The following is a 56,313-nucleotide window of genomic DNA, read 5'->3' as shown; positions in this document are numbered from 1 at the left end:
TCCGGCACGCTGTCGGGTGGCGAAAGCCAGCGCATCAGGTTGGCCAGCCAGATCGGATCGGGCTTGCAAGGGGTGCTTTATGTGCTGGATGAACCCAGCATCGGCTTGCACCAGCGCGATAATGACAGGCTGCTGACCACGCTGAAAAACCTGCGCGATCAGGGTAATACGGTGATCGTTGTCGAACATGATGAAGAAGCGATCCGCGAGGCGGATTATGTGTTTGATATCGGCCCCGGTGCAGGCGTGCATGGCGGGCAGGTTGTGGCCAAGGGCACGCCCGCGCAGATCATGGCTGATCCGGCATCGATCACCGGTCAGTATCTGACGGGCGCGCGTAAAATCGCAATCCCTGCCAAACGCCGCAAGGGCAAGGGCAAAAAGCTGACGGTGGTCAAGGCGACGGGGAACAATCTGCAAAACGTCACGGTCGATTTTCCGCTGGGGCAGTTTGTTTGTGTGACCGGTGTGTCGGGCGGGGGGAAATCCACGCTGACCATTGAAACGCTGTTCAAAAACGCCTCGATGAAACTGAACGGGGCGCGGCAGACGCCAGCGCCGTGCGAAACAATCAAAGGGTTCGAATACCTTGATAAGGTGATCGACATTGACCAGCGGCCCATCGGGCGCACCCCGCGGTCGAACCCCGCGACCTATACTGGTGCCTTCACCCCGATCCGCGACTGGTTCGCCGGGATGCCAGAGGCCAAGGCGCGCGGCTATAAACCGGGGCGGTTTTCATTCAACGTCAAGGGGGGGCGTTGCGAGGCGTGCCAGGGTGATGGCGTGATCAAGATCGAAATGCATTTCCTGCCTGACGTCTATGTGACCTGCGAAACCTGCAAGGGCGCACGCTATAACCGCGAAACGCTGGAGATCAAGTTCAAGGGCAAATCCATCGCGGATGTGCTCGATATGACTGTCGAAGATGCGCAAACGTTTTTTACCGCGGTGCCGTCAATCCGCACGAAGATGGATGCGCTGATGCGCGTCGGTCTGGGCTATATCAAAGTGGGCCAGCAGGCCACAACCCTGTCAGGCGGCGAGGCGCAGCGCGTCAAACTGTCCAAGGAACTGGCGCGGCAATCGACGGGGCGCACACTGTATATTCTGGATGAACCGACAACGGGGCTGCATTTCGAAGACGTGCGCAAACTGTTAGAGGTGCTGCATGAATTGGTCGAACAAGGTAATTCGGTGGTGGTAATCGAACACAACCTTGACGTGATAAAAACCGCTGATCATATCATTGATATCGGTCCCGAAGGCGGTGATGGAGGTGGCAAGGTCGTGGCGACCGGCACACCTGAAGAGGTTGCAGACGTCGTCGCAAGCCACACCGGGCGTTACCTGAAACCGATGCTGGATGCGGTGACAGTCGCAGCTGAGTAATCTTTAGCTGTTGGCCTGTGTGGCCACTGTGGGAGCCTCCGGCGGGAGTTTTTTTGCCAAGATGAAGATCGAAGCCTTTTCTCGGGGGCGGGGCCTGGTGTGGCCGCCCCTGATTTGTTGGCTTAGGGCCGGTGGCGTTTTTCGAACCTTGGCAGCATGGCTGAAAAATCACGCCCCTTGCCGTCTTCTGTTTCGACAAACTGCGCAAAAAGATCGCGCGCGGCTTGCCCCATGGGCGTGTCTGCATCGGCGGCTGCGGCAGCCATTTGCGCAAGGTTGAGGTCTTTGAGCATCAGTTCGGCGGCGAACCCCGGTTGATAGTTGTTGTCGGCGGGCGAAACCGGGCCGATGCCGGGGGCGGGGCAATAGGTGTTCATCGACCATGATGACCCTGACGATGTGCTGACCACATCGAACATTGCCTGCCGGTCCAGCCCCAGTTTGTCGGCCAGCACGAAGGCTTCGCAAGTGGCGATCATGGTGACGCCAAGGATCATGTTGTTGCAGATCTTGGCGGCTTGCCCGTTGCCCGCAGGGCCGCAGTGCACCGCTTTTTGCCCCATGATGTCAAACAGGGGTTTGACAGTTTGAAACGCGGCGTCAGACCCGCCTGCCATAAAGGTCAGCGTGCCGTTCGCCGCCCCGCCAATACCGCCTGAAACGGGGGCGTCAATGGCACCAAGTCCGTGTTCTTCCGCCAGTGCGGCAACCGCGCGTGCGCTGTCCACATCGACGGTGGAACAATCCAGATGCACTGCACGGGGTTTCATCGCCGGGTGGATTTCGCGGGCCACAGCGCGCAGGATGTCGCCGTTGGGCAGCATGGTGATGACGACATCGGCGTCTTTTGCTGCCTCTGCCGCGCTGGATGCCATGGTGATACCGTCTGGCCGTGCGACGGGATCAAATCCGATGACATCATGGTCCTTGGCCAGGTTGGCCGCCATGGGCGCGCCCATGTTCCCCAGACCGATAAAGCCTACTTTCATGTTCTTTCCTCCCATTGCAGCGCATCGTCGCCCAAGGGGGCGGTCATGCGCAAAATCTCGGTTTCCGGCACATCCTGCCATGTCTTGTGCTGCCAGTGCGGGCTGCGGTCGCGATCAATGATGGCCGCGCGGATTCCTTCGATGAAATCGCCCTGTTCTGCACTGCGGAAAGTATAGCGAAATTCATGATCCAGCGCCGTGCGGATGTGTGGGGCCGCGCGCACCGATTTGATGATCCTGCTTGCCACGGCCATGGCCAAGGGCGCGTTGCGGTCCATCAGTTTGCGCGCATGGGCCACGGCGGGGCCAGGGGTGTCGGGCATGGCGGCGTAGATATCGGCAAGGGTCGGGTGGCAGAACACCGCGTCAATCCCGGCCTGCCAGTCGTGCAATCGGCTGGCGGGGGCGGGGTGTGCTGTGGCTGTCACGGCGGACACATCGCCGGTTTGCGCCAGCGCTGATTTCAAAGCCCCCCAATCGCGTTCGGGGATGAAATGATCGGCAAAGCCGGCATGGATCGCGTCGCCTGCATCCATACGGTCACCTGTCAGCCCCAGAAATTCCCCGCAATATCCCGGCGCGCGCGCCAGCAACAGCGACCCGCCCACATCCGGCACCAGCCCGATTGTACATTCCGGCATGGCGATACGGCTGCTGTCACAGACAACGCGGTGCGCCGCATGGCAACCCACACCGACACCGCCGCCCATGGTAAAGCCCTGCAAAAAGCTGACGATCGGCTTGGGGTATTCCGCTAGTTTGGCGTTCAGCCGGTATTCATCACGCCAGAACCGCTGGCCATAGTCATAGTCCCCGCGTTTGGCTGTGGCATACATTTCTGCGATGTCACCACCCGAACAAAACGCGCGGTCGCCCGTGCCGTCGATCATGACAAGCGCCACATCATCGGTGCCGCGCCAATCATCAAGCGCCGCCTCGATCGCAAGGCACATGTCCCATGTCAGCGCATTCAGCGCCTTTGGACGGTTCAGCGTGATATGTCCGGCGTTGCCTGTCTTGCGGATAATGATATCGGTCATGGCCTTGGCTGCCTTGCGGTGGTGTTTATTTGATCAGGTGCCGTGCGGTGATCAGGCGCATGATTTCATTGGTGCCTTCCAGTATTTGATGCACCCGCAAATCGCGCAGGATTTTTTCGATTCCGTAATCCGCAAGATAGCCATAGCCGCCGTGCAATTGCAGGCATCCGTCGGCCACGCGGCTGCCGACCTCTGTCACCTGTTTTTTGGCCATCGCGCAGAATTTGCTGGCGTCGGATGCGCCGGTGTCCAGTTTCCATGCCGCCTGCCGCAGAAAGGTGCGCGCTGATTGCAGGTCGATTTCCATATCAGCCAGCCGGAATTGCAGCCCCTGAAACTGGTCGATGGATTTGCCGAATGCGTGACGTTCGCGCATATAGGCCAGCGTCTTGTCAAGGGCAGCTTGTGCCGCCCCCAGTGAACAGGCTGCGATGTTCAGTCGCCCGCCATCAAGCCCGGCCATCGCGTATTTGAAACCCTGGCCTTCTTCGCCCAGCAGGTTATCTGCCGCGGTTTCGCAAGCGTCCATCTGCACCTGCCGCGTGGGTTGCGACCGCCAGCCCATCTTGTCTTCTAGCCCGCCGAACGACAGGCCGGGCGCACCGTCCATCACCAAAAAGGCACTGATGCCCTTGGGGCCGTCATCACCGGTGCGGGCCATGACGATATAGGCGTCTGAATAGCCGCCCCCCGAAATAAAGGCCTTGGTTCCGGTCAGGCGATATCCGTCATTGCTGCGCAGTGCGCGCGTTTTCAGCGCGGCAGCGTCCGAGCCTGAGCCGGGTTCGGTCAGGCAATACGACAGGATCGTTTCCATCGTCAGGACCTTGGGCAAAACACGCGCGCGCAATGGTTCCGAACCATAGGTGTCGATCATCCGGGCGCACATGTTGTGGATCGACAAAAAGGCCGCCACCGACGCGCAGGATTGCGACAGCGCCTCGAACACCAATGTCGCATCCAGCCGGGTCAGACCTGCACCACCGTTTTCCTCGGATACATAAAGCCCGCCAAAGCCCAAGGCCGCCAGATCGCGCCACAGTTGTTTGGGGATCGTGCCTGCGGCTTCCCAGTCGCGGGCCTTTGGCGCGATGTGTTCCGCGCCAAAGGCTTGTGCCATGTCAAAGATGGCGGTTTGTTCTTCGGTCAGGGCAAAGTCCATGATGCCTCCCATCAGCATGAATTGAACGGTTGTTCATATTCTTGGGCGCTTTGCCCCAACTTGGCAAGCCTGCGTCGGGCTTATTCCATCAGCGGCATGGAAAAGGCGCTGCCGTCCTTGATCCCCGACGGCCAGCGTGACGTGATCGTTTTGGTCCGCGTGTAGAATTTGAACGCATCCGGCCCGTGCTGGTTCAGATCGCCGAACATGGATTTTTTCCAGCCGCCAAAGGTGTGATAGGCCAGCGGCACAGGGATCGGCACGTTTACTCCGACCATGCCAATGTTGATCCGGTTGGCAAAATCACGCGCCGCATCGCCGTCGCGGGTAAAGATCGCGGTGCCGTTGCCATATTCGTGGTCCATCGCCAACCCCAGCGCCTCTTCATAGGTTTGCGCGCGCACACACGACAAGACGGGGCCAAAGATTTCCTTTTTGTAGATATCCATGTCCTTTGTCACCCGGTCGAACAGATGTGGACCGACGAAATAGCCGTCTTCATAGCCTTGAAGGCTGAAATCGCGCCCATCGACGACCAGTTCGGCGCCTTGCGTGATCCCGCTTTCGATCAGGTTCAGGATGTTGGCCTTGGCGGCGGCTGTCACGACAGGGCCGTAATCCACATCGTTGCCTGCCGTATATGGCCCGACCTTCAGCTTTTCGATGCGCGGCACCAGTTTTGCGATCAGGCGGTCGGCGGTTTCATCGCCCACGGGCACCGCCACGGAAATCGCCATGCAGCGTTCGCCCGCAGCGCCATAGCCTGCGCCAATCAGCGCATCGGCAACCTGATCCATATCGGCATCGGGCATGATGATCATGTGGTTTTTCGCGCCACCAAAACACTGCACCCGCTTGCCGTTGGCGCAACCGCGCCCATAGATATATTCCGCAATCGGGGTCGAGCCGACAAACCCGATTGACTGGATCACGTCATGATCAAGGATCGCATCCACCGCTTCCTTGTCGCCGTTGACGACTTGCAGAATGCCTTTGGGCAGACCTGCTTCTTCCATCAGCTCGGCCAACATCAAGGGCACCGACGGGTCGCGTTCGGATGGTTTGAGGATAAAGGCGTTGCCGCAGGCAATGGCGGGGGCGAACATCCACATCGGGATCATGGCGGGGAAGTTGAACGGCGTGATGCCGGCGGTGACACCCAGCGCCTGTTTCATCGAATACATGTCGATGCCGGGGCCGGCGCTGTCGGTGTATTCACCTTTCAGCAGTTGCGGCGCGCCGATGCAGTATTCCACGACCTCCAACCCGCGAATCACGTCGCCTTTGGCGTCTGGCAGGGTTTTGCCATGTTCGCGACTCAGCGCCTCGGCCAGTTTGTCCATGTCGCGGTTCAACAGGCCGACAAAGGCCATCATGATGCGCGCGCGGCGTTGCGGGTTCACAGCGGCCCAAGCAGGCTGCGCCTTGGCGGCGATGTCCACGGCTTGCGCCAGTTCTTCGGCGTTGGCCAGCGGCACCCGCGCTTGCACTTCGCCGGTGGCGGGGTTCATGACGTCCGCGAAACGGCCTGACGTGCCTTTGACGTGGGCGCCGCCGATATAATGGGTCAGTTCTTTCATGGGATCCTCCTGTGTTCGCAAGGATTATAGTCTTGCGTTTTTAACTGTAAAAGAACCAATATCCCAAAACCGTTTTGCAAAAATGCAAGGATACGATGGAAAACTGGGATGACATGCGGGTGTTTCTGGCGGTGGCCCGCGCCGAAAGCCTGTCTGGCGCGGCCCCAGTGTTGCGGATGGATCCGGCCACGCTGGGCCGTCGGGTGGCCAGGCTGGAACGCAGCATGGGGGCGGCCTTATTCGTAAAATCCCCGCAGGGCTATGCCCTGACCGATCTGGGCGAACGGATGCGCGACCGCGCCGCCGAGGCCGAAGCGCAGCTGGCGCTGGCCTTTGACGAAGGACAGGGGGCATCGGCCGCGCTGACCGGGCAGATCAGAATCGGTGCGCCGGATGGGGCCGCAAATTTCGTGCTGCCGCAGGTCTGCGCGGCGATTCAGGCGGAAAACCCCGATTTGGAGGTCCAAATTCTGGCGCTGCCCCGCGTCGTCAACCTGTCGCGCCGCGAGGCGGATATGGCGATTGCCGTCAGCCCGCCGGCGGCAGGCCGCCTGACCGTGGAAAAGATCACCGATTATCACCTGCATCTGGCCACCCGGGCCGATGCCCCCCCGATGACAACGCGGGCCGGACTGCGCGGGCGGCGGATTGTTGGCTATATCCCCGATATGATTTTTGACAAGGAACTGGATTATCTGGGTGATCTGGGGCTGGATGGGGTGCAGATGGCATCAAATTCCGTCGCAGTGCAGTTGCAGATGCTGCGGCAGGCGGGCGTGGGTATCGTGCATGATTTCGCGTTGCCCTTCGCGCCCGAACTACGCCGCGTGCTGGTCGATACGGTATCGCTGACCCGGTCGTTTTATCTGGTGCGCCATACGTCAGACCGGCAATCGGACCGGCTGACGCGGTTTGCTGCGGCCTTGATCGCAGGGATGCAGGCAGAAGTGGCGCGGCTGGAACGCACGGCGTGCTTGACAGGCGGCCCTGCAATTTGACACGCTAAACCATCATACCAGCGACAGGGAGGCCGCCATGATCGTTTCACAAATCCTTAAATCCAAAGCCGATTATGGTATTGTGTCAGTCAAGCCGACGGATCATGTGCGCGCGGCTGTCACATTGCTATCAGAAAAACGGATCGGCACGGTCGTTGTGTCCCATGATGGCGTGTCGCTGGACGGGATCCTGTCTGAACGCGACATCGTGCGCGAATTGGGGCGGCGCGGCGCGCTTTGTCTGGATGAACCGGTCAGCGGCATGATGACAGCAAACCTGATCACTTGCACAGCGGGTGACACGGCAGACGACGTGCTGCAAAAGATGACCGATGGACGTTTTCGCCACCTGCCGGTCATGGATGATGGCAAGATGATTGGCCTAATTTCAATCGGTGATGTGGTCAAGGCGCGGCTGTCCCAATTGTCGATGGAAAAGGATGCGCTCGAAGGTATGATCATGGGGCATTAGCACCACTTGCATTCTGGCGTGTAATAATGTTGCTTGGCGGCAAATCAGCAGATGAGGTGCGCCATGCGCGTAGGATTATACCCCGGCACGTTTGACCCGGTGACGCATGGACATATCGACATCGTCCGCAGGGCCTGTTCGCTGGTTGATCGGCTGGTAATCGGCGTGGCGATCAACCGCGACAAGGGGCCTCTGTTTTCATTGGAAGAACGCGTTGCGATGGTGCAATCGGAATGCGTGCCGCTGGGGGCCGATCGGGGCTGCGAGGTGCTGGTGCATCCGTTTGAAAACCTGTTGATTGATTGCGCCCATGATGTGGGCGCAGGCGTGATCATCCGGGGGCTGCGGGCTGTTGCGGATTTTGAATATGAATTCCAGATGGTTGGCATGAACCGGTCGATGGATAATACCATTGAAACGGTCTTCCTGATGGCCGATGCCAAAAATCAGGCGATTGCCTCAAAGCTGGTCAAGGAAATCGCGCGTCTTGGGGGCGATGTGAGCAAATTTGTTCCCCCGGCCGTCAAACAGGCGTTGACGGGAAAGTTTGCCGCATAAAGCCTTGTCATAAAACAAGATATCGGCTGCAGATAAGGCGCGGCTGATGTGTTTCAGGGTGTATTTTTAGCCGTAAACAGCCTTGCCAGCGATCTTTGCCGCATCTTCGCGGAACAGGCCCAGATCAATGGCTGTGTCCAGTGGCATGGTCTGTATATCCCGCTTGAGCCGGATATAGGCTGCGCGCTTTTGCACGGCGTTTCGGACTGTGTTCAAGACGGTCATTTACGGGGTTCCTTTTGGTCATCGCGTTGTGTTGTCTTGCACCATATCTAGTGATGCTGCGGCGCAGCACAATCGCCTCAGCCGGGAAGGCGCCATGCAGGCGTTGCATGGCAAAATCCAGTGATCGCACAAAAAAACCGGCCCCGCGGGGCCGGTCAATGGCTGTCATATGACGGTGATCAGATCAGTTTACCCATCGCGACGGCGGTGTCGTTCATCCGGTTGGAAAAGCCCCATTCGTTGTCGTACCACGACAGGATCCGCACCATGGTGCCGTCCAGCACCTTGGTCTGGTCAAGGTGAAAGATCGACGAATGCGGGTCATGGTTGAAATCGGAACTGACCAGCGGCAGGTCAGTATAGCCTAAAATACCCTTGAGCGGCCCATCAGCTGCGGCAATGATGGCGGCGTTGATTTCGTCCACTGTGGTGGCGCGCGATGCCTCGAACGTCAGGTCGACCACGGACACATTCGGCGTTGGCACGCGGATCGCGACCCCGTCAAGCTTGCCGTTCAATTCGGGCAGCACCAGCCCCACGGCCTTGGCCGCCCCGGTGGATGTCGGGATCATCGACAGCGCAGCGGCGCGGGCGCGATACAGATCCTTGTGCATGGTGTCCAGCGTGGGCTGGTCGCCTGTGTAGCTGTGGATCGTGGTCATGAACCCTTTGGTGATCCCGATGGTATTGTTCAGCACCTTCACCACGGGCGACAGGCAGTTGGTGGTGCATGACGCATTCGACACGATAATATCGTCGCTAGTCAGCGCATCGTGGTTGACACCATAAACAATGGTCTTGTCCGCATCCTTGCCCGGTGCGGAAATCAGCACGCGGCTGGCACCATTGTCCAGATGGGCCTGACAGGCCTCTTTGCTGGTGAAAATGCCGGTGCATTCCATGACGACATCAACGTCAGACCAAGGCAGGTCGGCAGGGTTGCGGATGGCTGTCACCCGTATCGGGCCGCGACCCACGTCGATCCAGTCATCGCCGGTCGTCACTGTTGCGGGAAAACGGCCATGCACCGAATCAAACCGCAGCAGGTGCGCGTTGGTTTCGACCGGGCCAAGGTCGTTGATGGCCACAACTTCGATATCGGTGCGCCCGCTTTCGATGATTGCACGTAGTACGTTGCGGCCAATCCGGCCAAATCCGTTGATCGCTACTTTGACGGCCATGGTTCATCCTCCTGATGGATCAATGTTGGCGCTAACATTGCGATTTAACGCAAAAGGTCAACCAAAGATATTGTAACGGTGCTTATCGCCAGAAAGAGATGGCATCGATCAGCGTGATCAGACGCTGCATCACAAGGATAGGGAGCCCCCAAGCGAGGATGAAATAATCCAGTGCAAAAAGACCGATAATCACGGCTGCAAGGAAAAAGGCAATGGTGTTGGTCATGTCAGGCTCTATCAGGGGCAAAGGCACTTTGCGCCCTGAAAGCCTATGCCGCACCGCCTGAAAGGGCCAGATCATGTGTCTGCGCGTCAATGCCGGGCGTCATCTTTGGTGTGGCTGTTCAACCGGCACGAAAGCGGCCTTGCGGATCAATGCAACCGCCCCATTGTCGCGGCCACATCGGCCATCCGCGCGGAAAAGCCCCATTCGTTGTCATACCAGGCCAGCACGCGCACGGTGCGCCCCCCGACCACCTTGGTCTGGTCGGGGGCAAAGATGCAGCTTTGCGTGGTGTGGTTGAAATCTATGCTGACCTTGGCTTCTGCGTCATAGGCCATGACCATGCCCATATAGCCGCCTGCTGCCTCGGCGACGATGGCGTTTACATCGGCCACGGTCACGGATTTGCCCGCCTCGAATGTCAGATCAACCGCGCTGACGTTGGGGGTGGGCACGCGCATTGCGGTGCCGTCCAGCCGCCCCGCCAGTTCCGGCAGCACCGCGCCCAGGGCCTTGGCGGCACCTGTCGATGTGGGGATCATCGCCATGGCGGCAGCGCGCGCGCGATACAGGTCCTTGTGCCGCCGGTCCAGCGTGGGCTGGTCCCCGGTATAGCTGTGGATTGTCGTCATGATGCCGCGTTCGATCCCGATGGCATCGTTCAGCACCTTGGCCAGTGGTGCCAGACAGTTGGTGGTGCAAGACCCGTTCGACACCATCCGTTCGGTGTTCAGCAGATCGCGGTGGTTGACGCCGTAAACCACGGTGCGGTCCACGTTTTTTGCAGGTGCCGAAATCAGCACCTTTTTTGCGCCGCGTTCAAGGTGGATCGCCGATTTGGTGCCGTCGTTGAATTTGCCGGTGCATTCCAGCACGACATCGACACCGGACCAGTCCAGTTCGGTCGGATCATAGGTGGACATCACGTCAATCGGGCCGCGCCCAAGGTCCAGCGTGTTGCCGCTGACCTTGACCGGGTGGCCAAAGCGGCCATGCACGCTGTCGTATTTCAGCAGGTGCGCGTTGGTTTCAATCGGGCCGGTGGCGTTGATCCGCACAACCTGCACGTCATTGCGCGCGGCCTCGGTGATGTGGGCCAGCGTGCAGCGCCCGATGCGGCCAAAGCCATTGATCCCGATTGTGACTGTCATGTGGTGCCCTTTCGCTTTGCCTTTCCGTGCCGCTTTGGGGGCGACATGTCCAGTAAAAATATTATGTTTGTCAATATGTTAACGGTAACGGTGTGCATTTGCATACAGTTACCGCTAACGGTTTGCGCCAACAGTGGGGGCTTGCATGTCACGCGGTGTCAGATCAGCGTTGGCGACAGAATCAAGGAATTCAGAAATGAGCGGACTGCTGGCCCTGTTGGATGATGTCGCCGCGATTGCCAAAGTCGCCGCTGCATCGGTGGATGATGTGATCGGGCAGGCGACTAAGGCGGGGGCCAAAGCGGCCGGTGCTGTGGTGGATGATGCTGCTGTCACCCCAAAATACGTGCATGGTTTTTCAGCGGATCGGGAATTGCCCATCGTGGGGCGCATCGCGCTGGGGTCCATCCGCAACAAGCTGGTGATCTTGCTGCCGGTCGCGCTGTTGCTGGCGGCCTTCGCGCCATGGCTGATCCCGCTTTTGTTGATGCTGGGCGGGGGGTATTTGTGTTTTGAAGGCGCGGAAAAGGTGCTGCACGCGGTGCAGAAACATGACCCGCACCCCGATGCCACCGGCGACCTGACCCATCTGGAAGAGGAAAAAGTGCAAGGCGCGATCAAGACAGATTTCATCCTGTCTGCCGAAATCATGACCATTGCCCTGGCCGCCATTGAAACCCCGAATATCTGGAGCAAGGCCGCCGTGCTGGCGATCGTGGCGATTGCAATCACGGGGATGGTTTACGGTGCCGTTGCGCTGATCGTAAAGGCCGACGACATGGGGCTGGCGATGGTCACCCGCGGACGGCTGGGCGTAACCCGCAGCCTTGGCCGGGGGATCGTTGCGGGGATGCCGGGGTTCTTGCTGGTGCTGACATGGGTTGGCACGGCGGCGATGCTGTGGGTTGGCGGGTCGATCATCGTGCATGGGCTGGAGCAGATCGGCTATACCGCTTTGGGCCACCAGATCCATGATTGGGCCGTCGCGGTGGGGCATCTGGTGCCTGATGGGGCCACTGCTGCAACCGAATGGTTTGCAACGGCTGCGATGGATGGTGTGCTGGGGCTGATCCTTGGGTTTGCGCTGATCCCCCTGGCAAATGATGTCATTGGGCCACTGTGGCAGCGTATCACGGCCCTGTTGCAGACGTAAAAAAGGCAGCGCCGCAGCACCGCCTTTTGCGTAGGGTTGATGATGATCCGCCTTACTTGATCAGCGACTTCACCTTGGCCGCGACATCCTGTGCCGTGATCCCGAATTCCTGATACAGCCGGTCCGCGGGTGCCGACGCACCGAACCCGTGCATCCCGACGAAACCGGATTTTTCGCGCCGGCCACGTTCGCCGAACAACCAGCGGTCCCAACCAAACCGGATACCCGCCTCGACAGCGACGCGCACGGGGCCTGCGGGCAGAACGCGGCGACGGTAACCCTCGTCCTGTTCTTCGAACAGTTCCCAGCAAGGCATCGACACAACGCGCGTGCCGATCCCGCCCTCTTGCAGCAGATCGCGTGCCGCAAGGGCGATTTCAACCTCTGATCCTGTGGCCAGAATGATCGCTTGGCGCTTGCCATCGGCATCGGCCAGCACATAGGCGCCTTGGGCTGTCAGGTTCTTTGTGGTGTGGGTGGTGCGCACGGTGGGCAGATTCTGGCGCGACAGGGCCAGCACGCTGGGCGTGGTTTTGGACGTCAGGGCGCATTCCCAGGCTTCGGCGGTTTCGACCGTATCGGCGGGGCGGAACACGTGGGTGTTTGGCGTGGCCCGCAGCATGGCCAGATGTTCAACAGGCTGATGGGTTGGCCCGTCTTCGCCCAGTCCGATGCTGTCGTGGGTCATCACATAGGTGGTGGGAATGCCCATCAACGCCGATAGGCGCATCGCACCCCGCGCATAGTCGGTGAAACACATGAAGGTGCCGCCATAGGGCCGCGCGCCGCCATGCAGGGCCATGCCGTTCATCGCCGCTGCCATCCCGTGTTCGCGCACACCGTAATAGATGTAACGGCCCTTGCGGTTGTCGGGGTTGAACACGCCCAGATCTGCGGTCTTGGTGTTGTTCGATCCGGTCAGGTCAGCCGATCCACCGATGGTTTCGCCCATGATCGGGTTGATCACCTCTAGCGTCATTTCGGACGATCTGCGCGTCGCGACCTTTGGCGCGCCTTCGCTGATCTGCTTTTTCAGCGCACGGATCACAGCAGCCAGTTTCTTGGGGGCCTCACCGGCATAGGTGCGGTTGAATTCGGCCTGTTTGGCTGCTGACAGTTTGGCAAAGCGGTCTTCCCAACCCTGCCTTGCCGCTGCACCGCGTGCGCCGATCGCTTCCCATTGGGCCTTGACCGCAGGGTCCACCTCGAAGTCACCCAAGGGTGCGCCATAAGCCTGTTTTGCGGCTTGCAACTGGTCGGCGTCGGTCAGTGCGCCGTGGCCTTTGGATGTGTCCTGTGCGGCGTGTCCCAGCGCGATATGGGTCTTGCAGGCAATCATCGACGGGCGCGGGTCGGCCTTGGCGGCCGTGATCGCCGCGTCAATCGCCACCGGGTCATGCCCGTCGATGGATTGCACATGCCAGCCCGATGCGGCAAAACGCGCGGGCTGGTCGGTGATGTCGGCCAGATCGACGGTGCCGTCGATGGTGATGTTGTTGTTGTCAAACAGAACGATCAGGTGGCCCAGTTTCTGCATACCAGCAAGGCCGATCGCCTCTTGGCTGATGCCTTCCATCAGGCAGCCGTCACCGGCCATGACATAGGTGTGGTGGTCGATGATCTGCTTGCCCCATGTGGCGCGCTGGATTTCTTCGGCAATCGCGAAACCCACCGAATTGGCGATGCCCTGACCCAGAGGGCCGGTGGTGGTCTCGATCCCGCGGGCGTGGCCGTATTCGGGGTGGCCCGCCGTGCGCGCGCCCCATTGGCGGAAGTCCTTGATCTGGTCCAGCGTGATGTCTTCGTAGCCGGTCAGATACATCAGAGAATAAAGCAACATCGACCCATGGCCCGCTGACAGGATAAACCTGTCACGATCTGGCCATGCGGGGGCCTTTGGGTCAAATTTCAGATGCTTTTCAAACAGCACCGTGGCCACATCGGCCATGCCCATCGGCATGCCGGAATGGCCGGAGTTGGCGGCAGCAACCGCATCCAGCGTCAGGGTGCGGATGGCGGTGGCTTTTTGCCAGTGATCAGGGTGGGCGGTGCGCAGGGCTGCAATTTCCAAGGTCTATGATCCTATGTGCATGGGTGGCGTTTATCGTTGTCTGCGTCATATCAGGGTCACCCCCAAGATCAAGCGCGACGGCTAAACCTTTCAATTTGCAGTGCCACCGTCGTTTGCGGGTGCGTTTTTGATCGCTTACTGTAGCAAGATAGTGATGCGATTCGTTCAAGGGTCGGTGATTGTGGCCAACAGATTGGGATGCAATGAGGCTGGCGACAACAAAAGCAGCCTTTGCGCGGGTGCCAGCGGGCATCATGAAAGGGACAGGCGGATGAGTGATATCAGCGCGTTGGAAAGCCGGATCACAGCCGCGCTTGACCGCATACGACAGGGCATTGAGGCGCAGAAATCAACGTTGCCGGCGGATCATACCCTGTCATCGGCGCTTGAAAACGAACGTGCCGCCAATGCCGAACTGGTTGAACGTGTGCGTCAGCTGAAGGAACGGCAGGATACGCAGGTCGCTTCTCTTGTGGCGCGTGTAGAAAGCCAGCGCGTCCAGATGATACGGCTGGATGAAGAATTGCAGCGATTGCGCGCGTCAAATACCCAGATGCGCGAGATGAACAGCAGCCTGCGCGAGGCGCTGAGCAATGGCGTAGCGCCTGAACTTCTTGACAATGCGATGGCCGCGGAAGTGGAAGCGCTCGCCGCGCAGCGGGCGTCAGAGGCAGCCGAAGTGGATGCGATCTTGCGTCAACTCAAACCGTTAATCGAAGGTGATACCCATGCCGCAGGTTGAAATTTCCATCGGTGGCCGCCTGTTCGAGGTCGCCTGTCAGGACGGTGAAGAACATTTTCTGCATTCCGCTGCGGCCTTGCTCGACGGCGAGGCCGCGCATCTGGCTGAACAGATCGGGCGTTTGCCCGAAGCACGGATGCTGTTGATGGCCGGGCTGATGCTGGCGGATAAAACCGCAGGGCTTGAAGACCGGTTGCGCGAAGCAGACGCAGAGGTCATCAGGTTGCGCGCGCAAATCGAAGCATGGGAAACGCGCCCGGCCCCCACGCCCGAGCGGATCGAAGTGCCCGTTGTGCCAAGCTCTGTCACCTATACGCTGGCCGAAATCGCGGCCCGGGCGGAATCCCTGGCAGATGAGTTAGAGCAATAGGGCGGCCATGCCGTGACGGCATGATCAAACCCATGCGCATGCTGCCTGAAGGGTCCAAACAACCCTTTAGGCAGCATTGTCGATAAATCAGGCGTTCGCTTCGCGGATTTTTTCGGCGGCATCCTCGTCAAAATCGACGCCTTGCTGCGCGAAAAGTGTGTCTAATTCCCCCGAAAGTGTCATTTCGGTGATGATGTCGCAACCACCGACAAATTCGCCTTTGACGTAAAGCTGTGGAATTGTCGGCCAATCGGAAAAATTCTTGATCCCCTGGCGGATTTCGTCGTCGGCCAGCACGTTTACATCGGCAAATTCAACACCCATAAAGTTCAGCACACCCGCGACGCGGGATGAAAACCCGCATTGTGGCATGGATTTTGTGCCTTTCATGAAAAGCACAACATCGTTGCTGGTGATCGTTTCCTTGATTTTCGCTTCGGCTGTCATGACTTTGTTTCCTGTTCCTTGCTGTCTGCATCGGTGTCGTCGGTTTGTCCCGTGTCGGGCGTGTCCTCGGGGTTGAATTCTTCGGGGTCGAACCCGTCAGCATCATCTTCCAGGGTGCCCACATGGGTCGTGTTCGTCTCTGGATCGTATGTCAACCCGTAGGAAGACGCCCCTTCGCGCTTGTACCTGCGGTATTCATGCCAGATGGCATATATAAAGGTCAAAGCGAATGGTGCGATGATCAACAACACGATGAATCGCGTTTCCATAAGTCTAGTCAGGTGCTTTTGTTGTCAACGCCAGCGCGTGCAATTCCCCATTGCTGCCATCCATCTTGCCTTTCAGTGCGGCATAGACGGCGCGCTGCTGTTGCACACGGTTTTTGCCGCGAAAGCTTTCGTCGATGATTTCAGCGGCAAAATGGGTGCCGTCGTCGCCCTGCACATTGATTTTTGCGTTGGGGAAATTTTCGCGCAGCAAGGTTTCGATTTCATGGGCGGTGATGGGCATTGGCGTTCCTTATTCCCGTTTGTCCTTGAACTTAGGTCAGCCAACGCTGGCGGACAAGTGGGGCCTGCCGCCAGATTTGGCCGAGACCTGAAAAATCAGGCCACGGCGGCGGCAAAGGCGGAGCGATAGATCTGCGCCAATTCATCCAGCGGCGCATGGAAATGGCCAAAGCTGACGCTGCTGCCACCCACCTTGCCCACGGTCGTGACCGATACACCTGCCCGGTTTGCCGCGATCATCAGCGCCTCGGCCTGATCGAAATTGCAACCGATCAGATAGCGCGCCTGGTCTTCACCAAACAGGGTTGCGGTGTCTTCAGCGTCGATCGTGATGCCGACACCTGCGGTCTCGGCCATCTCGAATGCGGCCAGCGCAAGGCCACCATCGGAAAGATCGGTGCAGGCGGTGATCAGGCTGTGGTTTTCGCGGATGAAATCGCCATGGGCCTTTTCGGCGACCAGATCGACGGGGGGCGCATCGCCTTCGGTGCGGCCGAAAACCTCGGCCAGCAGGGCGGATTGGCCAAGGTGGCCCTGGGTTTCGCCCAGCAGCAACAAAACATGCCCGTCGCGCAATTGCCCGGCGATCATGTGATCGGGGTGGCGGATGATGCCGACCGCGCCAATGGTCGGCGTGGGCAGGATGCCGGTGCCGTCGGTTTCATTATAAAGCGACACGTTGCCCGATACGATCGGCATATCCAGCACGCGCACCGCTTCGCTGATGCCCTGAATGGCCCCTACGAATTGCCCCATGATTTCGGGCTTTTCGGGGTTGCCAAAATTCATGTTGTCGGTGGTGGCCAGGGGGGTGGCCCCCACGGCGGTCAGGTTGCGGTAAGCCTCGGCCACGGCCTGTTTGCCGCCCGCGACGGGGTTTGCCTTGACATAGCGGGGGGTCACATCGCTGGTGAAGGCCAGCGATTTGTCGGTGCCATGCACCCGCACAATGCCTGCACCAAGGCCAGGGCAGCGCACGGTGTCGCCCATAACCTGTTGGTCATATTGTTCGTAAACCCATTGCTTGCCCGCATAATTTGGGCTGCTGATCAGCGCGCGCAGCCCGTCGATGGGGTGCACGCCCGGCACATCACCCAGCGGTTCGGGGGCAGGGGTGGGCACCCAAGGGCGATCGTATTCGGGGGCGGAACCCGACAGGGTCGCCAGCGGCAGATCAGCCTTGATTTCATTGTGGTGCAGCACGATGAATCGGTCTTCGGCGATGGTTTCACCGACGATGGCAAAATCCAGATCCCATTTTTCGAACACGGCGCGGGCCGCGGCCTCTTTTTCCGGGCGCAGGACCATCAGCATGCGCTCCTGGCTTTCCGACAGCATCATTTCATAGGCGGTCATGTTGTCTTCGCGCTGGGGCACAGCGTTCAGGTTCAGCCGGACGCCCAAGCCCCCCTTGTCGCCCATTTCCACCGCCGAACAGGTCAGGCCAGCCGCGCCCATATCCTGAATCGAAATGACGGCGCCGGTGGCCATCAGTTCCAGCGTCGCCTCCATCAGGCGCTTTTCGGTAAAGGGGTCGCCCACCTGCACGGTGGGGCGCTTTTCCTCGATTGTGTCGTCAAATTCAGCCGATGCCATGGTGGCACCGCCGACACCGTCGCGGCCTGTCTTTGCGCCCAGATAAACAACCGGCATCCCCACGCCGGACGCAGCGGAATAGAAAATCTTGTCCGCGTCGGCCAGACCAGCGGCAAAGGCATTCACCAAGCAGTTGCCATTATAGGCCGGATCAAACCGCACCTCACCCCCCACCATCGGCACGCCAAAGCAGTTGCCGTAACCGCCCACACCTGCAACCACACCGTTTACCAGCTGGCGGGTTTTAGGGTGCGACGGTTCACCGAAAGACAGCGAATTCATCGCTGCGATAGGCCGTGCGCCCATGGTGAACACATCGCGCAGAATGCCCCCGACACCGGTAGCCGCCCCCTGATAGGGTTCGATATAGGACGGGTGGTTATGGCTTTCCATCTTGAACACCACGGCCTGCCCATCACCGATATCGACGACACCGGCATTTTCACCGGGGCCACAAATGACCTGCGGGCCTTCTGTGGGCAGGGTGCGCAGCCATTTCTTGGATGATTTATAGGAACAATGTTCGTTCCACATGGCTGAAAAGATACCCAACTCCGTGAACGTTGGTGCGCGTCCGATAATATCAAGGATGCGCTGGTATTCGTCAGGTTTCAGCCCGTGCGCGGCGATCAGTTCATCTGTCAGCTGTGGTTCGTTCATCGTGTCCCCCGGATCATGCCTCTTCATACAGAGCCACGTCTGGAGGTGAAAGTCGCAATTTATGACCCTTTGGGATGTTGCAGCGACCGATGCGCAAACGCGCCCATCATAATTGATCTGAGATTAGCGCAAAAAAAGCCGGGCACTAAGGCCCGGCGAAGTCCAACAGGGAGGTGAAGGTGACGTGCGTTATCGCGCCATCGCTTTCGAAACTGCAGGTAAGGCGTGTTTTTGTGCGTTTCAAGAACTATCATCCCACGAGCGGGCAAATCCGGTATGCACTTTTTGCATGGCTTCGCAGCAGTGCAAAATTGACCAGGATTCAGATGCGCGTTCAACTTTCGTTCATCCTGATTTTGATACTTGATTCAGAAGTTCGCCGCGGTTCGAAACCTGCGCGACCAGGCGATGTAATGTAGATAATGCAACGACCCGGATCAGGCATTCATGCTACATCGGGGCAACTGGATAAGGGGCGCTATGTCAGACACATTTTGGGCGCGCATCAATCAGGACAATGCGGGTAACAATGCGATCAATCTGGAAAAAGATATCGCACCGATTGAAATAACCTTTGTCGCAAAAGACCCTGACGGCGACACGTTTCTTGATCCCGTTCCGGGGCAAGACCCGAATACGCAGGTCAAGATTAACAATGTTTTGTATGATTTCGAATATATTGTTTACGGGATCATGCCGAATGACAGCAAGGTTCCGGTCGCGCTTCAAGGTGAACCGGTCGTCATCATCCAGGTGATCGACTACCCAATATCTGGCACGACTGAAAGGCTGATTTTTCTGCCTGAATCTGACGCAACGCAACAGGAAATGGCGGGGATTCAACAGGGTAACATTTCCCCCATACAGGATGGCACCCTTCCGAATGTGCCGGTTTGCTTTGTCTCTGGCACCATGATCGAAACGCCGTGTGGCCCCGTGATGGTAGACGATTTGCGACAGGGTGATCTGGTGATGACGGTTGATGACGGGCCGCAACCGCTGGTTTGGGTTACGTCATCCACGCACACATGGCCCGGCAGCGATGAAAAATTCAAACCTGTTCAGATCAAGGCAGGCGCGTTCGGCGACGGGTTGCCTGTGTGTGATCTGATGGTGTCACCTCAGCACCACTTTCTGATGCGCAGCCCGGATTGTCAGGCGTTGTTTGGCCAACCAGAGGTGATCGCCCCGGCAAAGGGTCTGACAGGTCTGACGGGTGTCCGGCATATGCAGGGCAAGAAGACGGTCACATATCATCACATGCTTTTGGCGCAGCATGCGCTGTTGTTGGCGGGCGGTGTGCAATCGGAAAGCTTTTATCCCGGTCTTACTGCGATTTCGATGCTGAATAATGCGCAGCGTGATGCGCTTTTTGCACTGTTTCCGGCGCTGCGTGAAAACCCCGAAACCGGATATGGCCAACCAGTGCGCCACAAGGTCACACGCCGTCAGGCTGAAAACATTGTCCGGTCCATGCAGCAGCGCGCGGTATCGGCAGAACGGGCCGCCTGATCAATCAGGCGGCAGTTGTGGCTTGTCTGGCAATGTTTCCCTGATCTTGCGACGGTGGGTAAAGATTTCCTCTTGCACGAAGTCGCGGAACGCGCCGATGCGTTTTGATTGCCGCAGTTCTTCGGGGTAGGCAAGGAAAACGGGGACTTCGCCCGATTCAAGGTCGGGCAACACGCGCACAAGATCGGGAAAATCCTCGGTCACGTAATCGGGCAGCACGCCGATGCCAAGATTGTTCAGCACCCCTTGCAAGACCCCAAAATAGTTGTTGACGGTAAACAGGCTGGGCACTTCATACGTCAGAAGATGGTGGACAAGCGTTGCACCAGCCGCCACTTGGGTCGAATTCAGGCTTTGGCACAACAGCCTGTGGTTGGTGATCTGCGAAATTTCGGTCATCAACCCGTTTTTATTGACATAGGTTTGCGAGGCGTAAAGCCGCATACGCACGGACATCAACCGCTTGCGGATCAGGTCGGCCTGTGAAGGTTCTTTCATCCTGATGGCAACGTCAGCTTCGCGCATGGGCAAGTCCAGCACGCGTTCTTCAAGCATCAGGTCGATTTTTAGATCGGGATATTTTTCATAAAGCTTCGACAGGCGCGGTGCGAGCCAGAGCGTGCCAAAGCCCGTGGTTGTGGTGACGCGCAGTTCGCCAAACACCTCTTCTTCGCTGTCCTTGATCCGCGCAGTGGCGGCCTCCAGCCGTTTGTTCATTGATTTGGTGGCATCGAACAAAAGTTCGCCCTGTTCGGTCAGAATCAGGCCGCGGGCGTGGCGGTGAAACAGGGTCGTGTTCAGCATTTCCTCTAACGCGCGAATCTGGCGGCTGACGGCTGATTGCGACAGATGCAGCGTGTCACCGGCGTGCGTCAGCGATCCCGCGTCGGCGACGGCGTGAAATATCCTTAGTTTGTCCCAGTCCATTTTACGCCGCTGCCATTGTTGTTACCGCTCACACCTAAACTTTATTACGCTATTGCAGCATTTGGTTGCAAACCTATTAAATAAATATTTTAGCTTTGTAGGTCAGTCTATTTGACCTATGCTCGTTTTAATATCTGACGCGCAGGGAGGTGCGAGATGGTTCATCAGGATGTTTCCCTTAATGACCGCTATGATCTGACAAAATCGCAGGTTCTGCTAAACGGCACGCAGGCGCTGGTGCGGCTGATGCTGATGCAGCGGGCGCGTGATGCGCGGGCAGGGTTGAACACCGCAGGGTATGTGACCGGCTATCGCGGGTCGCCCTTGGGTGCCGTTGATATGCAGATGGCGCGCGCCAAAAACGTGCTGGACCCCGCGCAGGTGACGTTTCAGGCCGGATTGAACGAGGATCTGGCCGCGACCGCCCTTTGGGGCAGCCAGCAGGCCGAACTGCGTGGCGAAGGCAAATATGACGGCGTTTTCGGCCTGTGGTATGGCAAAGGCCCCGGTGTGGACCGGTCAGGCGATGTGATGCGCCATGCCAATATGGCAGGCACTTCCCCCAACGGTGGCGTGATCATGGCCATGGGTGATGACCACACCGGCGAAAGCAGCACGACCTTGCACCAGTCTGATTGGGCGATGATCGACGCCTATATGCCCATTGTATCGCCTGCGGGGGTGCAGGAAATCCTTGATTACGGGTTGTATGCCTATGCGCTGTCGCGTTTCGCGGGCGTTTGGGTGGGCCTGAAAACCATGAAAGACACGATCGAGGTGACATCGGTCGTGGATGGCGACCCGCATCGTTTATCTTTCGTGACGCCCGATATCGACCTGCCCGAAGGCGGATTGAACATCCGCCTGATCGACACGCCGCAATTGCAAGAGGCGCGGATGATCGACCATAAACGCTTCGCCGCCGAGACGTTTGCCCGCGCCAACAAGATGGACCAGCGCAAATGGGGCAAGCCCGGCGCGCGCATCGGTTTTGTCGCGGCGGGCAAGAACTGGCTGGATCTGCAGCACGCGCTGTCGCTGTTGAACATCGACGCGGCAGAGGCAGAGCGTCTGGGCATCACCACCTACAAGGTGGGGCAGGTCTGGCCGCTTGATATGGTGTCATTTCACGACTGGGCCGAAGGGCTGGACCTGATCGTCGTGGTCGAGGAAAAGCGCAAGCTGATCGAGGTGCAGGTCAAAGAGGCGCTGTTCGATGATCGCCGCGGCCGTCGCGTGTATGGCTGGCACAAGGGCGAAGAACATTCCGCCGGTCGCCGGGAAGAGGTGTTTCCGACCAAAGCCGCCCTTGACCCGATCTGGATTGCGGAAAAAATCGGCGGTATATTGGTCGAGGAAGGTTGCGGCACGGATGGCGTGCAGGCCGGTCTGGCGGCATTGGCCGAGGCGCGCCGCGCCGACAACGCGCCGGAACTTGCCGCGCGGCTGCCCTATTTCTGTTCCGGTTGCCCGCACAACACATCCACCAAGGTGCCCGAAGGCGCGCGCGCCTATGCGGGCATCGGCTGTCACTACATGGTGCAATGGATGGACCGCGACACCGTGGGGTTCACCCAGATGGGTGGCGAAGGCGCAAACTGGGTGGGCGAGGCGCCGTTTTCCACCCGCGATCATGTGTTCCAGAACCTTGGCGACGGCACCTATAACCACTCGGGCGTGCAGGCGATCCGCTTTGCGTTGATGGCGGGGACGAACATCACCTACAAGATCCTCTACAACGATGCGGTCGCGATGACTGGCGGGCAGGGCAATGACGGCGGGCTTACGCCTGACCAGATCTGCCGCGAATTGCTGGCGATGGGGGTGCGCAATGTCGCGCTTGTCCATGATGAGAAGGAAGATCTGGATCTGTCGGTCTTTCCTGAAGGGCTGGATATCCATGAACGCGCCGACATGCCCGTTGTGCAAGATAAATTCAGTAAATACAATGGCGTGTCAGCCATTGTGTATGTTCAGACCTGTGCCGCCGAAAAGCGGAGGCGGCGCAAGCGCGGGCAATTCCCCGACCCGGACAAGCGCGTGTTCATCAACACCGACATCTGCGAAGGCTGCGGCGATTGCGGCGTGCAGTCGAACTGCGTGTCCATCGTGCCGGTGGAAACCGAACTGGGCCGCAAGCGGGCGATTGACCAATCATCCTGCAACAAGGATTTTTCCTGCGTCAACGGCTTCTGTCCGTCGTTCGTGACTATCGAGGGCGCGAAAATCCGCAAGGAAGCGACAGCGGATGTGGACCTGCCCGACATGCCTGACCCCGCATTGCCTGCGATCAACGGCACGCATAACGTCGTGATCACCGGCGTCGGGGGCACGGGTGTTGTCACCATCGGGGCGGTCATGGCGATGGCTGCGCATATTGATGGCAAGGGTGCGGGCATGATGGAAATGGCGGGCCTGGCGCAAAAGGGCGGCGCGGTGCACATCCATTGCCGGATTGCCGAAAAACCGTCTGACATCAACGCGATACGTGTCGCAACGGGCGAATGCCATGCGTTGATCGGGGGGGATCTGGTGGTGTCGGCGGGGTCCAAGACGCTGGGGCTGATGAAAACCGGCCAGACCAAGGGTGTGGTCAACAGCCACGAAATCATGACCGGCGATTTCACCCGTGACACCGCGTTCAAACTGCCGACCGAACAGTTGGAACTGGCGTTGCAGGCGCGGCTGGGCGACGGGCTGGCGATGTTCGATGCGTCGGACCTGGCGCGCGCGCTGATGGGCGACAGTATTTATTCCAACATGATGATCTTTGGCGCGGTCTGGCAGATGGGTGCGATTCCAATCAGTTACGAGGCGATCACCGCGGCGGTTGAACTGAACGGGGCGGCGGTGAACCGCAATATCCGCGCCTTTAATCTGGGCCGTTGGGCCCATCTGTATCCGCAGGATGCGGCAAAGCTGCTGACGCGGAACGTCGTGGCGCTGCCCAAAACGCTGGACGAAAAAATCAGCTATCGCGGCGATCATCTGGCCGCCTATCAGGGCAAGCGGCTTGCGAAACGCTATCGCCGGTTCGTGGACCAGTTTCAGGATGCCCCCCTGCGCGAGGCGGTGGCAAAAGGCTATCACAAGCTGTTGGCCTACAAGGATGAATACGAGGTCGCGCGCTTGCTGCGCGAAACCCGCGCCAAGGCAGCAGCGGAATTTGATGGTGATCTGAAATTGACCTTTCATCTGGCGCCGCCAGTCCTTTCGAAAACCGGGCCTGACGGGCGACCGGCCAAGCGCGCATTCGGGCCTTGGATGGCAAAGGCATTCCCGAAACTTGCGAAACTGAAATTCCTGCGCGGCACGCCGTTCGATCCTTTCGGGCGCAGCGCCGAACGCCGCATGGAACGCGCGCTGATCAAGCAATATGAAACCGACATGGCCGAGGTGCTGCAAATCCTGCGCCCCGATACCCGTGATGCGGCCATCGCCCTTGCGGCGCTGCCGCTGGACATTCGCGGCTTTGGCCCGGTCAAGGATGCCAATGCCCGCAAGGCCGCCAAACGCCGCGAGGAATTGCTGGCCATGCTGCGCGCGGGCCCGATGCAGCAGGCGGCGGAATAGGCGGGCAAGCGCCAGATTGTCATATGAATGTTGCGAGGCTGTGAAACAAATGCAAAAAGATGATCCAGCCCTGAGACAACGCCGATGAAAAACCGCGAAGTTGCGCGTGATATTTCCTATGCAAGCGCGGCCAAGGGCCGTGGCGGGCGCGCCATGATCCGGGTCATGGAAAACGCCACAGGCCGGCTGAAACTGATCCGAAGGGCGCGTGGCTATGACATGGAAGTCGCTGCTGGACAGGATTTTTGGGAAGTTATTTCAGCGCGTTACGGGATAAAGCTGGATATTGTCGCCGGATCGTTGGAAAATATTCCGCGCATCGGGCCTGTCATTGTAGTATCAAACCACCCTTACGGTATCCTGGACGGACTGATGATGGGGCGCATCCTGTCACAACGCCGCGCGGGCGATTTTCGGGTGCTTGCGCACCGCATCTTTCGCCGCTCGCCCGATCTGGAACGGGTGATCCTGCCGATTTCCTTTGACGAAACCAAGGAAGCCGCCAGGCTGAACCTTGAAACCCGGGCCGAGGCCGTGCGCTACCTGACTGCGGGCGGTGCGATCGGGATTTTCCCCGGCGGCACGGTCTCCACCGCCGCCACGCCGTTTTCGCAACCGATGGACCCTGGCTGGCGCACCTTTACGGCCAAGATGATCGCAAAATCCGATGCCGTTGTCGTGCCGGTGTTCTTTGACGGCTGCAACAGCCGCCTGTTCCAGATCGCGAGCCACCTGCACAGCACGCTGCGCACCGGCATGTTTATTCGCGAATTCAAGACCCGCATGAACAAACCCGTCCGCGTCGTCATCGGTGACCCGATTCCCCCCGCGGTTCTGTCGGCCTATAAAAAAGACCCCAAAGGATGCATGGATTTCCTGCGCAAAGCCACGTATGACCTAAGCCCAAGCCCGGTGGACGCAAACCACCTTGGCCACGAGTTTGAGGATAAATACAAGGTGCGCGATGGCCGTAGGGATATTCGATAGCGGATTGGGTGGGCTGACAGTGCTGGACGCGGTGGCAAAACGGCTGCCAAATGTCCCGCTGGTCTATCTTGGCGACAGCGCCCATGCGCCATACGGCGTGCGCACCCCCGATGATATTTACAACCTGACAACGGCTGCCACGCAGCGCCTGTTCGACGCGGGCTGTGATCTGGTGATCCTTGCCTGCAACACCGCCAGTGCCGCGGCCCTGCGCCGGATGCAGGAAGGCTGGGTGCCGCCGGGCAAACGTGTGCTGGGCGTGTTCGTCCCGCTGATCGAGGCGCTGACCGAACGGCAATGGGGCGACAATTCCCCCCCGCGCGAGGTTGCGGCGAAACATGTGGCGCTGTTTGCTACGCCTGCCACTGTGTCCAGCCGCGCGTTCCAGCGCGAACTGGCGTTCCGCGCGATTGGCGTGGATGTCGAGGCGCAGGCCTGTGGCGGGGTTGTGGATGCCATCGAAGACGGTGACATGATCCTGGCCGAGGCGCTGGTGCGGTCCCATGTCGATGCCCTGCAACGCAAGATGCCCACGCCTGACGCCGCCGTGCTGGGCTGCACCCATTACCCGCTGATGGCAGAGGTGTTTCAGGATGCGCTGGGGCCGCAGGTCAAGGTGTTTTCCCAAGCCAATCTGGTCGCGGAAAGCCTTGCCGATTATCTGGACCGGCATCCGCAGATGGTCGGCCCGGGGACAGAGCCTGCGTTTTTGACCACGGGCGATCCGAAACGGGTGTCATCGCGGGCCACGCAATTCCTGCGCCGACAGATCACCTTTACGTCTGCGTGATTGCGCTTTGCCGCTTGATTTTCTACATCTGATCCCAAGGGGGATTTCCAAATGACCCATAACGTCGCCATTCTGGGCGCCTCGGGCTATACCGGGGCAGAGCTTGTCCGCTTGATCGCCACCCACCCCAGCCTTCAAATCGTGGGCCTGTCTGGTAATGCCAAGGCGGGCATGACCATGGCTGAGGTGTTCCCGCATTTGCGCCATCTTGACCTGCCCACATTGACCAGAATTGACGAAATGTCATTCGACGGGGTTGATCTGGTGTTTTGCGCGCTGCCGCACGCCACATCGCAGGCGGTAATTGCCGGGCTGCCCACGCATCTGAAAATCGTCGATCTGTCGGCCGATTTCCGGCTACGTGATCCGGCGGACTATGAAAAATGGTATGGCAAACCCCATGCCGCGCCCGAATTGCAGAAACAGGCGGTTTACGGCCTGACCGAATTCTACCGCGACCAGATCAGGGGCGCGCGGCTTGTGGCGGGCACCGGATGCAATGCCGCGACAGGGCAATATGCGCTGCGCCCGCTGATCGCCGCAGGTGTGATCGATCTGGATCAGATCATTATTGATTTGCTTGCGGCAGTATCGGGGGCAGGGCGTAGCCTGAAGGAAAACCTGCTGCACGCAGAATTGTCCGAAGGCGCACAAGCCTATGCTGTGGGCGGCACCCACCGCCATCTGGGCGAGTTTGATCAGGAATTTTCAGCCATCGCGGGCCGTCCGGTGCAAATCCAGTTCACGCCGCATCTGATCCCTGCCAACCGCGGCATTTTGGCCACCACCTATGTGCAAGGCGACGCACAGGTCATATATGAAACATTGGTCGCGGCCTATGCGGCCGAACCATTTATCGAGGTGTTACCGATGGGACAGCATCCATCAATCAAACATATCCGGGGGTCGAATTTCTGCCATATCGGTGTGGCCGTTGACCGGGTGCCGGGGCGCGCGATTGTCATTGCCGCACTGGACAACCTGACCAAAGGATCATCGGGGCAGGCGTTGCAGAACGCCAACCTGATGCTGGGCCTGCCCGAAACAGAGGGCCTGATGCTGGCGCCGGTGTTCCCATGAGCGGATTGAAAAACCTCAAGAAACGCCGCCGCGTGCAGGTGATGTCGATTGCGGGGGTCTGTGTGGCGTTGGTGTTGGTGCTGCTGGCGCTTCTGCCCAAGGACAGTTTCCAGTTCTTCCGCTCACCGTCCGAGGTGGCAGAATCGCCCCCGCCCCCGGCAGAGCGGTTTCGCATTGGCGGGCTGGTGGCCGAAGGGTCGCTGGTGCGCGGGCAGGGGCAGGAAATCAGATTTGGCGTGACCGATGGCGGTGCGACGATTCCGGTGGTTTATTCAGGCATCCTGCCTGATCTGTTTTCCGAAAACGAAGGTGTCGTGGCGCAGGGGCATTACGTGAATGGCCGATTTGAAGCTGTTGAAATCCTTGCCAAACATGATGAAACCTACATGCCAAAAGAAGTGCTTGACGCGCTCAAGGCGCAGGGTGTTTATGTGGCACCGGACGCTGCCAGCATGACGAATTAACGATTTTCCCGCAGCCTGTGTGTCTGACAGACACGAGGGCTGCACATGCAAGGCATTACCGACATTGCGACCGCCATCGTCGCCCGCGAGGGTGGCTATGTGAATGACCCCGATGATCCCGGCGGGGCCACGAAATACGGGGTGACCATTCACACCATGCGCCGGCTTGGGCTTGATCTGACCGGGGACGGTCAGGTTGATGCGCAGGACGTGCAGGTGCTGACACGCGCGCGCGCCGTGTCGATTTTCATCGACTGTTACTACCGCCGTCCGGGGCTGGACCGTCTGCCCGCACCGTTACAGGCGTCGGTGTTTGATATGTATGTCAACGCAGGTGTCCATGCGGTGAAAATCTTGCAACGGCTGCTGGGGAATATGCGCATTCCCGTTACCGTGGACGGCATCATCGGGCCGCAGACCATTGCCGCAGCACAAAAGGCGATGCAGGCGGCCCCCGATCACCTGGTCGATGCCTACGGGATCGCGCGGCGTAACTATTACTATGATCTGGCCGACAGACGCCCGAACAGCCGCAAATACGCCCGCAAGCGCGACGGTGGCAAAGGCGGCTGGATCACAAGGGCTGAAGAATTCATCGCGCCGCGTTATCACCTGACACAGGCGCAACACCAGCAAAGGACAGCACAATGGGGTTGATCACGGGTCTGATGACGTTTCTGTTTGGCGATGGCCGTAATGTTGTGGCCGAAACCGCCGAAGTCTTTCGCGAGAATGCGGAAAAAGGGGCGGTGCGCGCCGCCGATGCCCGCAGCGATAGCCTGCAACAATTCGCCGCCGAATTCGTGCAGGCGCGGCAAGGCCTGTTTGACCGTCTTGTTGACGGGCTGAACCGCCTGCCGCGCCCGATGCTGGCGCTGGGGACGATCTGGCTGTTTGTCTTGGCGATGCAAAAACCCGATGAATTTGCACGCGGCATGGCAGGGCTTGCGCTGGTGCCGGAACCGCTGTGGTGGCTGATGGGGGCCATTGTCAGTTTCTATTTCGGCGCGCGGCATCAGGCCAAGGGGCAGGAATTTCAACGTGCGGTCGTGCAAAGCCTTGTGTTGGCGCAGCACTTGGCACCACCCCATGCCCCCTTGTCCGCGGTGGATACCAGCGCGACCCAGCCCAATGCGGCATTGGCAGAGTGGCAAAATGGACAATAACTGGCATGATGATATCGAACGGCGGTTGATTGCGCTTGAAACACGCAATGCCGTGGATGCGGTGCGTCGGGACAATGTGGCAAACCGCCTTGGCGCCATAGAGGATACGCTGAAATGGCTGGTGCGGTTGATTATTGGCGGTCTGTTGATGGCTGGTCTGACCTATCTGGTGCAGGGTGGTTTTGCGCGTTGAGTTGCCCTGAAAGGATATTAGCGTCAAAATGTAGCATCAATTTGATTGGCGGGCCATTTTATCGGCCCCCACGATCCCCTATAGTAATTCCATGTTGACAGAACTTGGACACTTCGCACTGATTCTGGCCCTTGGCGTTGCCATTGTGCAGATGATCGTGCCCATGATCGGGGCCCACAAAGGCAACGTGGCATGGATGGCCGTTGCAGAACCTGCCGCGATAACGCAATTTTTGCTGGTGGGATTTTCTTTTGCCACGCTGACGTGGGCCTTTATGACCTCGGATTTCTCGCTGCAATTGGTCTATGCCAATTCACACACTGACAAACCAATGATTTACAAGATCAGCGGTGTTTGGGGTAATCATGAAGGGTCCATGCTTTTGTGGATTCTAATTTTGACCCTGTTCGGGGCGGCGGCGGCGTTGTTCGGTGGGAATTTGCCCATGCGGTTGCGCGCGCGTGTTCTGGCTGTGCAGGCGTCGATCGGTGTGGCGTTTTTTGCGTTTATCCTGTTCACGTCAAACCCGTTTTTGCGGCTGGCAGTGCCGCCGTTGAACGGGCGCGATCTGAACCCGCTGTTGCAAGACCCCGGTTTGGCCTTTCATCCACCGTTTCTGTATCTGGGCTATGTTGGCCTGAGCATGGCATTTTCCTTTGCCGTTGCGGCCCTGATTGAAGGGCGCGTTGATGCGGCTTGGGGGCGTTGGGTGCGGCCATGGACCTTGGCGGCCTGGATGTTCCTGACGATCGGGATCGCGCTGGGGTCATGGTGGGCGTATTACGAATTGGGCTGGGGCGGGTTCTGGTTCTGGGATCCAGTGGAAAATGCTTCTTTTATGCCATGGCTGATCGCAACGGCGCTGCTGCATTCGGCTATTGTCGTTGAAAAACGTGAGGCGCTGAAAAGCTGGACGATCTTGCTGGCCATTCTGGCCTTCGGTTTTTCCCTGCTTGGCACATTTATCGTGCGTTCTGGCGTGCTCACCTCGGTGCATGCCTTTGCAAACGACCCCGAGCGTGGTGTGTTGATTTTGATGATTTTCGCGTTTTTCCTGGGTGGTTCGTTAATCCTTTATGCTGCGCGCGCGGGGGTGATGCAGGCGCAGGGCGTGTTTTCAACTGTCAGTCGTGAAAGCGGGTTGATCCTGAATAATATTTTGCTCGCGGTCAGCGCCTTTGTGGTCTTTATTGGCACGATTTGGCCACTGGTGGCGGAAATGCTGTTTGATCGCACCTTGTCGGTCGGGCCGCCGTTTTTTGATGCGGCATTCACGCCCTTTATGGTGGTGCTGGCGATTGTTTTGCCCCTGGGGTCAATGTTGGCGTGGAAACGGGGGTCGCTGTCGCGTGGTGCAAAGCCTTTGTTGCCGTGGTTGATACTGGCTGTTGCACTTGCCGCTTTGGCCTTTGCCATTCAGTCTGGCCGGTCGGCGCTCGGCCCGATTGGTGTGGCACTGGGTGCGTGGGTCGTGGGTGGCGCATTGGCTGATCTGTGGTTGCGCAGCGGTCGCGAAGGTTTTGCAACCCGCCTGCGCAGGATGGTCCGCCTGCCACGCGCCGATTGGGGCAAGGCAGTTGCCCACATCGGCATGGGCGTGACCATTTTTGGCGTCGCCGCGATGCTTGCCTGGCAAAAAGAGGATATTCGCATTGCCCAGATCGGCGATCGTTGGGCTGTTGGCCAGTTTGAATTTTCGCTTGATGACGTGCGGCAGTTTGATGGACCGAACTATATCACCACCATGGCTGACATTGGGATTTGGCAAGGTGACAAACGCCTGTCCACCTTGACCCCTGAAAAGCGGTTTTATCCCATTGCAAATATGCCCACGACAGAAGCCGCCATTCGTAACGGTTTTTTGCGTGATCTCTATGTCGTGATCGGTGATCCACAGGCGCAAGGCGGATATGCCGTGCGGGTCTATGTGAAGCCTTTTGCCAACTGGATATGGGGTGGTGCCATCCTGATGGCGCTTGGTGGTGTTTTCTCGTTGACTGACAGGCGTCTGCGGGTCGGGGCGGCATCTGCCAAAGTGACCGCAAAGGCGGTGCCGGCAGAATGAAACGTTTGCTTTTGCTGCTGGCGTTTTTGGCGGCCCCGCTTTGGGCTGTTGAACCCGGCGAAATGCTGGATGATCCCGTGTTGGAAAATCGTGCGCGCAGCTTGTCCAAAGGGTTGCGTTGCCCCGTCTGCCGGAACGAAAGCATCGACGAAAGCAATGCCACCCTGTCACAGGAGCTGCGGATCGTTCTGCGCGAACGGATCGTGGCGGGCGATACCGATGAGGAAGCGATCGACTTTATTGTCGCACGCTATGGCGAATACGTGTTGTTGCGGCCCGATGCGCGCGGCGCAAACCTTGTTCTTTGGCTTGCTGCGCCAACTTTGTTGCTGATTGCACTTGGCGTCGGTTGGGTCACAATCCGGCGACGCAACACAACAACAGTGGCCCTGAGTGATGCGGAAAAAGCGGAATTGGAAAAAATTCTGCGGTCGTGACGTTTCGTTCCCCTTTCCTGAACCGACCAGTTCATTAGGGTGACGGTATCGCAGAAATAAGGACGACGCGCATGGATTATCAGGCCATCACACTGGAAATACGCAATGCGGTGGCGGTTATTACGTTGAACCGCCCGGCCTTGATGAATGCGCTGAATGCGCAAATGCGCGCCGAGATCACCCATGCTGTCAAAGCCGCCGAAAAGGATGCGCGGGTTTTGATCATGACAGGGGCAGGTAAATCGTTTTGTTCAGGGCAAGATCTGGGCGATGCGGGGTCTGCTGCGGCATTGGATCTGGAACGGACGTTGCGCGACGAATATGTCCCGATGCTCAAGGCTATTTTTGATTGCCGGATCCCGACAGTCGCCGCCGTGAACGGCCCTGCGGCCGGGGCGGGGGCTAATCTAGCCCTGGCGTTTGACGTCGTGATCGCCAGCGAAAGCGCGTATTTCGTGCAGGCTTTTACCCGGATCGGGCTTATCCCGGATGCAGGCGGCACTTATTGGTTGCCGCGCCAGATGGGGGCCGCGCGGGCCATGGGGGCGGCGCTGTTTGCCGATAAGGTCACAGCGCGTCAGGCGGCAGATTGGGGCATGATCTATGAAACCGTGCCCGACGATGAATTTCGTGAACACGTCGAACAGCGGGCGGGACATCTGGCGCAGGGGCCAACGGTTGCGTATCGCCAATTGAAAAAAGCGATCAGGGCGTCCTTTGAAAACACGTTGGACGAACAACTGGCGTTAGAGGCGGAATTACAGGGGCGCTGTGGGCAGACGCGCGATTTTCAGGAAGGCGTTGTCGCTTTTATGCAAAAGAGACCTGCGCGTTATGAAGGCCGTTGAGCGATGCTGACGGCATGTTTTCGCGGGAATTAAAAAAAGGGCAGCCCACGGGCCGCCCTGTTTTTTCAGCGTTTTTCGATATCGACGTAATCACGCGCGGTCGCACCAAGATAAAGCTGTCTTGGCCGCCCGATTTTCAACTGAGGATCAGCAAGCTGTTCTTTCCATTGGGAAATCCAGCCAACCGTCCGGGCCAGAGCAAAAATGGGTGTGAACATGGACGTTGGGAAACCCATCGCCTCAAGGATGATGCCAGAGTAGAAATCGACGTTTGGAAATAGCTTTTTGTCTGCAAAATAAGGATCAGCAAGGGCTTGTTTCTCAAGTTCTTTGGCCACCTGAAGGACCGGGTTGTTTTCGACGCCTAGCAGATCCAGCACTTCGTCTGCTGATTCCTTCATTACCGTGGCACGCGGGTCAAAGTTTTTATAGACCCGGTGGCCAAAACCCATCAGGCGATAAGGGTCATTCTTGTCCTTGGCGCGGGCGATGAATTCGGGAATCCGGTCGGGCGTGCCAATTTCCTTGAGCATTTCAAGACAAGCCTGATTGGCCCCGCCATGTGCTGGCCCCCAAAGGCAGGCGATACCAGCGGCAATACAGGCAAATGGGTTGGCCCCCGATGACGACGCCAGACGCACGGTGGATGTCGATGCATTCTGTTCGTGGTCAGCATGCAGCGTGAAGATACGGTCCATCGCGCGGGCGAGAATCGGGTTGACGTGATATTCCTCTGCCGGGACGGAAAAGCACATGTGCAGGAAATTCGCGGCATAATCCAGATCGTTGCGTGGATACACGAAAGGCTGGCCGATGGAATATTTATAGGCCATCGCGGCGATCGTCGGCATCTTGGCGATCAGGCGGATGGATGCCACCTCGCGCTGGTGGGCGTCGTTGATATCGGTGCTGTCATGGTAAAATGCTGACATCGCACCGACCACGCCAACCATCGTGGCCATCGGGTGCGCATCGCGGCGGAAACCCCGAAAGAAATTATGCATCTGTTCGTGGATCATCGTGTGGTTGGTCACAAGTGATTCAAACCGTTCCTGTTCTTCCGCCGAAGGCAGTTCACCGTAAAGCAGCAGATAGCACACTTCGAGATAATGCGACTGACTGGCAAGTTGGTCGATCGGGTAACCACGGTGCAGCAATTCGCCCTTGGCCCCGTCGATAAAGGTGATTGTGCTGTCGCAAGCTGCGGTCGAGGTGAAACCGGGATCATAGGTAAAAACATCAGCCTGCGCATACAGATTGCGAATGTCGATCACCTCTGGTCCGGCGGTAGGCGTGTGAATGGGCAAGTCATAGCTTTTGCCGTGGATGGTGATCGTCGCGGTTCCAGTATTTTCTGCCATCTTCGTTCCCTTGTAGGCCATCCGCAATTGCTGCGCGGCGCGTCTTGTTCATCTGTAACCAACTATACGCAATTCGTAACGAACTGGTTTCAGTTGCTGGCGTCCTGCAGTCTGGCGACGGTTTCTTCCTTCCCCAAGACAAGCATCATATCAAACACACTTGGTGATACCGCACGTCCTGAAAGGGCCGCACGCAGCGGTCCAGCCAGTTTGCCCAACTTCGTGTCATGAGCTTCGGCAACAGACGCAACGACCCCTTCAAGAGTGTCACGATCCCAGCTAGCATTTTGCAACTGCGGCGTCAATTCGCGCAGTATACCACGGGATACATCCGTTAGCTGTGCGGCGGCTTTCTCGTCTGGTGAAACCGGGCGCGATGTCAGCACAAAATGTGCTTTTTCAATGAGTTCCGGGAATATTTTGGCGCGTTCTTTCAGGCAATACATGGCTTTCACCATCCCGTCAGACTGTGTGTCAGTCAGCGGTGCGGCCCCGGTTGCCGCAAGGAATGCCTGCAATTCGCGCAGCAGTGCAGCATCGTCGGCGGCGGCGATATGCTGGCCGCAGATATGTTCCAGTTTCTTGAAGTCGAACCGCGCGGGTGATTTGCCGATGCCGTCCAGATCAAACCACGCCTTGGCCTGTTCATCGGTAAAGAATTCGTCGTCGCCATGGCTCCACCCCAGACGGGCCAGATAGTTGCGCATTCCCGCCGCCGGATATCCCAGCGCCTGATATTCCGCAGCGCCTGTGGCCCCGTGCCGTTTCGACAGTTTCTTGCCATCGGGGCCATAGATCAGCGGGATATGGGCCAGCACAGGTTTTGGCCAGCCCATCGCCTCATAAATCAAATTCTGGCGAAACGCGTTGGCCAGATGGTCATCGCCCCGGATCACATGGGTCACGCCCATATCGTGATCATCCACCACAACAGCCAGCATATAGACCGGACTGCCGTCAGAGCGCAGCAGAATCATGTCGTCCAACTGGTCATTGGTCCATGTGACATCGCCCTGCACCGCATCATGCAGGGTTGTGTTGCCTGCGCGTGGGGCTTTCAGGCGCACAACAAAAGGCAAATCAGGATGTTCTGCGGCGGGCACATCGCGCCAGGGGGATTGAAACAGGGTTGATGTTTTTTCAGCGCGGGCCTGTTCACGGAACGCTTCGATTTCGTCCTGCGTGCTGAAACACTTATAGGCGTGGCCTGCCGCCAGCATCTGATGCGCGACTTCGGCGTGCCGGTCGGCGCGGGCGGCCTGGCTGGTGGGTTCGCCATCCCAGTCAAGGCCCAGCCACGTCAGCCCATCCAGAATGGCCTGCCTATTTTCATCCGTGGACCGGGCGCGGTCGGTATCTTCGATTCGCAGCAAAAATGTGCCGCTATGACCGCGCGCATAAAGCCAGTTGAACAGCGCGGTGCGCGCGCCGCCAATATGCAGGGCCCCGGTGGGCGAAGGTGCAAAACGTGTGACAACGGTCATGAAAAATTAACCTTTCGCTAACCAGTTTTCCCGATGATCGGGTCAGTGTCGGGGATACTAAGCCAAGGGGCGAAGAACAAGTGCGTGCCGTGATTGATGACGCGCTTCTGGCGCAACGTGGTGCGCTGATCGGCTGGGTGCCGGTATGTCTTGGGGGTGGTATTGGTTGGTATTTCGCCTTTGCAGACGAACCCGGCCCGCTGGTTTTCGCGGCTCTGGCGGTGGCTGCTGTGTTTGTCTGGGCGTTGTCGCGGTGGTCTCATGTTGCTTATCTGCCTATTTTGATGGGTGTGATTTTGGTCATGGCCGGGATCGGGCTTGCCAAATGGCGCACTGAAAACGTCGCGGGACCGATCCTCAGCTTTCGCTATTACGGTCCGATAGAAGGGCGTGTGGTCAACATTGATAGATCCGCAAGCGATGCGCCGCGTTTGACGCTTGATCGGGTTGTATTGGCGAATATGCCGCCCCAGAACACACCGGCGCGGGTGCGCGTGTCTGTTCATGGCGACCAGATCATGACCAGCTACCGCCCCGGCGAAACCTTGATCCTGACCGGGCATCTGTCGCCGCCTGCTGGCCCTGCCGAACCAGGTGGCTTTGATTTTCAACGTCATGCATGGTTTTTGCAGGTAGGAGCCGTGGGCTATACGCGCACACCTGTTTTGCGTCTGACTGAACCGTCGCAGGCTGGCTGGGCAATGCGCATATTCGCCTTGCGGATTGCCATTTCAACAGCGGTGCAGCGTGCATTGCCGGGGGAAAGTGGGGCCTTTGCTGCGGCCATCATGACCGGAGACCGTTCAGCCATGGCGCAGGGCACTTTGGCAGACTTGCGGGCGGCCAACCTCGCGCATCTTTTGGCGATCTCGGGGCTGCATATGGGGCTGTTGACCGGGTTCATCTTTTCTGCTGTCCGCTATGGTCTGGCGGTCGTGCCGGGGGTTGCCTTGCATTGGCCTGTGAAAAAGATCGCCGCAATCTGCGCATTGGTGGTGGGTGCGTTGTATTTGGCGTTATCGGGGGGCAATGTGGCAACCGAACGGGCCTTTGTCATGGTGGGGGTCATGTTCATCGCGGTCTTGCTGGACCGGCGGGCCTTGACCCTGCGGGCGGTGGCGATTGCGGCCATCATCGTGCTGGTCTGGCAACCCGAAGCGTTGGTGGGGCCGGGGTTCCAGATGTCGTTTTCCGCCACGACCGCGCTTGTCATGGCTTTTGGCTATTTGCGCCGGTTCAAAACCTACCGGTTGCCGCAATGGATGCAGGCTGTGCTGTCGGTCTTTTTATCATCCTTGATTGCAGGATTGGCGACAGCCCCTTTTGCCGCCGCGCATTTTAACCAAATCTCGCATTACGGGCTGATCGCAAACTTGCTGAGCGTGCCCCTGATGGGTGCAGTTGTCATGCCAGCCGCCGTGCTGGCAGCCTGTCTTGCACCGTTCGGGCTGGCATCAGTCGGGCTTTGGGTGATGGATTTCGGTCTGCGCTGGATCTTGTTCGTGGCCACACAGGTTGCAAGCATGGATGGTGCGCTTAGTCACGTGCATGCCCCACAGGCTGTGGTGTTGCCGATCTTGTCACTGGGGCTGCTATGGGGCGTCCTGTGGCAGGGGCGTTTGCGCTTTGGCGGTGTTGCGGCGGTGGCGTTGGCGCTGCTTTTGTGGCAGCAAACAGCGCGGCCTGACCTGCTGGTGGCGGAAAATGGCAGCCTGATCGGGGTGGCAGGACCAAAGGGGCGTGCGTTATCACGCGCGTCGGGCAACAGTTTTGTCGCCGAAATCTGGCTAGAAAATGATGGTGCGCCCGTACCGCAGGATGTCGCGGCAGCGCGGCCGGGGCTGCATGTGAATGGCCGGACGGTTTCTGCATCTTTGGGTGTCTGGCAGATTGTGCAGGTGGCTGGCAAAACGGCCTTGGCTGACATTCAGGGGTGCGGTGGCGCAGATATCTTGATCAGCAATCAGCGTGATGTCGGCCCGCTTCCTTGCACTGTGTTTGATTTGGCCAGATTGGGCGAAACGGGTGCGTTAGCATTTTTCCTGACGCCGCAAGGTAACTTGCAAATCATCAGCGCGCGCCGCTCCGCCGGAAACCGCCCATGGAACAATCAAGGCACCGGTAAGGCTGCTGCGCACCCCACGGTTTTGCGACAGCCTCGCCACACGGCTGCGCTGGTCGCTGATTAATAGGTGCGGATCAGCCCAACCAACCGGCCCTGCACCTTGACCTGATCATCGCGATACACGCGGGTTTCATAAGCGGGGTTCGCAGCCTCTAATGCAATCGCAGCACCGTTGCGCCGAAAGCGTTTCAGTGTCGCCTCGTGCCCGTCGACAAGAGCCACGACAATGTCGCCGTTATTGGCAACGCTGGTTTCGCGGATCACAACAACATCACCATCGTTGATTCCCGCCTCGATCATCGAATCGCCTTTGACTTCAAGGGCGTAGTGATTGCCTTTGCCGATCATGGATTGCGGAACATGGACGTTGTGCGCGACTTCTGAAATCGCCTCGATCGGGACGCCAGCGGCGATCCGGCCCATCAAAGGCAGTTCAACCGTGCCAGGTGTGATTGGTATGGCGTTACCCGGGGTGCTGGCGGGTTTGTCACCGTCAATGACACGTGGGGAAAATCCGGCATTTGCCTGCATCGCATCCGGCAATTTCAATATTTCCAACGCCCGCGCGCGATGCGCCAGACGGCGGATGAAACCGCGTTCTTCCAGCGCGGTGATCAGCCGGTGAATCCCTGATTTGGACCGTAGATCCAACGCCTCTTTCATTTCGTCGAAACTGGGGGGGACACCATCGCGCTGCACACGGGTGTGAATGAAATTCAGCAAGTCGCGTTGTTTTTTGGTCAACATTGGGCGGCTCCTGTTATGCGTTGCGCTTATGTTCTATGCATGTTCTTGTTTTGTGTCAACCATTACACGCGTTCTGACCAATGGCGCCGGAAGCGCGCGGCGATTGATAACATGGCCACGGCACTCACCCGGCGGGGCATCAGATCTTGATAATCTCGATCAGGTCGTTCTTGCGGCGGGGACCATCGCTGATCGGGCGGATGGCCAGACAGTCGGCGTCGGCCAGCACTGTCAATAAAGCGCTATCCTGCCGGTCAAACACGGCGACGCCGCCGGCCGTCAGGCGCGCACGCATATAGTGTTCGCGCGGGCCGTTGGGGCCAATGTCATGCGCCAAGGGGGCGAGCTGACGGGGGGGGGCGGCGTGACCCAGGCCCAACATGGCGCGGATGACAGGCACAAGAAAAACATGGCCGCAGACCATGGCCGATACCGGGTTTCCCGGCAGGCCAATCATCATTGCATCCCCCATGCGCCCCGCCATCAGCGGTTTGCCTGGGCGCATGGCGATTTTGTAAAACGCCCGTTCCATCCCCTGCGCCTGTGCCACGTCGCCGACCAGATCATGATCGCCCACCGACGCACCACCGATCGTCAGGATCAGATCTGCACCTTTCGCCAAATCAAAGGCCAGTTCCAGTGCAGGCACTGTATCACGTGCGATCGGCAAAAGGCGGGTTTGCGCGCCAATTCCCTGCAGCAATGCCGCCAATCCAAAGCTGTTCGAGGCAATGATCTGATCCGGGCCAGGGGATTCGCCCGGTTGCACCAGTTCGTCGCCAGTGGCGATGATGGCGACGATGGGTTGGCGCGTCACCGGCACCGCTGCGATGTTCATGGCCGCCAGCAGGGCAATGTCAGATGGTGACAGCAAGCGTGGTGCGCGGATAGTATCGCCATGGTGGAAATCGGCTCCGGCCGGTCGGACGTGCGACTTGGTTTCCAATTTGTCGCCAAGGGTTATGGTATCGCCGGTGCGGGTCACGTCCTCTTGAATGATCACGCGGTCGGTGCCTGCGGGAAGGGGGGCGCCGGTAAAGATACGCACGGACTGTCCCGTGCCCACAGTGCCGGCAAACCTGTGCCCGGCGGCGGCTTCACCGATGACGGTCAAACGTGCGCCCGGGGCTGCGTCGGTGGTTGACACGGCATAACCGTCCATGGCCGAAGCCGCAAAAGGCGGCTGATCGCGCCGCGCGGTCACATCCTGCGCCAGCACCCGGCCACTGGCCTGCGCCAGCGGCACCTCTTGCATGGGCAGCGGGGCGGCAAGCGCAAACAGCTGATCAAGGGCTTGTGCGACAGTAATCATGGGTTTTCAAACCGGCCCGATTTGCCACCGTCTTTCAATGTCAGGCGGATACCGCCGATTTCCATGTCTTTTTGCACTGCCTTGACCATATCATAAACTGTCAAGGCGGCGGTGCTGACGGCGGTCAGCGCCTCCATTTCCACGCCGGTCTGGCCGCCGGTTTTCACTGTGGCGGTGATGCGGATGCCGGGCAAGACGTCATCAGCCACCAGGTCCAGCGCGACCTTGGTGATCGGCAAAGGGTGGCACAGCGGGATCAGCTCGGCGGTTTTCTTGGCGCCCATGATCCCTGCGACCCGCGCGATCCCCAGCACATCGCCCTTGCCGGCGCGGCCTTGTGTGATCAGGGCCAGTGTTTGTGCTGTCATGCGGATAAACCCTTCGGCCACGGCGATGCGCGCGGTGACGGGTTTTTCTGACACGTCAACCATATGCGCCTGCCCGCGGCTGTCAAAATGCGTCAGATCGGCCATTACATGCCCCCCATAGATGGATGGGCCAAAAGTCTGCGCGTTGCGCCGGCAACATCCTGTTGCCGCATCAGGCTTTCGCCGATCAGGAAACAGCGCGCGCCATAACGCGCCATATCGGCCAGATCTTCGGGCGTATTCAGCCCGCTTTCGCTAATGATCAAACGGTCGGCCGGAACAAGTTTTGACAGGGTGCGCGTCGTATCCAGTGATGTTTCAAAGGTTTTCAGGTTGCGGTTGTTGATCCCCATCAGCGGTGATTTCAACGCTGTCGCGCGTTCCAGTTCAACCGCGTCATGCACTTCAATCAGCACATCCATGTTCCAATGAATTGCCGCTTGCTCCAATTCTTGCGCCTGTGCATCGCTGACCGAGGCCATGATGATCAAGATGCAATCAGCATGCAGCGCGCGGGCTTCAGCCACCTGATAGGTGTCATACATGAAATCCTTGCGCAGGGCGGGCAGGCTACAGGCGCTGCGCGCGGCGGTCAGATAGCTGTCAGCACCCTGAAAACTGGGGATGTCGGTCAGCACCGACAGGCATGTCGCGCCGCCGTCTTCATAGGCATTGGCCAAGGCGGGCGGGTCGAAATCGGCGCGGATCAACCCTTTGGACGGGCTGGCCTTTTTGATTTCGGCAATCAGCCCGTAACCCTGCCGCGCAGCCTCGGCCAGACGGTCAGCGAAGCCGCGCACGGGGGGCGCTGCCTGGGCGCGGGCCTCCACCTCTGACAGAGAAACCTCTTGCTTGCGGGCAGCGACCTCTTCCAGTTTGTATTTCTTGATCTTGTTGAGAATATCCATCAGGGGTCCGCCCAGTTTATTGGCTTTTCGCCGTGATCAATAAGCCACTGGTTGACCTTTGAAAATGGGCGCGATCCGAAAAAACCCCGATAGCAGGACAGTGGTGACGGATGGGCCGCGGTCAGCACGAGATTGTCCGGCCCGATCTTGCGGGCATAGGCCCGTGCCGGTCCGCCCCAAAGCAGATAGGCGCGGGGCCGGTCTGCAAGCTGGTCAAGCACCTGATCAACAAGGCGCGTCCAGCCGATCCGGGCATGTCCCTTTGGCTGTCCCGGTGGCACGCTCAACGCGGTATTCAGCAACAGCACCCCCTGATCGGCCCAGTCATGCAGGGCGGTATGGGTGCGCAGGGTGCCAATATCTGCCTCCAGTTCTTTGAATATATTACCAAGACTGTCCAGTTTGCCGCCAAAATCGTCCGGGATCGAAAAAGCCAAACCGTCGGCCTTGCCCAGCGTGTGATAGGGGTCTTGGCCGATGATCACGACAGTGGTGTCATCCGGCTGGCAGCGTTCAAGCGCGGCAAATGTCAGGTGGGGCGGCGGCAGGATGTCGTTATCCAGCTGTGCTTCAAGTGTCGGCAGATCATCTGTAAAAAACGGCAGCGCGGCCCAGCCGCCAAGACGCGCAAGATCGAACATCAGGCGGCGGAGGTGACGCGCACCAGCGTCGCAACCGCCTGTTTCGCGCGGCCAGAGTCGATGCTGTCACGCGCCAGCGCCACACCTTCGCGCAGATCGGCGGCCTTGCCAGCCACCAGAAGTGCCGCCGCCGCATTCAGCAACACCGCGTCGCGGAACGCGCCTGTTGCGCCAGCCAGTAGCGCGCGGAAAGCGGCGGCGTTTTCTTCGGGCGTGCCGCCGACGATTTCGGCAAAGTCATGCACCGGCAGACCCGCATCTTTTGGCGTAATCTCGAATTCTGTCACAGCGCCGTCTTTCAGTTCGGCCACCCACGACAGGCCGGTGATTGTCAGCTCGTCGGTGCCATCCGATCCGTGGACCAACCATGCGGCCTCGGACCCAAGTGCGTGCAGCGTGTCCGCCATTGGCCGGATCAGATCACGGCTGAACGCGCCGGTCAGTTGTCGTTTGACACCGGCAGGGTTTGTGAGTGGGCCAAGGATGTTGAAGATCGTGCGCGTGCCAAGTTCTGTGCGCGTCGGCATCACGTGTTTCATCGCAGGGTGGTGCATTGGTGCCATCATAAAACCGATCCCGGCCTCGGCCAAAGCGCGTTCCACGACTTTTGGACCGACCATCACGTTGATCCCCATCTGCCCTTGCACGTCAGCCGTGCCGGATTTCGATGACAGGTTGCGGTTGCCGTGTTTGGCGACGGGCACACCGGCCCCCGCCACCACAAAGGCGGTCGCGGTAGAAATATTCAGCGTGTGTTTGCCATCTCCGCCGGTGCCGACGATATCCATCGCGCCTGTGGGGGCATTTACGGGCACGCATTTCGCCCGCATCACGGTGGCGGCGGCGGCGTATTCGTCTACGGTTTCACCGCGCGTGCGCAAGGCCATCAGCAGGCCGCCGATCTGCGATGGCGTTGCGTCGCCCTCAAAAAGGATTTCAAACGCCGCTTTGGCTTGTGCGCTGGTCAGTGGCCCTTCGGCGGCAGCTTGTATCAGAGGCTTGATCGCGTCACTCATGCGGCACCTATATCAGTTAGTCGGTTCAGGTGGCATCCTATTGCCATTGTCCGGGCGATTTCCAGTGCATAATGGCGCAGCGCATAGGGGGCCTGTGCCGCTTCAAGCCGGATTGAGAACGCTTGGGAATTCTTGCACCTTTTGAAAAAAGGGGTGCCGCAGCGGGGCAGGGGCCGGTATACCCCAAAGGCACAATCGGGTTGTGCAGCCGCACGTGGCGTGGTGGAACCGGAACAAGCAATACGAAAGGTGTGCAGATGCGCCCAACACTATCAGGTGCAGTATGGGGGCTGGTCTTGGGAACGGCCGGGCTTGGCTTTGTTTCCTTGATGAATCCGCTGCCAAAGCCCGCCAATCAACCGCAAAGCCCGCAAGCCGCCGAAAAACCGGCCGCATCACAGTCGGCATCATCGCCCGCGCCGACAGTGATCACGCAAGCCCCGGCCGAAGCACTGCCATCCCCGGTGTCGGAACCGGTGCAAGACAGTGCGCCCATTGCACCTGTTCAAGACACCGCGCCGCCAGCGGCGCCGGTCGCCGCGCCGATTGCTGGCGCAGGGCAAACCGATCTGATCCCGCAATACGGGGGGGGGACGGATGCACAGCCCGCAGTGATAGCTGCCACGCCAGCCCAGCCTGCCCCCCCCGTTCCCGAGGCGGCGCCAGCGCCCGTGCGTCCCGCAGCGGTGGATTTGCCCGACATTTCCGCAACGGTCACCGATGACCGTATTGCAGATGCAGACACAATCACCCCCGTTGCCCCCAGCGTGCCGGAACCTGATGTGACCGCCCCCCCCCCGAGCCGCAGGCCGATGCCCCGATCGCAACACAGCCTGCCGAACCTGCGCTGCCTCGTATTGTCACAGGCGTTCGGGTCAACCGCCCTGAGACTGCACCTACACAATCCGACAATGGTGTTTCCGCACCGCCGGTGACGCAAGAAGATGATGTAGACAGCCCCGCCTTGATCCGGTTTGCTGCCGCTTTTGAAAATCCTGCCGGTTGGCCATTGATCGGCGTTGTTTTACTTGATGATGGCACGTTTGATGCGCCCGCTGCCATGCTGGCGGAACTGTCGTTGCCCCTGACCGTCATCCTTGATCCGGCCATGCCTGACGCGCGTTCGCGCATGCAGGCCTATCGCGCGGCTGGCGCTGAAACCGGCTTGCAGACGGTTTTGCCGCAGGGCGCACGCGCGCAGGATGTTGAAATCACGCTCGAAGCTGCGCTTTCGACGCTGCCTGAAGCTTTGGTTTTGTTTTCAGGGGCGGATGACGCGATGCAAAACGACCGTATTATCTACGATCAGATGATTACGGCGCTGGCGGACAAGGGCGTTGGGCTGATCACGATCACCCGCGGGCTAAACCCGGTGGCACGCAACGCCACCGAAGCCGGGGTGCCCACGGCAATGGTGCTGCGGGATTTGGCGGGGATGGACGATGCCGCAATGCGCCGGTCGCTTGATCAGGCCGCGCTCAGAGCACGTCAGGGCGTGGATGTGGTGATTTCGGCACCGCTGACGGCAGATGTTTTGGTCATGCTGGCCCAATGGTCAAATAGCGCGCGGGTCGCGGTTGCGCCTGCCTCTGCCATTCTGTCCGGTGACTAGCAGCAGGGCAGGCGCACAAACCTTACTGGAACTGCGCGTTCACCGCGTTGACCGTCGTCTGGTCGATCGTTACGGTCGTCTGCCGCCGCAAGGCATCGGCATAGTGTTCAAAGACATCCTGCGCGATACCGGCCGCCGCGTTGGCGGCCAGTTGAGCGCGCTGTGCCACGATTGTGGGATCATCGGGGTCGGGTTCCGAAATATCGTCCAGCCGGACGATGACCGCATGATCCCCGGCATCGACGACAGCGACTTCACCTACTGACATGGCAAAAATGCGTTCGTTAAAGCCTGAAGGTGTGCCCGCTACAAAGCTGCGCCTCGTCATATTCTGTTCCTGACGGGCGTCCAGATCAAGCGTTTCAAACCCTGTCAACGGTCGGATCATGGCGGCGATGTCGGCTGCCTGAGCCATGACAGCCTGTTGACGGGCGGCAGCGCGCCAGCTTGCAATGACATCATCGCGCACATCTGCAAATGGTTGCAGTGTCGGCGGGGTTATACCGTCAAGCCGCAGGGCGAATATTCCGCCGTCATCAAGGCCGATCACCTCGGGAAAGGCGCTGTCCTGCACGCTGGCTGCGGCATCGCGAAAGGCGTCATAGGCCGCGATGCCCTCGGCCGTTTGGGGTGTCCAGTTGAGTGTGCCCAAAACCATATCAGTGCGCGCTGCGACATCTTCAAGCGAGGCACCACCGGCCAGCAGGTCGGTGATCATATCCATGCGGGAGTTGATCACCTCGCGTGCCGCATCGGCTGCCAGTTCATCACGCAGTTCTGCTGTCGCGTCTTGCAGTGACGTTTCCTGCGCGGCCAGAATGGCATTCACCCGGAACAGGGCAGGCCCCAATGATGTATTAAGCGGCCCGACAACATCACCAGGTGCGGCGTTGAACACGGCGTCACCCGCGCCACGCAGGGCGGTTTCGTCAACATCGCCAAGGTCGACATCCGCGAGGGCCAGCCCCCGTTCGGCCACAAGGTCTTCAAAGCTGACCTGCCCCGCGTCAAGCCGTGCGCGCGCGTCATCGGCGCGCGCTTGATCCACGTAAACCAACCGTTCGACCAAACGCCTTTCGGGCTTTATGAAATCGGCGCTGCGGCTTTCATAAAGCTGGGCGATGGCGACATCCGGCACGTCCATCGCGTCTTGCAGCATATCAGGTGTCAGCCAGACATACGTTATGTCGCGGGTTTCAGGCGATGTGAATGCCGCAGGGTTTTCGTCGTAAAACGCTTGCTGATCGGCTTCGGTCGGGCCGGGCAGCGGGATTGTCAGATCATCGGCAGTGATGCTGGCCCATGTGATACTGCGCTGTTCGCCAATATATTTCACCAATGTGGCCGCATATGCCTGTGCATCCGGGATGCCGCTGACCACAGCAGCCTGCAACAGCGATCTTGCGATATCTTCGCGCAAGCCGTTTTCAAATTCGGTTTCGTTCATACCCATCTGTTGCAGCGTAAACCGATAGCTTTCGCGGTTGAACCCGCCTGCACCTTGAAATTGCGGGATATTGCGCAATTGTTCCAGCACTTGTGCATCGCCGACAGACAGGCCGCGTTGGCCCGCTTCATTGTCTAATGTACGGGTCAGGATCAGTTGATTCAACGCCGTCTGGTCAAGACCAAAGGCGCGGGCCTGCTGAAATGAAATCGCACTGCCGAATTGGGCTTGCAACGCACGGATCTGGTCATTCAGCGCGCGTTGATAGGCCTGAACGGTGACGTCCTTGTTCCCGACCTTGCCAATGTTGCGGATATTCCCCGAAAGCCCGCCCGCGCCAAAGCCTGCCAGCCCCACCAACAAAAGAATGATGATGATCCACGCGCCGTATCTGTTTTTCTTTTTCTCAGCCATGTGTCGATGAAGCCCTGTTTGTGTCATTCGCCCCCAGCAGCGGAACTGTGGCATGAATACGGGGGCGCGTCACTTGGTGCAAGGGTTACAGTTGCAGCTTTGCCAGCCTGTCGAACAAAACGGAAATCCCCGTTGCGTCGATATTGGCAAAGGCGATGCGCAACTGGGTGTCGCCCCCCGGCACATCATCCGGCATGAACATCGTGCCGGGCAGCAAAAGAATGCCGGATTCGTGCACGAGGCGCGGCGCCAGATCAGCTGAACTGAGTGCAAAAGGATGTTGCACATAAGCAAAATAAGCCCCGCATCCCAGCAGCTTCCAGCCCTGCGCGGCCAGTTTGGGAAAGTTGTCTGCTATGGCCGCCCGACGCGCCAAAATCTCTAACCTTTCACCGGCAAGCCAATTGCCAAGGTGTTGCATCCCCCACAAAGCTGCCTTTTGCCCAAGCTGGTTGGGACAGATCGTAACGGCATCCAGGAATTTTTCCATCTCGGCCAAAAGGGTCGGGTTGGCGATCACGGCGCCGACCCGGTGCCCGGTCAGGCGATATGCTTTGGAAAAGGAATAAAGCTGGATCAGCGTTTCGTCCCAATCGGGGGCGGTGAACAGGGCATGTGGCGCGTCGCTGCGGCTGTCAAAGTCGCGGTAGGTTTCATCGACAATTAACGCGATCCCATGTGCCCGCGCCAGATCGGCAAAGTCGCGCAGGGTGGCCGCAGGATATTCAACGCCGCAAGGGTTGTTGGGGCTGACCAATGCAATGGCACGGGTGCGGGGCGTGATCAATGCGGCGGCATCTTGCGCGCGCGGCACCATGTCTGGCCCCACGCCCAAGGCGACTGTCCGCACACCCACCATATCCAGCCACATGCGGTGGTTGAAATAATAAGGCACGGGCAGGATCACCTCGTCATCTTGGGCGCAAAGCGCGGCAATTGCCGCGGCAAAGGCCTGATTGCAGCCCGATGTGATGGCCACCTGATCCGGCGCGACTGTCCCGCCGTAAGAGGCTGTCCATTGGCGCGCGACTTCGGCACGCAGGGCCGGCATGCCCAGAACCGGACCGTATAGATGCACACTTGGGTCCGTGCGAATGATATCCGCCATCGCATCGCAAAGTGCGGGGGGAGGCGGATCAACGGGTGCCGCCTGACTAACGTTCAAAAGCGGCCTGTCTGCGGGATGCACCACGCCATCCAGCCACCGGCGGGCCTCCATCACAGGGGGGGCAAATGTCATGGCAGTGTGCGAGCGGCTCATCGCGTTTTCCAAAGGCGCGGCTGCGCCGCATTTTATTATTGCGTGCTTTCGGCGGGGATATATCTGCGCGGAAGACGCCGGGGTGTTGCCCGCTGTGCGGATGTCATTGGCTTAATCTTTGCCACGATAAGGTTCGACGTATTGCAGGGCCATGTCCCATGGGAAGAAGATCCATGTATCCTGGCTGACTTCGGTAATGAAAGTATCGACCTGTGCGCGCCCTTTCGGTTTGGCATAAACGGTGGCGAAATGTGCCTTGGGGTATTTTGCACGCACCAGTTCCAGCGTTTTGCCACTGTCCACCAGGTCATCAATGATCAGGATGCCGGTGCCGTCACCCATCAGGGTGGCATCGGGGGATTTCAGGATTTTCGCCGCGGATTGATCCTGGTGATCGTAACTTTTGACGCTGATTGTATCGACAGTGCGGATGTCAAGTTCGCGGGCGGCAATCATGGCCGGGGCCATGCCGCCACGCGTGATGGCGACAACTGCGCGCCAACCGCCATTGTCCGGCCCCATACCATCAAGCCGCCAAGCGAGCGCGCGACTGTCGCGGTGGATCTGGTCCCAACTGATATGGAACCCTTTTTCATGTGGCAAACGGTCGGTCATGTCTGCAATCCTATTCCTTGGTGATGTCAGGCGCATCGACGGCCTTCATGCCCACGACATGATAGCCAGCATCCACATGCAACACCTCGCCCGTAACGGCACTGCCCAGATCAGAGAGCAGGTATAGCGCGGATTTGCCGACCTCCTCTTGTGTGACGGTGCGGCGCAAAGGAGAGTTGTATTCATTCCACTTCATGATGAGCCGGAAATCGCCGATACCGGAGGCGGCCAACGTCTTGATCGTGCCGGCGCTGATCGCATTCACGCGGATGTTGTCCTTGCCCAGGTCTTCGGCCAGATAGCGCACCGAGGCTTCCAACGCGGCCTTCGCAACACCCATGACGTTATAATGTGGCATGACTTTTTCTGCCCCATAATAGGTGAGTGTCAGGCAGGAACCGCCGTTGGTCATCATCTTTTCCGCCCGTTTTACGACGGCGGTGAACGAATATACCGAGATATCCATCGACATGATGAAATTATTGCGGCTTGTATCCACATAACGGCCGCGCAATTCGTTTTTGTCCGAAAAACCAATAGCGTGAACGATGAAATCCATTGTTCCCCAATGTTTTTCAAGCGATGCAAACAGGTTGTCCATCGATGTTTCATCACCGACATCGCAGGGCAATACGATGTCAGACCCGACCGAGGCCGCCAGCGGGGCCACGCGTTTTTTCAACGCTTCGCCCTGATAGGAAAAGGCCAGTTCCGCGCCGGCGTCTGCACATGCTTTTGCAATGCCCCAGGCGATGGATTTGTCGTTCGCGAGCCCCATGATCAAGCCGCGTTTACCCTGCATCAGCTGTGATGTCATTGCTGTAACCTTCATCGAAATGTGATCGCCCGATTATCGTTTAGGCGATTGCCTGCGCAACGGCAAGCTGTTGGCGAAATAAGGTAAATAGGTTGCCATAACGGACATTTGATCTTACCAACTAACAAACGGGTGTGTTGGGGAGTATGCGATGTCGGATCGCGACGGGATTTTTGCAGGGGATGATCCGTTTGTCATTGCGCGCGACTGGCTTTGTGCCGCGGAAATGTCAGAACCGAATGACCCCAATGCCATTGCACTTGCGACGGTTGATCCGGCAGGCTTGCCGAATGTGCGCATGGTCCTGTTGAAAGAAATCGAACCCGCAGCTTTTGTATTTTACACGAACTACGAAAGTCAGAAGGGCAAGGAGATCGCCCAATCGGGAAAGGCCGCTTTTGTTTTGCATTGGAAATCCCTGGCGCGGCAAATTCGTGTGCGCGGTGCGGTCAGCAAGGAAGACGGGCCCGTCGCGGATGCCTATTATCAGTCGCGGGCCTTGCGCAGCCGTTTGGGTGCCTGGGCTTCGGCGCAATCGCAACCGCTTGCGTCGCGTGCGGCGTTGATGGCCAAAGTGGCCAAGGTTACACTGCAAAAAGGGACGATGCCGGCCCGGCCGCCTTTCTGGGGCGGATTTCGCATTGTGCCAACAGAAATCGAGTTTTGGGCAGATGGAGAGTTTCGATTGCATGACCGGTTTTTATGGTCACGTGAATCTGGTGAAGAGCCGTGGCATGTGCAACGGCTTAGCCCCTGAGCATCCAACTGCCAAAAGTGTTGTGTCCAGTGACAGAAGTTGCAGAACGATCGAATATAAGAACAAAAATGTTACAGCCGGGCGCATCACGGGAACAAGGATGCGATCCAGAGGAAGACGGGATGAATACGCAAGACACCGATAGCCAGCGTCAGGTCACTGGTCAGGTGAAATGGTTTGATCCAGCGAAAGGATTCGGTTTCGTGGTTGCGGATCGCGGTGGCCCCGATATCTTGTTGCACGCGAATGTGCTGCGTAATTTCGGGCAGGGGTCCGTTGTCGACGGGTCTTCGATCGAACTTTTGGTCCAGGACACACAGCGTGGTTTGCAGGCGACGCAGGTCTTGGCCATTACCCCCCCCAGAACGGAAACGACGATGCCGCTACGCGACATGGTCGAGTTTACCGACGATGATATCGTCAATTGCCCGATCGAACCGGCCCGCGTCAAATGGTTCGACAAGGCCAAAGGTTTTGGTTTTGCGAATGTTTTTGGCAGTGCCGATGATGTGTTTATCCACGTCGAGGTGCTGCGCCGTTCAGGCCTTTCGGATTTGCAATCGGGCGAGGCGATTGGCTTGCGCATGGTGGACGGTGAACGCGGCCGCATGGCAATTGATGTTGTCGGTTGGGAGGCTGCCGCAAAGTGAGGGCGATTTTCATTGCGGCGGCGCTTGCGGCCTTTGCGCAACCGCTTTGGGCCGTTTGCGCGGATGACAAGGTCACCGTGTCGGGTGACTGGGGCCGCGCCAATTTTACCGTAGAAGTTGCCGATACCCCCAGCACACGTGCCCAAGGGCTGATGTTTGTCGCACATATGCCGACGCTTGCAGGGATGCTGTTTATCTATGAAGAACCGCAAAGCGTGTCCTTCTGGATGAAAAATACGCTTATTCCTTTGGATATGCTGTTCGTCAGCCCGCAAGGCGAGGTTTTGGCGCTTCATGAAAATGCGGTTCCGGGTGATCTGACACCGATTCCCGGCGGGGATGGTGTGCAGATGGTGCTGGAAATCAACGGCGGATTGGCCGCACGTCTGGGAATCGCTGTAGGCGATGTTTTGCAGCATCCAAGGTTTGGCCCTGATGCTATTTTGCCTTGTGGCGAAAAGACTGACAGTTAGGGCTTTTCAAATCGTTTCTTGGGGTCTAAAGACATCCTCGGTTCGGGGCGTAGCGCAGTCTGGTAGCGCATCTGTTTTGGGAACAGAGGGTCGGGAGTTCGAATCTCTCCGCCCCGACCAAGTAACAACGCAAAACATGCGTTGTGCAAAACACACTTCATCATTTGTGCATTTCTTGCGGCGCCTTCGTATGATTCGGTTGGGTTCTTGGCCTGCCGCAGCAAAGCCGACTGTGGTCGCCCGCAGATAAAGCGTTGTTAACATTCCTTAAGACGACGCGCCTGCGGGTATGTGTGCTAAGACCATGGCAAAGCTTTCCGCGCTAAGCCCGCCGATTGTAACAGTTTCTGGTCATGCCGTTTCGCAGGTGCCTGTGGATAAAACGGTGGGTGAATCGATCACCCATTGGCTGGCCGCGCCACTGGTGACACGTCAACCGAATTAATCTGCATTTTGTGTTAAATTTCCATTGACCCACTAGGGCTGGTTGCGTCAATTTGTGCGAGCCGGATCGGAAACCACTAGATGTGGTGTTGGGTCTGGGGGTGACATCAAAATCGCAGTGCGGACCTGACAGTAGCGTAGTGCGTTGCGTCATCCCCTTCTTTGATGATTACAAGGCCCCTCGTGGACCTTCGGCATGAAAATGGGACACCACCGCATTGTGACGGTAAAAATCAAGTTTTGTGCCACAACGATGGCACGATGAAACAAGGGCAGACGCTATGAAAATAGAACGGAATTTCACGACCGCTGGCAAAGATGCCTATGCAGCGCTTGCGTTCAAGACGACGACGTCCGAGATTCGCAACCCGGATGGGACGATCGTGTTCAAGCTGGACGACTGTGAAATTCCGCAGGGCTGGAGCCAGGTCGCATCTGATGTGATCGCCCAGAAATATTTCCGCAAGGCGGGCGTGCCATCGGCCACCAAGAAGGTCAAGGAAAAGGGCGTGCCGGAATTTCTGTGGCGGTCTGTGCCAGCCAAGGATGCGACATTCGGTGGTGAAACCAGCGCCAAGCAGGTGTTTGATCGTCTGGCCGGTGCCTGGGCCTATTGGGGCTGGAAGGGCGGCTATTTCACGACCCAGGAAGACGCGCGCACCTATTTCGATGAAATGCGCTATATGCTGGCCACGCAGCGTGCTGCCCCCAACAGCCCGCAGTGGTTCAACACCGGGCTGCATTGGGCTTATGGCATCGACGGCCCGGCGCAGGGGCATTATTATGTTGATTACCAGACGGGCGCGCTGACGAAATCCACATCTTCTTACGAACACCCCCAGCCGCATGCCTGCTTTATCCAGTCGGTGCAGGATGATCTGGTGAACGAAGGCGGCATCATGGACCTGTGGGTGCGTGAAGCGCGGCTGTTCAAATACGGCTCTGGGACCGGCACGAACTTTTCATCCTTGCGCGGCGAGGGCGAAAAACTGTCAGGCGGTGGCAAATCATCCGGCCTGATGGGTTTCCTGAAAATCGGTGACCGCGCCGCAGGTGCGATCAAATCCGGCGGCACCACGCGCCGCGCGGCCAAGATGGTGATCGTCGACGCCGACCACCCCGATATCGAGGAATTCATCAACTGGAAGGTGATCGAGGAGCAAAAGGTGGCGTCCATCGTCGCCGGTTCCAAGATGCACGCCCGTTACCTGAACGCGATCTTTGCCGCGATCAAATCATGGGACGGTGATTCTGTTGCCGCCTATGACCCCAAGACAAACGACACGCTGGCCGCAGCCGTCAAGGATGCAAAACGTTCCGCCATTCCAGAGACTTACATCAAGCGTGTGCTGGACTACGCCAAGCAGGGTTTCGACTGCATCGAATTCCCCACCTATGACACCGACTGGGATTCAGAGGCCTATTCTTCCGTGTCCGGCCAGAATTCCAACAACTCAATCCGCGTGACCGATGCGTTTCTCAAGGCCGTCGAAAACGATGCGGACTGGAAACTGATCAACCGCAAGAACGGCGAGGTTGCGAAAATCATCAAGGCGCGTGATCTGTGGGAACAGGTGGGCCACGCCGCATGGGCCTGCGCCGATCCGGGCATCCAGTATCACGACACCGTCAACGCATGGCACACCTGCCCCGAAGACGGCGCGATCCGCGGATCGAACCCCTGTTCGGAATATATGTTTCTGGATGACACGGCCTGTAACCTTGCGTCCATGAACCTGCTTACGTTCTACAAGAACGGTGAATTCCAGGTTGAAGATTACATGCACGCCACCCGCCTGTGGACGGTGACGCTGGAAATTTCCGTGATGATGGCGCAATTCCCGTCCAAGGAAATCGCGCAGCGGTCCTATGATTTCCGCACGCTGGGGCTTGGCTATGCCAACATCGGCGGGCTGCTGATGAATATGGGGCTGGGGTATGACAGTGACGAAGGCCGCGCCATGGGCGCCGCCCTGACCGCGATCATGACTGGCGTGTCCTATGCCACATCCGCTGAAATGGCGGGCGAATTGGGCGCATTCCCCGGTTATGCCAAAAACGCCAAGCACATGCTGCGCGTGATCCGCAACCACCGCAATGCGGTCTATGGCAAGGCAGACGGCTATGAAGCCCTGGATGTGAAACCCGTGCCGCTTGACCATGCCAACTGCCCCGATGACCGTCTGGTCAAGCTGGCCGTCGAAAGCTGGGATGAGGCGCTGCGCCTTGGTGAACAGCATGGGTATCGCAACGCACAGGTGTCTGTGATCGCCCCCACCGGCACCATCGGGCTGGTGATGGATTGCGACACCACAGGGATCGAACCTGATTTCGCACTGGTGAAATTCAAGAAACTGGCTGGCGGCGGCTACTTCAAGATCATCAACCAATCGGTGCCGGCGGCATTGGAAAAGCTGGGCTATGGATCGGCGCAGATCGAGGAAATCATCGCCTACGCGGTCGGTCATGGATCAATGGGGCAGGCGCCCGCGATCAACCACACATCGCTGATCGGCCATGGTTTTGGCCAGGCAGAGCTGGACAAGGTCGAAGGTGCGCTGAAATCCGCGTTCGATATCCGGTTCGTGTTCAACCAGTGGACCCTGGGCGAGGATTTCTGCACCAAGACGCTGGGCATCCCCGCGGACAAGCTGAACGATCCCACATTCGACCTGCTGCGCCACCTTGGCTATTCCAAGCAGGATATCGAGGCCGCAAACGATCACGTCTGCGGAACCATGACGCTGGAAGGCGCGCCGTTCCTGTCGGAAGATCACTATCACGTCTTTGACTGCGCCAACCCCTGTGGCAAGAAAGGCAAGCGTTATCTGAGCGTTGACAGCCATATCTACATGATGGCAGCGGCGCAGTCGTTCATCTCGGGCGCGATTTCCAAGACGATCAACATGCCCAACGACGCAACGATCGAGGATTGCCAGAAAGCCTACGAACTGTCGTGGTCGCTGGGTGTGAAGGCCAATGCGCTTTACCGTGACGGATCGAAACTGTCGCAGCCGCTGGCATCGGCGCTGGTCGAAGATGACGACGACGCGATGGAGGTGCTGGAAAGCGGCAACCACCACGAAAAAGCCGCCGTGCTGGCCGAAAAGATCGTTGAAAAAATCATCATTCAAGAGGTCCGCAACCGCGAACGCGAAAAGATGCCGCATCGCCGCAAGGGTTACACCCAAAAGGCCATCGTCGGCGGGCACAAGGTTTACCTGCGCACCGGCGAATATGAAAACGGCCAATTGGGCGAAATCTTCATCGACATGCACAAGGAAGGCGCCGGTTTCCGCGCGATGATGAACAATTTCGCCATCGCTGTCAGCGTGGGCCTGCAATACGGTGTCCCGTTGGAGGAATTCGTCGATGCCTTCACCTTCACCAAGTTCGAACCGGCAGGCATGGTGCAGGGCAACGACAGCATCAAGAACGCAACCTCGATCCTTGATTACATCTTCCGCGAACTGGCTGTCAGCTATCTGGACCGCACCGATCTGGCCCATGTGAAACCCGAGGGCGCATCGTTCGATGATATCGGTCGGGGCCAAGCGGAAGGCGTGTCCAATATCCGCACACCCAGCGAAAATGCCGCATCACGGTCGCTTGAAGTTCTAAAGCAGATTTCATCGACCGGGTATCTGCGCAAACGGATGCCGCAAGATCTGATCGTGCTGCAAGGCGGAATGGGGAATGCATCCTTTGCAGGTGGCGCGCAGGCGGTCAGCACTGTGCAGACGACGACGGCCATCAGCACCGGCACCATCAGCCTGAGCGCACGCGACAAGGCCAAGATGCAAGGTTATGAGGGCGACCCCTGTGGCGAATGCGGCAACTACACGCTGGTGCGGAACGGGACCTGTATGAAGTGCAACACCTGCGGCGGGACAAGCGGGTGTAGCTGATTATTTTGCGAAATTTCTCCATCGCTGAAAAAGAATCCGGGGCGGGTGCGCTCGCCCTTGGCGCGGATCGGGCCGCAGGCAAAAACCGGGCGGTAGATAAAGAGTGAGCCTGATCAGCGAAACTATGGGGCCCCTTCGGGGGCCCCTTTTTTCATCCGCGGGGAATATCGAACCCCGGTGCGGCCAGCGTAAAGCCGGAAAAATCAAACCCCGGCGACACGGTGCAGCCCACCAGCGTCCAGTCGCCCGTGGTGCGCGCGGCCTGCCAGTGCTGTTCCGGCACGATCAGTTGCGGTGATTGCGCTGCCGCCAGATCGGGGCCAAGCGTCAGGTCTTGCGCCGGTCCCGCATCATCGGCGGCCAGTGACAGGGTCAGCGGCGCGCCTGCGTAATAGTGCCAGATTTCCACCGCATCGACGCGGTGCCAATGGCTGGATTGCCCGGCCTTCAGCAGAAAATAGATACAGGTGCCAGTCGGGCGGCCGTCATTTTCGGCCACCCATGTCTGGCGATAGAATCCGCCCTCGGGGTGGGGGGCAAGGTTCAGGTGGGCGATGATGTCGTCGGCGGTCACTTCAAAATCGACCGCCCGGCATACAGGGCTGTTTCACCCAGCATTTCCTCGATCCGGATCAGCTGGTTGTATTTCGCCAAACGGTCAGAGCGCGACAGCGAACCGGTCTTGATCTGGCCGCAGTTCGTGGCGACGGCAAGGTCGGCGATGGTCGCGTCCTCAGTTTCGCCCGACCGGTGCGACATCACGTTGGTGTAACGCGCGCGGTGCGCCATATCGACCGCTTGCAGGGTTTCGGTCAGCGTGCCGATCTGATTGACCTTGACCAGCATTGAATTGGCGCAACCGCGCGTAATGCCGTCAGCCAGACGTGCGGGGTTGGTCACGAACAGGTCATCCCCGACCAGTTGCACCTTGTCCCCGATCAGGTCAGTCAGGATTTTCCAGCCTTCCCAATCATCCTCGGACATGCCGTCTTCGATGCTGATGATGGGATAATCAGCGACCAGTTGCGCCAGATATTCGGCGTTTTGCTGGCTGCTGAGCGATACACCTTCGCCGTCCATTTCGTATTTGCCGTTCTCGTAATATTCGGTCGCCGCACAATCCAGCGCCAGATAGATATCCTGCCCCGGCACATAGCCTGCCTTGGTGATCGACGTCATGATGAAATCAAGTGCGGCCCGCGTGGACCCGATGTTGGGGGCAAAGCCGCCTTCGTCACCGATGCCGGTGTTGTGGCCTGCGGCACTCAATTCCTTTTTCAGGGTGTGAAACACCTCTGACCCCATGCGCACGGCCTCGCGGATGTTCGCGGCCGACACCGGCATGATCATGAATTCCTGAATGTCGATCGGGTTGTCGGCATGTTCGCCGCC

The 56,313-nt window shown here is 58.7% G+C and carries 53 protein-coding genes, 1 tRNA gene and 2 pseudogenes (1 of these 56 only partly in view); 28 read left to right on the top strand and 28 right to left on the bottom strand.

What is annotated here, in order from left to right:
• On the top strand, positions 1 to 1,392 hold the end of the coding sequence (gene uvrA / locus IBX59_RS06870; RefSeq protein WP_296373794.1) for an excinuclease ABC subunit UvrA. The gene continues 1,467 nt to the left of window position 1, outside the view; the window shows 1,392 of its 2,859 coding nt (coding positions 1,468–2,859); the start codon falls outside the window, past its left edge; it ends in the stop codon at positions 1,390 to 1,392.
• A gap of 122 nt (positions 1,393 to 1,514) precedes the next feature.
• On the opposite strand, the gene mmsB is transcribed toward uvrA, so the two are convergent.
• The 4 genes from mmsB to IBX59_RS06850 all read right to left on the bottom strand — a co-directional run bounded on the left by mmsB (position 1,515) and on the right by IBX59_RS06850 (position 6,163).
• Positions 1,515 to 2,381: a 3-hydroxyisobutyrate dehydrogenase gene (gene mmsB / locus IBX59_RS06865; protein ID WP_296373792.1), complete on the bottom strand. Its 867-nt coding sequence runs from the start codon at positions 2,379 to 2,381 to the stop codon at positions 1,515 to 1,517.
• Complete coding sequence (locus IBX59_RS06860) at positions 2,378 to 3,421, bottom strand: enoyl-CoA hydratase/isomerase family protein (RefSeq protein WP_296373790.1); 1,044 nt, start codon at positions 3,419 to 3,421, stop codon at positions 2,378 to 2,380. The genes mmsB and IBX59_RS06860 overlap by 4 nt, the downstream gene beginning before the upstream one ends.
• A gap of 25 nt (positions 3,422 to 3,446) precedes the next feature.
• Positions 3,447 to 4,583, bottom strand: a complete 1,137-nt coding sequence (locus tag IBX59_RS06855) for an acyl-CoA dehydrogenase family protein (protein ID WP_296373787.1) — start codon at positions 4,581 to 4,583, stop codon at positions 3,447 to 3,449.
• An 80-nt stretch (positions 4,584 to 4,663) separates the two neighbouring features.
• Complete coding sequence (locus IBX59_RS06850; protein ID WP_296373785.1) at positions 4,664 to 6,163, bottom strand: CoA-acylating methylmalonate-semialdehyde dehydrogenase; 1,500 nt, start codon at positions 6,161 to 6,163, stop codon at positions 4,664 to 4,666.
• Between the two features lie 95 nt (positions 6,164 to 6,258).
• Between IBX59_RS06850 and IBX59_RS06845 the strand changes: the two genes are divergently transcribed.
• The 3 genes from IBX59_RS06845 (at position 6,259) to coaD (ending at position 8,191) form a co-directional block, all read left to right on the top strand.
• The gene (locus IBX59_RS06845) at positions 6,259 to 7,161 is read left to right on the top strand and encodes a LysR family transcriptional regulator (protein WP_296373779.1); all 903 of its coding nucleotides are present in this window, start codon (positions 6,259 to 6,261) and stop codon (positions 7,159 to 7,161) included.
• A 37-nt stretch (positions 7,162 to 7,198) separates the two neighbouring features.
• Positions 7,199 to 7,633, top strand: a complete 435-nt coding sequence (locus tag IBX59_RS06840; RefSeq protein ID WP_296373778.1) for a CBS domain-containing protein — start codon at positions 7,199 to 7,201, stop codon at positions 7,631 to 7,633.
• A gap of 63 nt (positions 7,634 to 7,696) precedes the next feature.
• Positions 7,697 to 8,191 (top strand): pantetheine-phosphate adenylyltransferase, encoded by a 495-nt coding sequence (gene coaD, locus IBX59_RS06835; RefSeq protein ID WP_296373777.1) that lies wholly within the window; start codon positions 7,697 to 7,699, stop codon positions 8,189 to 8,191.
• A gap of 66 nt (positions 8,192 to 8,257) precedes the next feature.
• Here the strand turns inward: coaD and IBX59_RS06830 are convergent, their stop codons facing one another.
• The 3 genes from IBX59_RS06830 to IBX59_RS06820 all read right to left on the bottom strand — a co-directional run bounded on the left by IBX59_RS06830 (position 8,258) and on the right by IBX59_RS06820 (position 9,823).
• A complete protein-coding gene (locus IBX59_RS06830) occupies positions 8,258 to 8,416 on the bottom strand; it encodes a hypothetical protein (RefSeq protein WP_296373776.1) in 159 nt (52 codons plus the stop codon).
• Between the two features lie 179 nt (positions 8,417 to 8,595).
• A complete protein-coding gene (gene gap, locus IBX59_RS06825; protein WP_296373775.1) occupies positions 8,596 to 9,597 on the bottom strand; it encodes a type I glyceraldehyde-3-phosphate dehydrogenase in 1,002 nt (333 codons plus the stop codon).
• Between the two features lie 82 nt (positions 9,598 to 9,679).
• Entirely contained in the window at positions 9,680 to 9,823 is a 144-nt protein-coding gene (locus IBX59_RS06820) for a hypothetical protein (protein ID WP_296373773.1), read from the bottom strand.
• Positions 9,824 to 9,868: 45 nt separating this feature from the next.
• On the opposite strand from IBX59_RS06820, the pseudogene IBX59_RS15170 reads away from it, so the two are divergent.
• Positions 9,869 to 10,042, top strand: a pseudogene (locus tag IBX59_RS15170) (hypothetical protein); the annotation flags it as partial.
• Here IBX59_RS15170 and gap (IBX59_RS06815) read toward each other — a convergent pair.
• Positions 9,970 to 10,971, bottom strand: a complete 1,002-nt coding sequence (gap, locus tag IBX59_RS06815; RefSeq protein WP_296373771.1) for a type I glyceraldehyde-3-phosphate dehydrogenase — start codon at positions 10,969 to 10,971, stop codon at positions 9,970 to 9,972. The pseudogene IBX59_RS15170 and the gene gap (IBX59_RS06815) overlap by 73 nt on opposite strands.
• Positions 10,972 to 11,167: 196 nt before the next feature.
• Here gap (IBX59_RS06815) and IBX59_RS06810 point away from each other — a divergent pair, with 196 nt between their 5' ends.
• Positions 11,168 to 12,124: a DUF808 family protein gene (locus IBX59_RS06810; protein WP_296373769.1), complete on the top strand. Its 957-nt coding sequence runs from the start codon at positions 11,168 to 11,170 to the stop codon at positions 12,122 to 12,124.
• Between the two features lie 52 nt (positions 12,125 to 12,176).
• Here IBX59_RS06810 and tkt read toward each other — a convergent pair whose 3' ends face one another.
• Positions 12,177 to 14,195: a transketolase gene (gene tkt, locus IBX59_RS06805; RefSeq protein ID WP_296373766.1), complete on the bottom strand. Its 2,019-nt coding sequence runs from the start codon at positions 14,193 to 14,195 to the stop codon at positions 12,177 to 12,179.
• 271 nt (positions 14,196 to 14,466) lie between these two features.
• On the opposite strand from tkt, the gene IBX59_RS06800 reads away from it, so the two are divergent.
• Together IBX59_RS06800 and IBX59_RS06795 are read left to right on the top strand one after the other, a co-directional pair.
• Positions 14,467 to 14,937 (top strand): hypothetical protein, encoded by a 471-nt coding sequence (locus tag IBX59_RS06800; RefSeq protein ID WP_296373764.1) that lies wholly within the window; start codon positions 14,467 to 14,469, stop codon positions 14,935 to 14,937.
• Entirely contained in the window at positions 14,924 to 15,307 is a 384-nt protein-coding gene (locus IBX59_RS06795) for a cell division protein ZapA (protein ID WP_296373763.1), read from the top strand. Before IBX59_RS06800 ends, IBX59_RS06795 begins: the two co-directional genes overlap by 14 nt.
• An 87-nt stretch (positions 15,308 to 15,394) precedes the next feature.
• Here IBX59_RS06795 and grxD read toward each other — a convergent pair whose 3' ends face one another.
• From grxD to purL, 4 genes are all read right to left on the bottom strand, one after another.
• Positions 15,395 to 15,754 carry a Grx4 family monothiol glutaredoxin gene (gene grxD / locus IBX59_RS06790; protein ID WP_296373761.1) on the bottom strand — a complete coding sequence of 120 codons (360 nt, stop codon included), beginning with the start codon at positions 15,752 to 15,754 and terminating at the stop codon, positions 15,395 to 15,397.
• On the bottom strand, positions 15,751 to 16,023 hold the full coding sequence (locus tag IBX59_RS06785; RefSeq protein ID WP_296373759.1) for a hypothetical protein: 273 nt from the start codon (positions 16,021 to 16,023) through the stop codon (positions 15,751 to 15,753). Before IBX59_RS06785 ends, grxD begins: the two co-directional genes overlap by 4 nt.
• A 4-nt stretch (positions 16,024 to 16,027) precedes the next feature.
• Positions 16,028 to 16,264, bottom strand: a complete 237-nt coding sequence (locus tag IBX59_RS06780) for a BolA/IbaG family iron-sulfur metabolism protein (protein ID WP_296373757.1) — start codon at positions 16,262 to 16,264, stop codon at positions 16,028 to 16,030.
• Positions 16,265 to 16,359: 95 nt separating this feature from the next.
• A complete protein-coding gene (gene purL / locus IBX59_RS06775; RefSeq protein ID WP_296373754.1) occupies positions 16,360 to 18,519 on the bottom strand; it encodes a phosphoribosylformylglycinamidine synthase subunit PurL in 2,160 nt (719 codons plus the stop codon).
• Positions 18,520 to 18,999: 480 nt separating this feature from the next.
• On the opposite strand from purL, the gene IBX59_RS06770 reads away from it, so the two are divergent.
• Positions 19,000 to 20,031, top strand: coding sequence for a Hint domain-containing protein (locus tag IBX59_RS06770; RefSeq protein ID WP_296373752.1), 1,032 nt, complete (start codon positions 19,000 to 19,002; stop codon positions 20,029 to 20,031).
• Here the strand turns inward: IBX59_RS06770 and IBX59_RS06765 are convergent, their stop codons facing one another.
• Entirely contained in the window at positions 20,032 to 20,958 is a 927-nt protein-coding gene (locus IBX59_RS06765) for a LysR family transcriptional regulator (protein ID WP_296373750.1), read from the bottom strand. It abuts the gene before it with no gap.
• Between the two features lie 156 nt (positions 20,959 to 21,114).
• Here IBX59_RS06765 and IBX59_RS06760 point away from each other — a divergent pair, with 156 nt between their 5' ends.
• From IBX59_RS06760 to IBX59_RS06710, 11 genes are all read left to right on the top strand, one after another.
• Positions 21,115 to 24,531, top strand: coding sequence for an indolepyruvate ferredoxin oxidoreductase family protein (locus IBX59_RS06760; RefSeq protein ID WP_296373747.1), 3,417 nt, complete (start codon positions 21,115 to 21,117; stop codon positions 24,529 to 24,531).
• An 84-nt stretch (positions 24,532 to 24,615) separates the two neighbouring features.
• The gene (locus tag IBX59_RS06755) at positions 24,616 to 25,518 is read left to right on the top strand and encodes a lysophospholipid acyltransferase family protein (protein ID WP_296373745.1); all 903 of its coding nucleotides are present in this window, start codon (positions 24,616 to 24,618) and stop codon (positions 25,516 to 25,518) included.
• Entirely contained in the window at positions 25,496 to 26,308 is an 813-nt protein-coding gene (locus IBX59_RS06750) for a glutamate racemase (RefSeq protein ID WP_296373743.1), read from the top strand. Before IBX59_RS06755 ends, IBX59_RS06750 begins: the two co-directional genes overlap by 23 nt.
• 51 nt (positions 26,309 to 26,359) lie before the next feature.
• Entirely contained in the window at positions 26,360 to 27,388 is a 1,029-nt protein-coding gene (gene argC, locus IBX59_RS06745; protein ID WP_296373740.1) for an N-acetyl-gamma-glutamyl-phosphate reductase, read from the top strand.
• Positions 27,385 to 27,852 carry a cytochrome c maturation protein CcmE gene (gene ccmE, locus IBX59_RS06740; RefSeq protein ID WP_296373738.1) on the top strand — a complete coding sequence of 156 codons (468 nt, stop codon included), beginning with the start codon at positions 27,385 to 27,387 and terminating at the stop codon, positions 27,850 to 27,852. Before argC ends, ccmE begins: the two co-directional genes overlap by 4 nt.
• Before the next feature lie 45 nt (positions 27,853 to 27,897).
• The gene (locus tag IBX59_RS06735) at positions 27,898 to 28,509 is read left to right on the top strand and encodes a holin-associated N-acetylmuramidase (protein ID WP_296373736.1); all 612 of its coding nucleotides are present in this window, start codon (positions 27,898 to 27,900) and stop codon (positions 28,507 to 28,509) included.
• A complete protein-coding gene (locus tag IBX59_RS06730; protein WP_296373734.1) occupies positions 28,500 to 29,018 on the top strand; it encodes a holin family protein in 519 nt (172 codons plus the stop codon). The genes IBX59_RS06735 and IBX59_RS06730 overlap by 10 nt, the downstream gene beginning before the upstream one ends.
• Positions 29,008 to 29,211 carry a hemolysin XhlA family protein gene (locus IBX59_RS06725; RefSeq protein WP_296373732.1) on the top strand — a complete coding sequence of 68 codons (204 nt, stop codon included), beginning with the start codon at positions 29,008 to 29,010 and terminating at the stop codon, positions 29,209 to 29,211. The genes IBX59_RS06730 and IBX59_RS06725 overlap by 11 nt, the downstream gene beginning before the upstream one ends.
• A 91-nt stretch (positions 29,212 to 29,302) precedes the next feature.
• Positions 29,303 to 31,276 (top strand): heme lyase CcmF/NrfE family subunit, encoded by a 1,974-nt coding sequence (locus IBX59_RS06720; RefSeq protein ID WP_296373730.1) that lies wholly within the window; start codon positions 29,303 to 29,305, stop codon positions 31,274 to 31,276.
• The gene (locus IBX59_RS06715) at positions 31,273 to 31,713 is read left to right on the top strand and encodes a cytochrome c-type biogenesis protein (RefSeq protein WP_296373728.1); all 441 of its coding nucleotides are present in this window, start codon (positions 31,273 to 31,275) and stop codon (positions 31,711 to 31,713) included. The genes IBX59_RS06720 and IBX59_RS06715 overlap by 4 nt, the downstream gene beginning before the upstream one ends.
• Positions 31,714 to 31,784: 71 nt before the next feature.
• The gene (locus IBX59_RS06710) at positions 31,785 to 32,561 is read left to right on the top strand and encodes an enoyl-CoA hydratase-related protein (protein ID WP_296373725.1); all 777 of its coding nucleotides are present in this window, start codon (positions 31,785 to 31,787) and stop codon (positions 32,559 to 32,561) included.
• Positions 32,562 to 32,626: 65 nt separating this feature from the next.
• On the opposite strand, the gene IBX59_RS06705 is transcribed toward IBX59_RS06710, so the two are convergent.
• A complete protein-coding gene (locus IBX59_RS06705) occupies positions 32,627 to 33,922 on the bottom strand; it encodes a citrate synthase (RefSeq protein WP_296373723.1) in 1,296 nt (431 codons plus the stop codon).
• A gap of 89 nt (positions 33,923 to 34,011) precedes the next feature.
• Entirely contained in the window at positions 34,012 to 35,406 is a 1,395-nt protein-coding gene (gene gltX / locus IBX59_RS06700; RefSeq protein WP_296373721.1) for a glutamate--tRNA ligase, read from the bottom strand.
• Positions 35,407 to 35,486: 80 nt separating this feature from the next.
• Here gltX and IBX59_RS06695 point away from each other — a divergent pair, with 80 nt between their 5' ends.
• Complete coding sequence (locus tag IBX59_RS06695; RefSeq protein ID WP_296373719.1) at positions 35,487 to 37,595, top strand: ComEC/Rec2 family competence protein; 2,109 nt, start codon at positions 35,487 to 35,489, stop codon at positions 37,593 to 37,595.
• Here IBX59_RS06695 and lexA read toward each other — a convergent pair.
• The 6 genes from lexA to trpD form a co-directional block, all read right to left on the bottom strand.
• Positions 37,592 to 38,278, bottom strand: a complete 687-nt coding sequence (lexA, locus tag IBX59_RS06690) for a transcriptional repressor LexA (RefSeq protein ID WP_296373717.1) — start codon at positions 38,276 to 38,278, stop codon at positions 37,592 to 37,594. The genes IBX59_RS06695 and lexA overlap by 4 nt on opposite strands.
• A 139-nt stretch (positions 38,279 to 38,417) precedes the next feature.
• The gene (gene glp, locus IBX59_RS06685) at positions 38,418 to 39,590 is read right to left on the bottom strand and encodes a gephyrin-like molybdotransferase Glp (protein WP_296373715.1); all 1,173 of its coding nucleotides are present in this window, start codon (positions 39,588 to 39,590) and stop codon (positions 38,418 to 38,420) included.
• Positions 39,587 to 40,063 carry a cyclic pyranopterin monophosphate synthase MoaC gene (gene moaC, locus IBX59_RS06680; protein ID WP_296373713.1) on the bottom strand — a complete coding sequence of 159 codons (477 nt, stop codon included), beginning with the start codon at positions 40,061 to 40,063 and terminating at the stop codon, positions 39,587 to 39,589. The genes glp and moaC overlap by 4 nt, the downstream gene beginning before the upstream one ends.
• Positions 40,063 to 40,866 (bottom strand): indole-3-glycerol phosphate synthase TrpC, encoded by an 804-nt coding sequence (gene trpC / locus IBX59_RS06675; RefSeq protein WP_296373711.1) that lies wholly within the window; start codon positions 40,864 to 40,866, stop codon positions 40,063 to 40,065. The genes moaC and trpC overlap by 1 nt, the downstream gene beginning before the upstream one ends.
• On the bottom strand, positions 40,866 to 41,507 hold the full coding sequence (locus IBX59_RS06670; RefSeq protein ID WP_296373709.1) for a uracil-DNA glycosylase: 642 nt from the start codon (positions 41,505 to 41,507) through the stop codon (positions 40,866 to 40,868). Before IBX59_RS06670 ends, trpC begins: the two co-directional genes overlap by 1 nt.
• Positions 41,507 to 42,523 (bottom strand): anthranilate phosphoribosyltransferase, encoded by a 1,017-nt coding sequence (gene trpD, locus IBX59_RS06665; protein WP_296373707.1) that lies wholly within the window; start codon positions 42,521 to 42,523, stop codon positions 41,507 to 41,509. Before trpD ends, IBX59_RS06670 begins: the two co-directional genes overlap by 1 nt.
• A 257-nt stretch (positions 42,524 to 42,780) precedes the next feature.
• Here trpD and IBX59_RS06660 point away from each other — a divergent pair, with 257 nt between their 5' ends.
• Together IBX59_RS06660 and IBX59_RS06655 are read left to right on the top strand one after the other, a co-directional pair.
• Entirely contained in the window at positions 42,781 to 43,458 is a 678-nt protein-coding gene (locus tag IBX59_RS06660) for a hypothetical protein (RefSeq protein WP_296373705.1), read from the top strand.
• Positions 43,455 to 44,135, top strand: coding sequence for a divergent polysaccharide deacetylase family protein (locus IBX59_RS06655; protein WP_296373704.1), 681 nt, complete (start codon positions 43,455 to 43,457; stop codon positions 44,133 to 44,135). Before IBX59_RS06660 ends, IBX59_RS06655 begins: the two co-directional genes overlap by 4 nt.
• 22 nt (positions 44,136 to 44,157) lie before the next feature.
• Here IBX59_RS06655 and IBX59_RS06650 read toward each other — a convergent pair whose 3' ends face one another.
• The 4 genes from IBX59_RS06650 to fabI all read right to left on the bottom strand — a co-directional run bounded on the left by IBX59_RS06650 (position 44,158) and on the right by fabI (position 48,689).
• Positions 44,158 to 45,996, bottom strand: coding sequence for a SurA N-terminal domain-containing protein (locus tag IBX59_RS06650; RefSeq protein ID WP_296373702.1), 1,839 nt, complete (start codon positions 45,994 to 45,996; stop codon positions 44,158 to 44,160).
• An 85-nt stretch (positions 45,997 to 46,081) separates the two neighbouring features.
• Entirely contained in the window at positions 46,082 to 47,257 is a 1,176-nt protein-coding gene (locus tag IBX59_RS06645; RefSeq protein ID WP_296373700.1) for an aminotransferase, read from the bottom strand.
• A gap of 111 nt (positions 47,258 to 47,368) precedes the next feature.
• Complete coding sequence (gene gpt, locus IBX59_RS06640) at positions 47,369 to 47,872, bottom strand: xanthine phosphoribosyltransferase (protein ID WP_296373697.1); 504 nt, start codon at positions 47,870 to 47,872, stop codon at positions 47,369 to 47,371.
• A 10-nt stretch (positions 47,873 to 47,882) separates the two neighbouring features.
• Positions 47,883 to 48,689 (bottom strand): enoyl-ACP reductase FabI, encoded by an 807-nt coding sequence (gene fabI / locus IBX59_RS06635; RefSeq protein WP_296373696.1) that lies wholly within the window; start codon positions 48,687 to 48,689, stop codon positions 47,883 to 47,885.
• 151 nt (positions 48,690 to 48,840) lie between these two features.
• On the opposite strand from fabI, the gene pdxH reads away from it, so the two are divergent.
• The 5 genes from pdxH (at position 48,841) to IBX59_RS06610 (ending at position 54,921) form a co-directional block, all read left to right on the top strand.
• Entirely contained in the window at positions 48,841 to 49,446 is a 606-nt protein-coding gene (gene pdxH / locus IBX59_RS06630) for a pyridoxamine 5'-phosphate oxidase (protein WP_296373694.1), read from the top strand.
• A gap of 122 nt (positions 49,447 to 49,568) precedes the next feature.
• On the top strand, positions 49,569 to 50,096 hold the full coding sequence (locus tag IBX59_RS06625) for a cold-shock protein (protein WP_296373691.1): 528 nt from the start codon (positions 49,569 to 49,571) through the stop codon (positions 50,094 to 50,096).
• A complete protein-coding gene (locus IBX59_RS06620) occupies positions 50,093 to 50,569 on the top strand; it encodes a DUF192 domain-containing protein (RefSeq protein WP_296373689.1) in 477 nt (158 codons plus the stop codon). Before IBX59_RS06625 ends, IBX59_RS06620 begins: the two co-directional genes overlap by 4 nt.
• Positions 50,570 to 50,612: 43 nt before the next feature.
• Positions 50,613 to 50,689, top strand: a tRNA-Pro gene (locus tag IBX59_RS06615).
• A gap of 605 nt (positions 50,690 to 51,294) precedes the next feature.
• Positions 51,295 to 54,921 (top strand): vitamin B12-dependent ribonucleotide reductase, encoded by a 3,627-nt coding sequence (locus tag IBX59_RS06610; RefSeq protein ID WP_296373687.1) that lies wholly within the window; start codon positions 51,295 to 51,297, stop codon positions 54,919 to 54,921.
• Between the two features lie 151 nt (positions 54,922 to 55,072).
• Here IBX59_RS06610 and IBX59_RS06605 read toward each other — a convergent pair whose 3' ends face one another.
• Entirely contained in the window at positions 55,073 to 55,495 is a 423-nt protein-coding gene (locus IBX59_RS06605) for a cupin domain-containing protein (protein ID WP_296373685.1), read from the bottom strand.
• A pseudogene (gene eno / locus IBX59_RS06600) lies at positions 55,492 to 56,313 on the bottom strand (phosphopyruvate hydratase); the annotation flags it as partial. The pseudogene eno and the gene IBX59_RS06605, both read right to left, overlap by 4 nt.

Source organism: Yoonia sp. (assembly GCF_014859355.1).
In the GTDB taxonomy this organism is placed as follows: domain Bacteria; phylum Pseudomonadota; class Alphaproteobacteria; order Rhodobacterales; family Rhodobacteraceae; genus Yoonia.
Note: the sequence above shows the minus strand (reverse complement) of the source record. Positions and strands in the feature narration are given on the sequence as shown.

What these genes read in the sequence shown, in the direction of transcription:
- IBX59_RS06710 (WP_296373725.1), top strand. Translation starts at nt 31,785, where the DNA reads ATGGATTATCAGGCCATCACACTGGAAATACGCAATGCGGTGGCGGTT.
- IBX59_RS06780 (WP_296373757.1), bottom strand. Translation starts at nt 16,264, where the DNA reads ATGCCCATCACCGCCCATGAAATCGAAACCTTGCTGCGCGAAAATTTC.
- IBX59_RS06670 (WP_296373709.1), bottom strand. Translation starts at nt 41,507, where the DNA reads ATGTTCGATCTTGCGCGTCTTGGCGGCTGGGCCGCGCTGCCGTTTTTT.
- IBX59_RS06725 (WP_296373732.1), top strand. Translation starts at nt 29,008, where the DNA reads ATGGACAATAACTGGCATGATGATATCGAACGGCGGTTGATTGCGCTT.
- coaD (WP_296373777.1), top strand. Translation starts at nt 7,697, where the DNA reads ATGCGCGTAGGATTATACCCCGGCACGTTTGACCCGGTGACGCATGGA.
- IBX59_RS06850 (WP_296373785.1), bottom strand. Translation starts at nt 6,163, where the DNA reads ATGAAAGAACTGACCCATTATATCGGCGGCGCCCACGTCAAAGGCACG.
- IBX59_RS06855 (WP_296373787.1), bottom strand. Translation starts at nt 4,583, where the DNA reads ATGGACTTTGCCCTGACCGAAGAACAAACCGCCATCTTTGACATGGCA.
- glp (WP_296373715.1), bottom strand. Translation starts at nt 39,590, where the DNA reads ATGATTACTGTCGCACAAGCCCTTGATCAGCTGTTTGCGCTTGCCGCC.
- IBX59_RS06795 (WP_296373763.1), top strand. Translation starts at nt 14,924, where the DNA reads ATGCCGCAGGTTGAAATTTCCATCGGTGGCCGCCTGTTCGAGGTCGCC.
- IBX59_RS06820 (WP_296373773.1), bottom strand. Translation starts at nt 9,823, where the DNA reads ATGACCAACACCATTGCCTTTTTCCTTGCAGCCGTGATTATCGGTCTT.
- IBX59_RS06650 (WP_296373702.1), bottom strand. Translation starts at nt 45,996, where the DNA reads ATGGCTGAGAAAAAGAAAAACAGATACGGCGCGTGGATCATCATCATT.
- ccmE (WP_296373738.1), top strand. Translation starts at nt 27,385, where the DNA reads ATGAGCGGATTGAAAAACCTCAAGAAACGCCGCCGCGTGCAGGTGATG.
- pdxH (WP_296373694.1), top strand. Translation starts at nt 48,841, where the DNA reads ATGTCGGATCGCGACGGGATTTTTGCAGGGGATGATCCGTTTGTCATT.
- IBX59_RS06760 (WP_296373747.1), top strand. Translation starts at nt 21,115, where the DNA reads ATGGTTCATCAGGATGTTTCCCTTAATGACCGCTATGATCTGACAAAA.
- IBX59_RS06830 (WP_296373776.1), bottom strand. Translation starts at nt 8,416, where the DNA reads ATGACCGTCTTGAACACAGTCCGAAACGCCGTGCAAAAGCGCGCAGCC.
- IBX59_RS06720 (WP_296373730.1), top strand. Translation starts at nt 29,303, where the DNA reads ATGTTGACAGAACTTGGACACTTCGCACTGATTCTGGCCCTTGGCGTT.
- argC (WP_296373740.1), top strand. Translation starts at nt 26,360, where the DNA reads ATGACCCATAACGTCGCCATTCTGGGCGCCTCGGGCTATACCGGGGCA.
- IBX59_RS06860 (WP_296373790.1), bottom strand. Translation starts at nt 3,421, where the DNA reads ATGACCGATATCATTATCCGCAAGACAGGCAACGCCGGACATATCACG.
- IBX59_RS06765 (WP_296373750.1), bottom strand. Translation starts at nt 20,958, where the DNA reads ATGGACTGGGACAAACTAAGGATATTTCACGCCGTCGCCGACGCGGGA.
- IBX59_RS06610 (WP_296373687.1), top strand. Translation starts at nt 51,295, where the DNA reads ATGAAAATAGAACGGAATTTCACGACCGCTGGCAAAGATGCCTATGCA.
- fabI (WP_296373696.1), bottom strand. Translation starts at nt 48,689, where the DNA reads ATGACATCACAGCTGATGCAGGGTAAACGCGGCTTGATCATGGGGCTC.
- IBX59_RS06840 (WP_296373778.1), top strand. Translation starts at nt 7,199, where the DNA reads ATGATCGTTTCACAAATCCTTAAATCCAAAGCCGATTATGGTATTGTG.
- mmsB (WP_296373792.1), bottom strand. Translation starts at nt 2,381, where the DNA reads ATGAAAGTAGGCTTTATCGGTCTGGGGAACATGGGCGCGCCCATGGCG.
- gltX (WP_296373721.1), bottom strand. Translation starts at nt 35,406, where the DNA reads ATGACCGTTGTCACACGTTTTGCACCTTCGCCCACCGGGGCCCTGCAT.
- IBX59_RS06785 (WP_296373759.1), bottom strand. Translation starts at nt 16,023, where the DNA reads ATGGAAACGCGATTCATCGTGTTGTTGATCATCGCACCATTCGCTTTG.
- gap (WP_296373771.1), bottom strand. Translation starts at nt 10,971, where the DNA reads ATGACAGTCACAATCGGGATCAATGGCTTTGGCCGCATCGGGCGCTGC.
- IBX59_RS06750 (WP_296373743.1), top strand. Translation starts at nt 25,496, where the DNA reads ATGGCCGTAGGGATATTCGATAGCGGATTGGGTGGGCTGACAGTGCTG.
- IBX59_RS06645 (WP_296373700.1), bottom strand. Translation starts at nt 47,257, where the DNA reads ATGAGCCGCTCGCACACTGCCATGACATTTGCCCCCCCTGTGATGGAG.
- IBX59_RS06625 (WP_296373691.1), top strand. Translation starts at nt 49,569, where the DNA reads ATGAATACGCAAGACACCGATAGCCAGCGTCAGGTCACTGGTCAGGTG.
- IBX59_RS06730 (WP_296373734.1), top strand. Translation starts at nt 28,500, where the DNA reads ATGGGGTTGATCACGGGTCTGATGACGTTTCTGTTTGGCGATGGCCGT.
- trpD (WP_296373707.1), bottom strand. Translation starts at nt 42,523, where the DNA reads ATGAGTGACGCGATCAAGCCTCTGATACAAGCTGCCGCCGAAGGGCCA.
- IBX59_RS06735 (WP_296373736.1), top strand. Translation starts at nt 27,898, where the DNA reads ATGCAAGGCATTACCGACATTGCGACCGCCATCGTCGCCCGCGAGGGT.
- IBX59_RS06770 (WP_296373752.1), top strand. Translation starts at nt 19,000, where the DNA reads ATGTCAGACACATTTTGGGCGCGCATCAATCAGGACAATGCGGGTAAC.
- IBX59_RS06755 (WP_296373745.1), top strand. Translation starts at nt 24,616, where the DNA reads ATGAAAAACCGCGAAGTTGCGCGTGATATTTCCTATGCAAGCGCGGCC.
- trpC (WP_296373711.1), bottom strand. Translation starts at nt 40,866, where the DNA reads ATGGATATTCTCAACAAGATCAAGAAATACAAACTGGAAGAGGTCGCT.
- IBX59_RS06845 (WP_296373779.1), top strand. Translation starts at nt 6,259, where the DNA reads ATGGAAAACTGGGATGACATGCGGGTGTTTCTGGCGGTGGCCCGCGCC.
- purL (WP_296373754.1), bottom strand. Translation starts at nt 18,519, where the DNA reads ATGAACGAACCACAGCTGACAGATGAACTGATCGCCGCGCACGGGCTG.
- gap (WP_296373775.1), bottom strand. Translation starts at nt 9,597, where the DNA reads ATGGCCGTCAAAGTAGCGATCAACGGATTTGGCCGGATTGGCCGCAAC.
- moaC (WP_296373713.1), bottom strand. Translation starts at nt 40,063, where the DNA reads ATGGCCGATCTGACGCATTTTGACAGCCGCGGGCAGGCGCATATGGTT.
- IBX59_RS06800 (WP_296373764.1), top strand. Translation starts at nt 14,467, where the DNA reads ATGAGTGATATCAGCGCGTTGGAAAGCCGGATCACAGCCGCGCTTGAC.
- IBX59_RS06810 (WP_296373769.1), top strand. Translation starts at nt 11,168, where the DNA reads ATGAGCGGACTGCTGGCCCTGTTGGATGATGTCGCCGCGATTGCCAAA.
- gpt (WP_296373697.1), bottom strand. Translation starts at nt 47,872, where the DNA reads ATGACCGACCGTTTGCCACATGAAAAAGGGTTCCATATCAGTTGGGAC.
- IBX59_RS06705 (WP_296373723.1), bottom strand. Translation starts at nt 33,922, where the DNA reads ATGGCAGAAAATACTGGAACCGCGACGATCACCATCCACGGCAAAAGC.
- IBX59_RS06715 (WP_296373728.1), top strand. Translation starts at nt 31,273, where the DNA reads ATGAAACGTTTGCTTTTGCTGCTGGCGTTTTTGGCGGCCCCGCTTTGG.
- lexA (WP_296373717.1), bottom strand. Translation starts at nt 38,278, where the DNA reads ATGTTGACCAAAAAACAACGCGACTTGCTGAATTTCATTCACACCCGT.
- grxD (WP_296373761.1), bottom strand. Translation starts at nt 15,754, where the DNA reads ATGACAGCCGAAGCGAAAATCAAGGAAACGATCACCAGCAACGATGTT.
- IBX59_RS06660 (WP_296373705.1), top strand. Translation starts at nt 42,781, where the DNA reads ATGCGCCCAACACTATCAGGTGCAGTATGGGGGCTGGTCTTGGGAACG.